General features: G+C 61.4%; 49 protein-coding genes (2 of these 49 running past the window's edge). 11 read left to right on the forward strand and 38 right to left on the reverse strand.

Annotation, left to right across the window (positions count from 1 at the left end; genetic code table 11):
* The 5 genes from N430_RS18930 to N430_RS18950 all read right to left on the reverse strand — a co-directional run.
* Positions 1–129, reverse strand: the 5' end (the start) of a protein-coding gene (locus N430_RS18930; RefSeq protein ID WP_110638341.1) for a cupin domain-containing protein. Its footprint begins 288 nt before the window's first position; only the first 129 of its 417 coding nucleotides appear in the window; its start codon is at positions 127–129; the stop codon falls past the left edge of the window.
* 100 nt (positions 130–229) lie between these two features.
* The gene (locus tag N430_RS18935) at positions 230–790 is read right to left on the reverse strand and encodes a DUF1285 domain-containing protein (protein WP_110638340.1); all 561 of its coding nucleotides are present in this window, start codon (positions 788–790) and stop codon (positions 230–232) included.
* Positions 791–800: 10 nt separating this feature from the next.
* Positions 801–1,406 carry a DUF4823 domain-containing protein gene (locus N430_RS18940; RefSeq protein WP_110638339.1) on the reverse strand — a complete coding sequence of 202 codons (606 nt, stop codon included), beginning with the start codon at positions 1,404–1,406 and terminating at the stop codon, positions 801–803.
* Positions 1,407–1,472: 66 nt separating this feature from the next.
* Positions 1,473–2,441: a GTP 3',8-cyclase MoaA gene (locus N430_RS18945; protein WP_110638338.1), complete on the reverse strand. Its 969-nt coding sequence runs from the start codon at positions 2,439–2,441 to the stop codon at positions 1,473–1,475.
* A gap of 107 nt (positions 2,442–2,548) precedes the next feature.
* The gene (locus tag N430_RS18950; RefSeq protein WP_110638337.1) at positions 2,549–3,184 is read right to left on the reverse strand and encodes a TetR/AcrR family transcriptional regulator; all 636 of its coding nucleotides are present in this window, start codon (positions 3,182–3,184) and stop codon (positions 2,549–2,551) included.
* Between the two features lie 71 nt (positions 3,185–3,255).
* Here N430_RS18950 and N430_RS18955 point away from each other — a divergent pair, with 71 nt between their 5' ends.
* Complete coding sequence (locus tag N430_RS18955) at positions 3,256–4,389, forward strand: aminotransferase class V-fold PLP-dependent enzyme (protein WP_110638336.1); 1,134 nt, start codon at positions 3,256–3,258, stop codon at positions 4,387–4,389.
* 997 nt (positions 4,390–5,386) lie between these two features.
* Here the strand turns inward: N430_RS18955 and N430_RS18960 are convergent.
* The 12 genes from N430_RS18960 to N430_RS19015 form a co-directional block, all read right to left on the reverse strand.
* Positions 5,387–6,169, reverse strand: coding sequence for a TatD family hydrolase (locus N430_RS18960; RefSeq protein WP_110638335.1), 783 nt, complete (start codon positions 6,167–6,169; stop codon positions 5,387–5,389).
* A gap of 30 nt (positions 6,170–6,199) precedes the next feature.
* Positions 6,200–7,186, reverse strand: a complete 987-nt coding sequence (locus N430_RS18965; RefSeq protein ID WP_110638384.1) for a DNA polymerase III subunit delta' — start codon at positions 7,184–7,186, stop codon at positions 6,200–6,202.
* Positions 7,179–7,811 carry a dTMP kinase gene (gene tmk, locus N430_RS18970; RefSeq protein ID WP_110638334.1) on the reverse strand — a complete coding sequence of 211 codons (633 nt, stop codon included), beginning with the start codon at positions 7,809–7,811 and terminating at the stop codon, positions 7,179–7,181. Before tmk ends, N430_RS18965 begins: the two co-directional genes overlap by 8 nt.
* Before the next feature lie 9 nt (positions 7,812–7,820).
* Positions 7,821–8,948, reverse strand: a complete 1,128-nt coding sequence (gene mltG, locus N430_RS18975; RefSeq protein ID WP_110638333.1) for an endolytic transglycosylase MltG — start codon at positions 8,946–8,948, stop codon at positions 7,821–7,823.
* 4 nt (positions 8,949–8,952) lie between these two features.
* Positions 8,953–9,768 carry an aminodeoxychorismate lyase gene (pabC, locus tag N430_RS18980; protein WP_110638332.1) on the reverse strand — a complete coding sequence of 272 codons (816 nt, stop codon included), beginning with the start codon at positions 9,766–9,768 and terminating at the stop codon, positions 8,953–8,955.
* Complete coding sequence (gene fabF / locus N430_RS18985) at positions 9,768–11,012, reverse strand: beta-ketoacyl-ACP synthase II (protein WP_110638331.1); 1,245 nt, start codon at positions 11,010–11,012, stop codon at positions 9,768–9,770. Before fabF ends, pabC begins: the two co-directional genes overlap by 1 nt.
* A gap of 173 nt (positions 11,013–11,185) precedes the next feature.
* Entirely contained in the window at positions 11,186–11,422 is a 237-nt protein-coding gene (acpP, locus tag N430_RS18990) for an acyl carrier protein (protein WP_110638330.1), read from the reverse strand.
* Between the two features lie 203 nt (positions 11,423–11,625).
* Positions 11,626–12,366 carry a 3-oxoacyl-ACP reductase FabG gene (fabG, locus tag N430_RS18995; protein ID WP_060513100.1) on the reverse strand — a complete coding sequence of 247 codons (741 nt, stop codon included), beginning with the start codon at positions 12,364–12,366 and terminating at the stop codon, positions 11,626–11,628.
* 15 nt (positions 12,367–12,381) lie between these two features.
* Positions 12,382–13,320 (reverse strand): ACP S-malonyltransferase, encoded by a 939-nt coding sequence (fabD, locus tag N430_RS19000; RefSeq protein ID WP_110638329.1) that lies wholly within the window; start codon positions 13,318–13,320, stop codon positions 12,382–12,384.
* Positions 13,321–13,447: 127 nt separating this feature from the next.
* Entirely contained in the window at positions 13,448–14,458 is a 1,011-nt protein-coding gene (gene plsX, locus N430_RS19005) for a phosphate acyltransferase PlsX (RefSeq protein ID WP_110638328.1), read from the reverse strand.
* Positions 14,459–14,461: 3 nt separating this feature from the next.
* Positions 14,462–14,644 carry a 50S ribosomal protein L32 gene (gene rpmF / locus N430_RS19010; protein WP_003247154.1) on the reverse strand — a complete coding sequence of 61 codons (183 nt, stop codon included), beginning with the start codon at positions 14,642–14,644 and terminating at the stop codon, positions 14,462–14,464.
* A 13-nt stretch (positions 14,645–14,657) separates the two neighbouring features.
* Positions 14,658–15,185 (reverse strand): YceD family protein, encoded by a 528-nt coding sequence (locus tag N430_RS19015; RefSeq protein ID WP_110638327.1) that lies wholly within the window; start codon positions 15,183–15,185, stop codon positions 14,658–14,660.
* A gap of 96 nt (positions 15,186–15,281) precedes the next feature.
* On the opposite strand from N430_RS19015, the gene N430_RS19020 reads away from it, so the two are divergent.
* Positions 15,282–15,860 carry a nucleoside triphosphate pyrophosphatase gene (locus N430_RS19020; RefSeq protein ID WP_110638326.1) on the forward strand — a complete coding sequence of 193 codons (579 nt, stop codon included), beginning with the start codon at positions 15,282–15,284 and terminating at the stop codon, positions 15,858–15,860.
* A 125-nt stretch (positions 15,861–15,985) separates the two neighbouring features.
* Here the strand turns inward: N430_RS19020 and N430_RS19025 are convergent, their stop codons facing one another.
* Genes N430_RS19025 through rluC form a run of 3 tightly spaced genes read right to left on the reverse strand, consistent with a single transcriptional unit; the run spans position 15,986 to position 18,664 of the window.
* Positions 15,986–17,020: a S49 family peptidase gene (locus N430_RS19025; RefSeq protein WP_110638325.1), complete on the reverse strand. Its 1,035-nt coding sequence runs from the start codon at positions 17,018–17,020 to the stop codon at positions 15,986–15,988.
* 2 nt (positions 17,021–17,022) lie between these two features.
* Positions 17,023–17,718 carry an HAD family hydrolase gene (locus tag N430_RS19030; protein ID WP_256592151.1) on the reverse strand — a complete coding sequence of 232 codons (696 nt, stop codon included), beginning with the start codon at positions 17,716–17,718 and terminating at the stop codon, positions 17,023–17,025.
* Positions 17,708–18,664 carry a 23S rRNA pseudouridine(955/2504/2580) synthase RluC gene (rluC, locus tag N430_RS19035; protein ID WP_103449704.1) on the reverse strand — a complete coding sequence of 319 codons (957 nt, stop codon included), beginning with the start codon at positions 18,662–18,664 and terminating at the stop codon, positions 17,708–17,710. Before rluC ends, N430_RS19030 begins: the two co-directional genes overlap by 11 nt.
* A gap of 801 nt (positions 18,665–19,465) precedes the next feature.
* On the opposite strand from rluC, the gene rne reads away from it, so the two are divergent.
* Positions 19,466–22,705 (forward strand): ribonuclease E, encoded by a 3,240-nt coding sequence (rne, locus tag N430_RS19045; protein ID WP_110638324.1) that lies wholly within the window; start codon positions 19,466–19,468, stop codon positions 22,703–22,705.
* Between the two features lie 186 nt (positions 22,706–22,891).
* On the opposite strand, the gene murB is transcribed toward rne, so the two are convergent.
* The 8 genes from murB to N430_RS19085 all read right to left on the reverse strand — a co-directional run bounded on the left by murB (position 22,892) and on the right by N430_RS19085 (position 29,784).
* Positions 22,892–23,911, reverse strand: coding sequence for a UDP-N-acetylmuramate dehydrogenase (gene murB, locus N430_RS19050; protein WP_110638323.1), 1,020 nt, complete (start codon positions 23,909–23,911; stop codon positions 22,892–22,894).
* Positions 23,908–24,372 (reverse strand): low molecular weight protein-tyrosine-phosphatase, encoded by a 465-nt coding sequence (locus N430_RS19055; protein WP_110638322.1) that lies wholly within the window; start codon positions 24,370–24,372, stop codon positions 23,908–23,910. The genes murB and N430_RS19055 overlap by 4 nt, the downstream gene beginning before the upstream one ends.
* Positions 24,372–25,136: a 3-deoxy-manno-octulosonate cytidylyltransferase gene (gene kdsB, locus N430_RS19060; protein ID WP_110638321.1), complete on the reverse strand. Its 765-nt coding sequence runs from the start codon at positions 25,134–25,136 to the stop codon at positions 24,372–24,374. The genes N430_RS19055 and kdsB overlap by 1 nt, the downstream gene beginning before the upstream one ends.
* Positions 25,133–25,318 (reverse strand): Trm112 family protein, encoded by a 186-nt coding sequence (locus N430_RS19065; protein ID WP_003247142.1) that lies wholly within the window; start codon positions 25,316–25,318, stop codon positions 25,133–25,135. Before N430_RS19065 ends, kdsB begins: the two co-directional genes overlap by 4 nt.
* A 43-nt stretch (positions 25,319–25,361) precedes the next feature.
* The gene (gene lpxK / locus N430_RS19070; RefSeq protein WP_110638320.1) at positions 25,362–26,363 is read right to left on the reverse strand and encodes a tetraacyldisaccharide 4'-kinase; all 1,002 of its coding nucleotides are present in this window, start codon (positions 26,361–26,363) and stop codon (positions 25,362–25,364) included.
* Positions 26,363–26,797, reverse strand: coding sequence for a biopolymer transporter ExbD (locus tag N430_RS19075; protein WP_085675533.1), 435 nt, complete (start codon positions 26,795–26,797; stop codon positions 26,363–26,365). The genes lpxK and N430_RS19075 overlap by 1 nt, the downstream gene beginning before the upstream one ends.
* Positions 26,794–27,429, reverse strand: a complete 636-nt coding sequence (locus tag N430_RS19080; protein ID WP_016391244.1) for a MotA/TolQ/ExbB proton channel family protein — start codon at positions 27,427–27,429, stop codon at positions 26,794–26,796. Before N430_RS19080 ends, N430_RS19075 begins: the two co-directional genes overlap by 4 nt.
* 138 nt (positions 27,430–27,567) lie before the next feature.
* The gene (locus N430_RS19085) at positions 27,568–29,784 is read right to left on the reverse strand and encodes a DNA internalization-related competence protein ComEC/Rec2 (protein WP_110638319.1); all 2,217 of its coding nucleotides are present in this window, start codon (positions 29,782–29,784) and stop codon (positions 27,568–27,570) included.
* A gap of 142 nt (positions 29,785–29,926) precedes the next feature.
* Here N430_RS19085 and N430_RS19090 point away from each other — a divergent pair, with 142 nt between their 5' ends.
* Entirely contained in the window at positions 29,927–30,553 is a 627-nt protein-coding gene (locus tag N430_RS19090) for a DUF2062 domain-containing protein (protein WP_116583652.1), read from the forward strand.
* Here N430_RS19090 and N430_RS19095 read toward each other — a convergent pair.
* The 3 genes from N430_RS19095 to N430_RS19105 form a co-directional block, all read right to left on the reverse strand.
* The gene (locus N430_RS19095) at positions 30,437–31,216 is read right to left on the reverse strand and encodes an ABC transporter permease (protein ID WP_110638318.1); all 780 of its coding nucleotides are present in this window, start codon (positions 31,214–31,216) and stop codon (positions 30,437–30,439) included. The genes N430_RS19090 and N430_RS19095 overlap by 117 nt on opposite strands.
* Positions 31,213–32,145 (reverse strand): ABC transporter ATP-binding protein, encoded by a 933-nt coding sequence (locus tag N430_RS19100; RefSeq protein WP_110638317.1) that lies wholly within the window; start codon positions 32,143–32,145, stop codon positions 31,213–31,215. Before N430_RS19100 ends, N430_RS19095 begins: the two co-directional genes overlap by 4 nt.
* A gap of 144 nt (positions 32,146–32,289) precedes the next feature.
* On the reverse strand, positions 32,290–32,913 hold the full coding sequence (locus N430_RS19105) for a glutathione S-transferase (protein WP_110638316.1): 624 nt from the start codon (positions 32,911–32,913) through the stop codon (positions 32,290–32,292).
* A 284-nt stretch (positions 32,914–33,197) separates the two neighbouring features.
* Here N430_RS19105 and N430_RS19110 point away from each other — a divergent pair, with 284 nt between their 5' ends.
* The 4 genes from N430_RS19110 (at position 33,198) to N430_RS19125 (ending at position 37,652) form a co-directional block, all read left to right on the forward strand.
* Positions 33,198–35,645: an acyl-CoA dehydrogenase gene (locus tag N430_RS19110; protein ID WP_110638315.1), complete on the forward strand. Its 2,448-nt coding sequence runs from the start codon at positions 33,198–33,200 to the stop codon at positions 35,643–35,645.
* Positions 35,646–35,723: 78 nt separating this feature from the next.
* Positions 35,724–36,134, forward strand: a complete 411-nt coding sequence (locus tag N430_RS19115) for a PA2817 family protein (protein WP_110638314.1) — start codon at positions 35,724–35,726, stop codon at positions 36,132–36,134.
* 171 nt (positions 36,135–36,305) lie between these two features.
* The gene (locus tag N430_RS19120) at positions 36,306–36,851 is read left to right on the forward strand and encodes a fimbrial protein (RefSeq protein WP_110638313.1); all 546 of its coding nucleotides are present in this window, start codon (positions 36,306–36,308) and stop codon (positions 36,849–36,851) included.
* 60 nt (positions 36,852–36,911) lie between these two features.
* A complete protein-coding gene (locus N430_RS19125; protein ID WP_110638312.1) occupies positions 36,912–37,652 on the forward strand; it encodes a molecular chaperone in 741 nt (246 codons plus the stop codon).
* 9 nt (positions 37,653–37,661) lie between these two features.
* Here N430_RS19125 and N430_RS19130 read toward each other — a convergent pair whose 3' ends face one another.
* The 7 genes from N430_RS19130 to N430_RS19160 form a co-directional block, all read right to left on the reverse strand.
* Positions 37,662–39,131, reverse strand: a complete 1,470-nt coding sequence (locus tag N430_RS19130; RefSeq protein WP_110638311.1) for a hypothetical protein — start codon at positions 39,129–39,131, stop codon at positions 37,662–37,664.
* Between the two features lie 64 nt (positions 39,132–39,195).
* Positions 39,196–41,361 carry an autotransporter outer membrane beta-barrel domain-containing protein gene (locus N430_RS19135; RefSeq protein ID WP_256592152.1) on the reverse strand — a complete coding sequence of 722 codons (2,166 nt, stop codon included), beginning with the start codon at positions 41,359–41,361 and terminating at the stop codon, positions 39,196–39,198.
* 166 nt (positions 41,362–41,527) lie between these two features.
* Positions 41,528–43,516, reverse strand: a complete 1,989-nt coding sequence (locus tag N430_RS19140; RefSeq protein ID WP_133248861.1) for a hypothetical protein — start codon at positions 43,514–43,516, stop codon at positions 41,528–41,530.
* Positions 43,517–43,692: 176 nt separating this feature from the next.
* Positions 43,693–47,751, reverse strand: a complete 4,059-nt coding sequence (locus tag N430_RS19145) for an RHS repeat domain-containing protein (protein WP_133248862.1) — start codon at positions 47,749–47,751, stop codon at positions 43,693–43,695.
* A gap of 52 nt (positions 47,752–47,803) precedes the next feature.
* A complete protein-coding gene (locus N430_RS19150; protein ID WP_110638307.1) occupies positions 47,804–50,686 on the reverse strand; it encodes a hypothetical protein in 2,883 nt (960 codons plus the stop codon).
* Positions 50,683–53,415, reverse strand: coding sequence for a hypothetical protein (locus N430_RS19155; RefSeq protein ID WP_110638306.1), 2,733 nt, complete (start codon positions 53,413–53,415; stop codon positions 50,683–50,685). Before N430_RS19155 ends, N430_RS19150 begins: the two co-directional genes overlap by 4 nt.
* A 39-nt stretch (positions 53,416–53,454) precedes the next feature.
* Positions 53,455–55,245, reverse strand: coding sequence for a hypothetical protein (locus N430_RS19160; RefSeq protein WP_110638305.1), 1,791 nt, complete (start codon positions 55,243–55,245; stop codon positions 53,455–53,457).
* 223 nt (positions 55,246–55,468) lie between these two features.
* Between N430_RS19160 and N430_RS29310 the strand changes: the two genes are divergently transcribed.
* The 3 genes in view from N430_RS29310 to N430_RS19170 are tightly spaced (at most 21 nt apart) and all read left to right on the forward strand, a layout consistent with a single transcriptional unit that may run on beyond the window.
* A complete protein-coding gene (locus tag N430_RS29310; protein WP_133248863.1) occupies positions 55,469–55,999 on the forward strand; it encodes a hypothetical protein in 531 nt (176 codons plus the stop codon).
* Positions 56,000–56,020: 21 nt separating this feature from the next.
* Complete coding sequence (locus N430_RS19165; RefSeq protein ID WP_110638304.1) at positions 56,021–57,028, forward strand: hypothetical protein; 1,008 nt, start codon at positions 56,021–56,023, stop codon at positions 57,026–57,028.
* 15 nt (positions 57,029–57,043) lie between these two features.
* A protein-coding gene (locus N430_RS19170; RefSeq protein ID WP_116583654.1) for an RHS repeat-associated core domain-containing protein crosses the window boundary here: on the forward strand, positions 57,044–57,671 show its 5' portion. It continues 4,550 nt past the right edge of the window; the window shows 628 of its 5,178 coding nt (coding positions 1–628); it begins with the start codon at positions 57,044–57,046; its stop codon lies off the right edge, out of view.

Here is a 57,671-nt window from a genome sequence, read left to right on the forward strand (position 1 = left end):
ATTCGAGGGCTGTTGTTGCTGCAGGACTTTTACCTGATCAGCGGCGCCGCCGTGGGCCCAGGCAGTGGCCTGGCCACCCAGCAATCCAGCGGCAATAAGGAAGGCAAACGAAAAGTTGGCAGATTTCACGGGCGTTCTCCTGATTGGCGATTGCCTGCAGGTTAGGCCCGGCGGCGCAGGGCGCAAAAGGCCAATCAGGAGAAAAAGCAGGAGGCCAGCCGGAACGCTCTCAGCAATTGCGCCCGATCGGATAAAACACGCCATGGCTCCACACCCCGAGCCATTCCTCGCCATCGATCACCCGCGGCACTGCCAAGTCGACCAATTGGTAGAACACGTTGCGATGAATCAACGCCTCGAGATTGCTACGCATCAGCACATAAGGCGCCGGCTCCTGGGTATCCGGATCGATCTCGACCCGCAACGGGTTCTGCGGCCCCGCTTCGGCCTGGTCCTCGACGTTGCTGGTAAAGCGCAGCACCTGTGCCTCACCACTGCCCAGCACCTCAAGCGTTACGGCCACGAATGGCGCATCATCGACGCGGATGCCGACTTTCTCCACCGGGGTAATCAGGAAATAGTCATCGCCATCGCGGCGAATGATGGTGGAGAACAGGCGAACCATCGGTTTGCGCCCAATGGGCGTACCAAGGTAGTACCAGGTACCATCGCGGGCAATACGCATGTCGATATCGCCGCAGAAATCCGGGTTCCACAGATGCACCGGCGGCAGCCCCTTGTGCTTGGGAATCTGCGCCAATAGATCGTTGGCCTTGCCGGCATCCGTCATCACCCTGCCCTCACTCGCTCATGCCCAGAAGGCTACGAGCGTACTCGCGCATCGGTGCGCCAAGCAAATCCTGGGGCGAATTGTCGTGGAACGTCAACAAACCGCCGCGGCTCTTGATCCGTGCGGTATCGATCAGGTAGCGGGTGTTGGTCTCGATCAGCATCATCTGCACCACACCGGTGTCCCAACCCAGGCGGTCGACGGCCTGCTCGTCATACCATTCGTCGCCGTTCCCGATGCGGTCATCCGTGCGGGCGAAGCGGGTATACAGCACATAGTCGGCGCCCACCGAGCGGGCCTGGGCAATCGCTTCTTCAAGGCCCAGCGGTCCTTGGGCGCGACGCACCAACGGGAAGTACTCGACGAAACTCTTGAATGCCTCATCGGCCACGGCATTCTGCTTCGGCAGCGGGCCTTTGCCTGGCGGCATGAACGCGCCCTGGCCGATGAAGATGAACGAATCCGGCTGCAGGCGAATCGACAAGGTACGACGGGTATCGCTGTGGTCCAGCAAGCCGGCATCGCTCATGTGGTAACGGACGCCCTCGCCCATATCGCTGACATTCATGCAACCGCCCAACGCCATCAGCGTCAGCAGCAAGACCAGGCTACGCATCTTTCCTCCAGTGGCCGGTGACGAAAAACCGGCGAATAGCCGGCGGATGCAGCTTTTGCGCCAGCTTCAGCCGCCAATCACCTTCATCACTGTCACGCCCCCGGAAAACGCCAGTTCCTGCTTGTCTGCCAAGGCTTTTACCAGCAGGCGCTGCAAACCAGGCAGCGCCTGATGACGGGGTTTTTCCAGCAGGTCGCCGACAAAGTGGCGATTGCCGGAAGACAGGCAGCCGTGCAGCCAGCCGGTAGAGGACAGACGCAGGCGCGAGCAGGTTCGGCAGAACGGCACGCTTTCATTGGCGATGACGCCGAAATGGCCGTGACCCGGGATCTGGTAGCGCAGCGCCGTGGCATCCAGCGGTGCGTCAACCTGCTGGTAGCCATACCTGCCACCAATTACATCGAGCAATGTATCGAGCCCGACAAACTGCTGCAGGAACGCATTGTTGTCCCGGGCCAGGTGGCCCATGCGCATCAGCTCGATGAAACGCAGCTCGAAACCACGCGCCATGCAGTAGTCGAGCATCGGCAACACCTGATCGAGGTTCTGCCCACGCATCGGCACCATGTTGACCTTGATCCGCATCCCCATGGCGCTGGCCTGGTCCATGCCTGTCAACACACTGGCCAGATCACCGCCACGGGCGATGCGGCGGAATGCCTGAGGATCGAGGGTATCGAGAGACACGTTCAAGCGGCGAATGCCAGCCGCCTGCAGCTGCGGCAGCTTGCGGGCGAGCAGCTGCCCGTTGGTGGTCAGCGTGATGTCTTCAAGGTCGAGCTTGGCCACCGCCGCCAGAAAGGCATCCAATCGAGGGCTGACCAGCGGCTCGCCACCGGTGATGCGCAAACGCTCGATACCGGCAGCTTCGATGAGGTAGGCCACACCCCGCGCCAAGGTTTCTGCCGACAACTCATCCTGGGCCGCGACCAGACGCTTGCCGTCCGGCACGCAGTAGCTGCAGGCGTAGTTACAGGCAGCCGTCAGGCTGACGCGCAGGTTGCGAAAACGCCTGCCTTGACGATCGACGATCATGGATGACTCCGGCATGGATGAATCGGGGCTGGCAAAACTTGACTCATGGTTCAAGTTTTTGCAAGTCCCCATTTCACGCCAGGCTCACCCGGTGACGACGAATGCCTTCAGTTTGCGGCTTCCGGATCCCGCTTGCGCTTGTTGCCCATGCGCACGCCGATATCCATGAGGAACTGGAAGAAGCCTTCCTGATCTTCCAGCACATTGCTCCAGAACGGCGAGTGGTACAGCGCCACGGCGCCATGTACCAGTGCCCAGGCGGCGCAGTAGTGGAAGTACGGTGGCACATCTTCGAGCTTGCCTTCGCTGATGCGCCCTTTGATCAACTGGGTCAGGCGGTCGAAGTTGGAAGCGCGGATGCTGTGCAACTGCTCGACCATTTCCGGTACCTGGTTGCCCTTGACCACCTTCTCTTCCAGGCGATCGAACAACCGGTAGCGCTGCGGGTCACGCATGCGGAACTCGAAGTAGGCGCGCGACAGTGCCTCCTTGTCGCGGTCGACATCGGCCGAGTGCAACAGCGCGTTCAAGTCACGCTCATAATCGAGCATGAGGCGCAGGTAGATCTCCGCCTTGGACTTGAAGTGCTTGTAGATCGTGCCTTTGCCGATACCCACGGCGTCGGCGATCATCTCGACGGTGACGCTGTCTTCACCCTGTTCGAGGAACAGCTTCAGCGCTGTATCGAGGATTTCCTGTTCGCGACGGCGAAACTCACGGACCTTACGAGGTTCTTTCTGCATAGGAAGGACTGGATGACATTGAAGCGGTTTATTATGCCTAACTTGCAGCAAATTGCACGGATCATCCAACCATGTCTATGTTTCACGATGAGTTCGAACAGGCGCCGGGGCTGCGATACCTGAACCATGCGGCCATCGCTCCCTGGCCGCGCAGGGCCAGCGAGGCGGTGGCGCGCTTTGCCCGTGACAACGTGCGTCAGGGCGCGAGCGGATACCCGACATGGTTGGCTACCGAACGAAGGCTGCGGGAAAGGCTGGCGCGCCTGGTCAACGCCCCCTCCTGGGCTGACATCGCGCTGGTGAAGAACACCTCGGAGGCGCTTTCACTGGTCGCGTTCGGCCTCGACTGGCAAGCCGGCGACGAGGTGGTGATCAGCGACGAGGAGTTTCCCTCCAACCGTGTCGTGTGGGAAGCGTTGCGCGAGCGCGGCGTCGTGGTGACCGAGGTGAGCCTTGCCGGGCCAGACCCGGAAGCAGCGCTGCTCGCGGCCTGCGGCCCGAGTACGCGCCTGCTGGCCGTGAGTGCCGTGCAGTTCGCCAGCGGCCTGCGCCTGGACCTGCCCCGCCTCGGCGAGGGCTGCCAGGCGCGCCATGTCCTGTTCTGCGTCGATGCCATCCAGCAGATTGGCGCCCTGCCCTTCGATGTGCAGCGCTATGAGTGCGATTTCGCCATGGCCGACGGCCACAAATGGATGCTCGGGCCCGAGGGCCTGGGCTTGTTCTATTGCCGGGCTGCTTTGCGCCCGCAGTTGAAGCTGCATGCCTATGGCTGGCATATGCTGGAGCATCTGGGCGACTTCGACCGCCGCGAGTGGCAGCCGGCACGCAGCGCCAGGCGTTTTGAAAGCGGCAGCCCGAACATGCTGGGCGCCTGCGCCCTGGAGGCCAGCCTGTCATTGCTGGAGGAAATCGGCATGGACGAGGTCAGCCGGCAATTGCAGCTGCGGGTCGAGCAACTGCTTCAGGGCCTGACGGGCATTCCCGGGGTACACCTGCATAGTCCCGTACCCCCGGAAAAACGGGCGGGTATCGTTACCTTCAGCCTTCAGGGGCAGGACAGTGTGGCTGTCTATCGAAGCCTGCTGGCGGAGCAGACGATCTGTGCACTAAGAGGGCCGGGTATACGATTTTCGCCACATTTCTACACCAGCGAGCAGCTGATCGACGAAGCTGTCCAGCAAGTACGGCGTCTGGCCATGCGCTGAGGGAGGAAGGGACGGCGGCCGTATTCCAAATCTGTTTAAAAAACGAACAGAGAAGCACTGGCACTGTGCCAAACCTGACCAATACTTGAAGTGTTGGCGCGGCGCATCCCCCCCAAGTGGCGCGCCGATAAAGGTGCTCAGGGACCGCGTACCTTTGTTTTACTCCTAATGGTCTTAACCCGGATTCCCCCCCCAGAACCCGGGTTTTTTTTGCCCAGGACCAGCCGTTAGGCTCTGGCTCTGGCTCTGGCTCTGGCTCTGGCTTTTGATTTTGCTTCTAAGCGCGCGATAGTTCAGGCAACGCGAAATGCGACTTCAGGAGGCCGAGCGCAGGCGTCTGGAGGGCCAGGGTGCGCAGCACCCCTTCGGCGTAGCCGAAGGCGCGAGATGTAGACTTGCGCAGCAAGTCGTAGGCCGCGCGGGCCCGGAAGGCGCCGGAGCGAGGGGACCCCGGAGCGCAGCGCAGGGGCCGGATGATGGGAGCCAGCGTTTTTTGGTTACTTTTTGTCGCGTTTGACAAAAAGTGACCCGCCGTAAGGGCGGAAAGGTGACTGTGCGTCGCCATCACAAATGAATGTATGCGAAAAAATCAAAACCATCGCGCTCTTGCTTTTGGCTTTTGGCTTTTGGCTTTTGGATGTGGGCTTTCAAATCAGGTCTACATTCATTCGCCATGGTGGCGCTGAATCACCTTTCCGCCCTTACGGCGGGTCACTTTTTGACTGGGCAAAAAGTAACCAAAAACCCCGGCTCCCATCATCCGGCCCCTGCGCTGCGCTCCGGGGTCCCCTCACTCCGGCGCCTTCCGGGCCCGCGCGGCCTACGACTTGCTGCGCAAGTCTACATCTCGCGCCTTCGGCTACGCCGAAGGGGTGCTACGCACCCTGGCCCTCCAGACGCCTGCGTTCGGCCTCCTGAAGTCGCACTCTGCGTCGCCTGAACTACCGCGCGCTTAGAAGCAAAAGCAAAAGCAAAAGCAAAAGCTCTTGGGCTGGATTCAGGCTACTCGCGCCAGCGGGAACAGGCGCTTGAAGTTGGATGTGGTCTGCTCGGCCAGCTGCTCGTAGCTCACCCCACGCAACGATGCCACATACTCCGCCACCTCCCGCACATACTGCGGCAGGTTCGGCTTGCCACGATGCGGGATCGGTGCCAAGTACGGCGAATCGGTCTCCACCAGCAGGCGGTCGACTGGCACCTGCCGCGCCACCTCGCGCAAGGCATCGGCATTGCGGAAGGTGACAATGCCGGACAACGAGATGTAATAGCCCAGGTCCAGCGCCGCCTTGGCCATGTCCCAGTCTTCGGTGAAGCAATGCAGCACACCCGCCTGAGGCAGATTCGCTTCACGCAGCAGCGCCAAGGTATCGGCCCGCGCCGCACGGGTATGCACGATCACCGGCTTGCCAGTCTGACGTGAGGCCTCCAGATGCAGGCGGAACGAGGCCTGCTGCAACTCGGCAGCTTCCGGTTCGTAGTGGTAGTCCAGCCCGGTTTCGCCAATCGCCACCACATGCGGATGCGCCAGCTCACGCAGCAGCCATTCCAGCGCCGGCGTCTCGCCCGGCGCCAGGTCCAGCGGGTGCACCCCTACCGAGCAGTCGACATCGGCGTACTGCTCGCTCAGCGCCTTCACCGCCCCGGCATTTTCGGCACTCACGCCAATGCACAGAAAATGCCCGACCCCACGCTCACGCGCCGCCTGCAGGGCAGCATCGAGGGAACCCTGGTGGGCAGTCAGGTCAAGACGGTCGAGGTGGCAATGGGAATCTACGAGCATGGGAGGCGGCACACATGAAAAGATGGAAAATCAGCGGGAACCCGGCAACTGCACCCAATGGGCCAGCAGCGCTTCCAGCAGCAATACACGATTGAGGTTGGCCTTGCCGAGCACCTTCTGGCGCTGTTCGAGGATCCACGCCTGGACCTCCAGCACCTTGCCCTGACGGGCCTTCTGCGCCAGGTACTGCACCACCTTGCGCATGTCGGCCAAGCCCAACCCCTGTTCATCCTGGGTCAGTTGGTAGCGCAGGATCAGGTGCGACCAGTCGCAGAACCAGTCGAACAGCAGCAACAACGGCACACTGCTCCAGGCCTCGGCCAACTGGCTGGGCGACTGCTGCTGCTTGAGCAGCTTCTTCACCCCGTCGGTCACCAAGGCCCGCTGCTCACGTACACCTTGCGCTTGCAGGCTGACAGCCATCAACGGTGAGCCGGCGGCCAGGGTCAGCAGCTCCTCGCGCTCGGCCTCGTCGCTGTCGGGCAAGGCCGTGGCCAGCCAGGCCTGGCTCTGCGCCAGGCTCGGCTGTGGGCAGACGACTTGCTGGCAGCGGCTCTTGATCGTCGGCAACAGGCGGCTGGGCTGGTGACTGACCAGCAGCAGCACTGTGTCGCCCGAAGGCTCTTCCAGGCTCTTGAGCAAAGCGTTCGAGGCATTGACGTTCATCGCCTCGACCGGCTCGATCAACACCACTTTACGCCCGCCCAGCTGCGCCGTCTGCACCACGAACGATACCAGTTCGCGCACCTGGTCGACCTTGATCGGCTTGTCAGCCTCCTCCGGCTCCAGCACGAAGTTGTCCGGATGGCTGCCGGCCTTGAGCAGCAGGCACGACTTGCACTGCCCGCAGGCATCCAGCCCTTGCGGCTGCTGGCACAGCAGACGCGCCATCAGCCGCTCGGCCAGGGCGCGCTTGCCGATGCCCTGCGACCCGTGTAGCAGGTAAGCATGGGCGTGCCGGGCACGCCCTGCCAGTTGCTGCCACAGCGCCTGCTGCCAGGGGTAGGCCTCAGCCACGGCAACGCCCCACGATGCCCGGCAGCAGCGCATCGATGGCGCGTTGCACGGCCTCCAGTGGCTGGGCGGCGTCGAGCAGGCTGTAGCGCTGCGGTGCGGCATGGGCGCGTTGCAGATAGGCTTGGCGCACAGCTTCGAAGAAGGCTTGGCCTTCCTGCTCGAATCGGTCCAGGCGACCGCGCGCAGCGGCACGGGCCAGGCCGACTTCCACCGGCAGGTCGAAGACCAAGGTCAAATCCGGGCGCAGGTCACCCTGGACGAATTGCTCCAGCGCAGCGATACGCTCCACCGACAGGCCGCGGCCACCGCCTTGGTAGGCGTAAGTGGCATCGGTGAAGCGATCGCAAAGCACCACCACACCACGGGCCAGCGCCGGGCGAATCACTTCGGCCAGGTGCTGGGCACGGGCAGCGAAAACCAGCAGCAGCTCGGTGTCTGCGGCCATTACTTCGTCACTCGGCGCCAGCAACAACTCGCGGACTTTTTCAGCCAGCGGCGTACCGCCAGGCTCGCGAGTCAGCACCACGTCCAGGCCCTGCTCGCGCAAGCGCGCAGCCAGGTAATCACGGTTGGTGCTCTTGCCCGCGCCTTCGGGGCCTTCAAGGGTAATAAACAAGCCGCTCACAGGCAGTCCTTAATGTTGTTCGTCAGGCGTTGGCGTGTCGGCCGGCTCGGCCTCGCTGGCAGGGTCCTGCTCTGCGGGCTCGGCCGCATCCGCCGGTGCACTTTGCGGCGCCGGGCTGGACCGGTAGTCCGCGCGACGCTTGAGCTGAAACTCGCGCACCGCCGAGTTGTGATCGTCCAGGTCATCGGAGAACACATGGCTGCCATCGCCGCGGGCGACGAAGTACAGGCTGGTGCCATCGGACGGGTTGAGCGCGGCATGGATCGCCTCGCGCCCGACCATGGCGATCGGTGTCGGTGGCAGGCCAGTCATGGTGTAGGTGTTGTAAGGCGTCGGCTCACGCAGGTCGGCGCGGGAAATCTTGCCGTTGTAGCGCTCACCCATGCCGTAGATCACCGTCGGGTCGGTCTGCAGCATCATGCCCAGGCGCAGGCGGCGGACGAAGACGCCAGCGATCTGCCCGCGCTCCTGGGGAATACCGGTTTCCTTCTCCACCAGCGAGGCCATGATCAAGGCCTGGTAAGGGTCACGGTAAGGCAGGTCAGTGGTGCGCTCGGCCCATTCCTTGGCCAGCACTTCGTCCAGGCGCATGTACGCCTGCTGCAGCAGCTCGACGTCACTCATGCCGCGCACGAAGCGGTAGGTATCGGGGAAGAAGCGGCCTTCAGGGAACACGCCGGTGTGGCCGAGCTTGTCCATCACTTCGGAGTCGGAAAGGCCATCCAGGGTGTGCTTGAGCTTTTCATGCTTGGCCACCGCCGAACGCACCTGGCGGAAGGTCCAGCCTTCGACCAGGGTCAGGTTGTACTGCACCACATCGCCACGGCGCCAGACGTCGAACAGGTCTTCCACGGTCATGCCGGGGGTGAGGCGATACTCGCCGGTATGCAACTGCGTGCCGGCCATGTTGAAGCGCCAGTACAGGCGCAGCCAGACGGCGTCGTCGAGCAAGCCGTCGGCCTGCATGCGATAGAACATGCGGTTGGGGTTGGTGCCGCTGGGCACGTCGAGCAGGCGCTCTTCGGCCACATGCAGGGGCTGCTCCAGCACCGAGTTGATCTTCCAGGCCGACCAGCCCAGGGCCAGGCCGGCGAGGATCAAGCCCATTTCCAGCAGCAGCAGGAATTTGCGTCTCACGAATTCAGGTATCCAGTAACGTACGGGCAACGGCCTGCAGTTTACGGGTGAGCGGGCCCGGCGACCAGTTCAGCGCGGCAATTCCACGCACGGGCCAGACACCGTAGACACTGTTGCAGACGAATACTTCATCCGCCTGCTGCAGCTCGTCGAAGGCGATATCCCGCACCTGGACAGGTATGCCCAGCCGCTCAGCCTGCTGCAGCAGGGCGCCGCGCATCACGCCGGCTACGCCGCAACGACTGAGGTCAGCCGTGAGCAGCACGCCATCGCGCACCAGGAACAGATTGCTGTACACACCTTCGATCACCCTCCCCTGCCCGTCACGCATCAGGCCCTCGGCATGTTCGCTGTCCTGCCATTCGGCACGGGCCAGCACCTGCTCCAGGCGATTGAGGTGTTTGAGACCGGCCAGTAACGGTTGCTCCCCAAGCCGGGTCTGGCAGGGAAACAGTCGCACGCCGTGCTCGGCATGTTCGACAGGATAGCTGGGCAGCGGGCTGCCCTGGAGGATCCGACGCGGCGCAACGCCGGCAACGGGTGCGTAGCCACGCTGGCTGTCGCCACGGGTGAGGACCAGCTTGGCGACACCGTCACCGAGCTGGCTGGCGAAGCGCAGGATTTCATCTCGCACCAGCGCCAGGTCGGCGTCGATCATCAGACGCTGGCAACCCAGCGCCAGGCGGGCCAGGTGACCCTCCAACAGGCTGGGCCGGCCACCCCGCACGGCAATGGTCTCGAACAGGCCATCGCCGTAGGCCAGGCCACGGTTCTGCAAATTGATCGCAGTCGCGGGCTGGCCGTCGATCCAGCTGTGCATCAATCGGCGAACCGGCGGAATACCAGCGAACCGTTGGTGCCGCCAAAGCCGAACGAGTTGGACAGCACCACATCGATCGGCATGCTGCGCGCTACGTGCGGCACGAAGTCGAGGTCGCAGCCTTCGTCCGGCTCGTCAAGGTTGATGGTCGGCGGCGCCATCTGGCTGTTGATTGCCAACACGCTGAAGATCGCCTCGACTGCACCGGCAGCGCCGAGCAGGTGACCGGTCATCGACTTGGTCGAGCTGACCGCCAGCTTGTAGGCATGTTCGCCGAACACGCGCTTGATAGCCGCAACTTCAGCGATGTCGCCGGCCGGGGTCGAAGTGCCGTGGGCGTTGATGTAGCTGACGGCTTCAGGCTGGATGCCGGCATCGCGCAGGGCGTTGGTCATGCAACGGGCAGCACCTTCACCGCTGTCGGGCGGCGACGTCATGTGGTAGGCGTCACCGCTCATGCCGAAACCGACCAGCTCGGCATAGATGGTCGCACCACGGGCCTTGGCGTGTTCCAGCTCTTCGAGCACCAGGGCACCGGCACCGTCGGACAGCACGAAGCCATCACGGCCCTTGTCCCATGGACGGCTGGCACGGGTTGGCTCATCGTTGCGGGTCGACAGCGCACGGGACGCACCAAAGCCGCCCATGCCCAAGCCGCACGCGGCCATTTCGGCGCCACCGGCAATCATCACGTCGGCTTCGCCGTAGGCGATGTTGCGCGCGGCCATGCCGATGCAGTGGGTGCCAGTGGTGCAGGCGGTGGCGATGGCATAGTTCGGCCCCTGCAGACCCAGGTGGATCGACAGGAAACCGGAGATCATGTTGATGATCGAACCCGGTACGAAGAACGGCGAAATACGGCGCGGGCCTTGCTCGTGCAAGGTACGGCTGGTTTCTTCGATGTTGGTCAGGCCGCCGATACCCGAGCCCATGGCCACGCCAATGCGCTCACGGTTGGCGTCGGTAACTTCCAGGCCGGCATTACGCACCGCCTGGAAACCGGCCGCCAGGCCGTACTGAATGAACAGGTCGAGCTTGCGGGCCTCTTTGGCCGACAGGTACTGCTCAACCTCGAAGCCTTTCACCGAGCCGCCAAAACGGGTGGAGTAGGCAGACAGGTCCGTGTGCTCAATCGGACCAATGCCACTGCGGCCAGCCAGAATGCCCTGCCAGGTGCTCGGTACATCGGTACCCAGTGGCGACAGCATGCCCATACCGGTGACCACGACGCGTCTACGCGACACAGTACTCTCCTTTTCTAATCACAGAGTTTCTTGCCATTGCATTCAAGCAATGGAATGAAATGGCAACAAGCTCTCGTAGCGAACGAATCGACGCCGCTGGCTCGCAAAGAAAAAACCGCACGCCGGCAAAGGCAGTGCGGTTCTTCTCGACAAGAAGCGTCGACTACAACGTCTTAAGCCTGGTGGTTTTTGACGTAGTCGATTGCAGCTTGAACGGTAGTGATCTTCTCGGCTTCTTCGTCAGGGATTTCGGTCTCGAATTCCTCTTCCAGAGCCATCACCAGCTCAACGGTGTCAAGCGAATCGGCACCCAGGTCATCGACGAAGGACTTCTCGTTAGTCACTTCCTCTTCCTTGACGCCCAGTTGCTCGGCGACGATTTTCTTGACGCGTTCTTCGATGGTGCTCATACCTAGTTTTCACTCCTAATGGACATATGTCAGGCAGCTGGCCGGTGACCAAGTTTATAGAAAGACGTTCGCTTTTCAAGCGGAACGCACCTTCCCTTTAGCCACCGCACCCGCTGCCTGGAATCTGGTTGCAGCTTTATAACGGATTTTAGGCTCGCAGTATGACTCTTTTTTGAAGCAATCCGTCACATTGCGTTGCAGTTTTACATGTACATCCCGCCGTTGACCGGCACGGTAGCGCCGGTAACGTAGCCAGCGCCGTCCGACGCCAGGAACGAAACCACCTTGGCGATTTCGTCGGCCTGGCCCAGGCGGCCCAGCGGAATCTGGGTCTGCAGGGCTTCGCGCTGCGCTTCTGGCAGCTCGCGGGTCATGTCGGTGTCGATGAAGCCCGGGGTCACCGAGTTGACGGTGATGCCACGCGAGCCAACTTCACGCGCCAGGGCGCGGCTGAAGCCTTCGAGGCCGGCCTTGGCCGCTGCATAGTTGGCCTGGCCAGCGTTGCCCATGGCACCGACGACCGAACCGATGCTGATGATACGACCCCAACGCGCCTTGGTCATGCCACGCAGCACGCCCTTGGACAGACGGTAGAGGCTGTTCAGGTTGGTGTCGATCACGTCGAACCACTCGTCGTCCTTCATGCGCAGCATGAGGTTGTCGCGGGTGATACCGGCGTTGTTGACCAGAATGGCCGGCGCGCCGAACTGCTCGCCGATGGCGCCCAGTACCGCTTCCACCGACTCGGCGCTGGTAACGTTCAGTTCCATGCCGGTGCCGGCGATGCCGTGCTCTTTCAAGGTGGCGGCGATGCGCTCGGCACCGGAAGCCGAAGTGGCGGTACCGATCACGGTCGCGCCCTGGCGGCCCAGCTCGAGGGCGATGGCCTGGCCAATACCACGGCTGGCGCCGGTGACCAGTGCAACTTTACCTTGCAGGCTCATGCAAGCTTCTCCAAATCAGGCCAGCGCCGCACGGGTGGCGGCGACAGCGTCAGGGGTATTGAGGTTGTAGGTGGTCACGCCGTCGGCGCAACGCTTGTTCAGGCCAGCCAGGACCTTGCCCGGGCCGCATTCGACCAGGTTGACCGCACCGTTGGCGGCCAGGGTCTGCACGCATTCAACCCAGCGCACCGGCTGGTAGAGCTGTGCCAGCAGGTCCTGCTTCAGGGCATCGAGGTCGGCGGCGATGGCGGCAGTGACGTTCTGCACCACCGGGATCTGCGGGGCCTTCCATTCGATGGCGTTGACGAACTCGGCAAAGCGCTCGGCAGCCGGCTTCATCAGGGCGCAGTGCGACGGCACGCTGACCGCCAGCGGCAGGGCACGCTTGGCGCCCTTGGCCTTGCACAGCTCCATGGCGCGGTCGACCGCTGCCTTGTTACCGGCGATGACCACCTGGCCTGGCGAGTTGAAGTTCACGGCGCTGACCACTTCGTCTTCGGCCGCTTCGGCGCAGATTTCCACCACGACGGCGTCATCCAGGCCCAGGATCGCAGCCATGGCGCCATGACCGGCAGGCACGGCTTCCTGCATCAGCTGACCACGACGCTCGACCAGGCGCACGGCATCTTTCAGCGACAGGGCGCCGGCAGCGACCAGGGCGCTGTATTCACCCAGGCTATGGCCGGAGACGAAGGCCGGTTGCGCGCCGCCCTCTTCCAGCCAAAGGCGCCACAGGGCGATGGAGGCGGTGAGGATCGCCGGCTGGGTCTTGTCGGTCTGGTTGAGTTGTTCTTCCGGACCTTCCTGAACCAGCTTCCACAGGTCATAGCCCAGAGCCTCGGAAGCCTCCTTGAAGGTCTCGATGACCACCGGCTTCTCAGCGCCAAGTTCGGCGAGCATGCCCAGCGACTGGGAACCTTGACCGGGGAAGACGAATGCGAGGGATGCAGACATTGAACAAGCCCTTATGATCTTGTCGTCGAATGGGGTGCGCCGAGCCCAAGGCTAGACGCAGAATATGAAAACTTGGATGGAAACACAGACCAAGCGGTCACATTTAAGCACTTCATCGGCGAAATGCCTAAGGCAACAAATCTTCGAGGCGGCCGTGCAGCCGCTGCGGGAGGTTTTCCTGGATCTCGATCAGCGCCCGCTGGATCGCGCTCTGGAAGCCCTGCACGCCTGCCGAGCCGTGGCTCTTGATGACGATGCCTTGCAGGCCGAGGAAGCTCGCGCCATTGTGCCGCGCCGGCGCCAGGTCGGCCTGCAGGCGCTTGAGCAGCGGCATCGCCACCGCCCCGGCCACCCGCGCCAACGCGCCGCCCTTGAACAGCTTTTCGATGCGCTCGCCGATCATGGTCGCCAGCCCTTCGCTGGACTTGAGCAGGATGTTGCCGACGAAGCCGTCGCACACCACCACATCCGCCTCGCCGCGATACAGGCCGTCACCTTCGACGAAGCCGACATAATTGAGGCCGCGGGCATTCTGCAGCAACGTGGCCGCCAACTTGACCTGCTGGTTGCCCTTGATGTCCTCGGTGCCGATGTTCAGCAGCGCCACGCGCGGCCGATGAATACCCAAGGCCTGGGCAGCCACGGAGCCCATGACGGCGAACTGATAGAGGTTCTCGGCACTGCAATCGACGTTGGCACCCAGGTCGAGCAGTTGGCAGTAACCTGCCTGGGTCGGGATGGCCGCGACCATGGCTGGCCGATCGATACCCGGCAGGGTCTTGAGCACGAAACGCGACAACGCCATCAGCGCCCCGGTGTTGCCGGCACTCACGCAGGCCTGGGCCTTGCCGTCACGCACCAGTTCGAGGGCGATGCGCATCGACGAGTCTGGCTTGCCGCGCAACGCCTGGGATGGCCGCTCGTCCATACCGATCACCTCACTGGCGGCGACAATCTGCAGACGCGCGCGATCCGCAGCCGCTAGGCCGCTGACAAGATCTTCAAGGAGGGAGGGTTGACCGACGAGGGTCAGATGCAGCGAGGGGGTAGCCGAAAGGCAGGCAATGCTAGCCTGGACAATGCTGCGGGGACCGAAGTCCCCGCCCATTGCGTCGATCGCGATGATCTGAGCGGACAAGGATTACTCGTCAGCGCCCTTGTCGACCACTTTGCGACCACGGTATACGCCTTCTGGCGATACGTGGTGACGCAGGTGTACTTCACCGGTGGTTTTCTCTACCGACAGCGCGTTTTCCGACAGGGCGTCGTGCGAACGGCGCATGTCACGGGCAGAGCGGGATTTTTTGTTCTGCTGAACAGCCATAATTGATTAACTCCTAAACGTTTGGGTCACGCTTTAACTGCGCCAAAACACTGAACGGGTTGGACCGCGATACCTCGTCCTTGCTCGATTCGGGCTCGTCTGCGCCCGCCGGCTGCTGGCAATCTTCCGGATGATGAGCAGGCACGATGGGCAAGGCGAGCAGCAGCTCTTCCTCGACCAAGGCCTGCAGATCCAATGGATCTTCGCCCAGTTCCAGCACGTCATAGCCTTTCGGCAACGACTGGGTATTCGCACCCTCCTTCACCACGGCGTAAGTACATTCGCTATGGATCGGCAGGGTGACCAGCTCAAGACAACGCTGGCAAACCATTTTGACTTCGACATCCAGCTCGCTGTGGATAACCACCACGTGCTGTTCATCTCGTTCAAAATCGAACTTCGCCTGCACCATACCGACATTGTCGGAAAGCGGGTCGCAGAGTCTTTCCAAATCAGCGAGTTGCAGCGTACCAGTGATGGATACGCCTCGGTCGGCTAATTTGCGCGGGTCAACGTGAGGTGGAATCGGGTCATTCAACATAGGCGCAGCATTCTAGGGATGCCCCCCGCCCCTGTCAAAGGAAATTAGGCGGCATCTCGCATGTTAGAATCAGGTTCAACTGACCAGGAGTCTACCATGCTGCCTCTGTTGCTGGCTTCCAGCTCTGCCTACCGGCGCGAACTGCTCGCGCGCCTGCGCCTGCCCTTCACCTGGGCAAGCCCTGATCTAGACGAGCGGCGCCTGGCCGACGAACCCGCCGTTGAGCTGGTACGGCGCCTGGCCAGACAAAAAGCCGAAGCGCTTGCCGCCAGCCATCCAGGGCACCTGATCATCGGCTCCGACCAGGTCGCGGTGCTGGGCGAACAGATCCTCGGCAAGCCACACACCTTCGATCGAGCTTGCGAGCAATTGCTCGAAGCCAGCGGCCAGCAGGTGACCTTCCTGACCGGGCTGGCGCTGCTCAATACCGCGACCGGGCACTGCCAGATCGACTGCGTGCCGTTTACGGTGACGATGCGCGAACTGGACCGGGAGCGCGTGGAGCGCTATGTGACAGCGGAGCAGCCGCTGGATTGCGCCGGGAGCTTCAAGGCGGAAGGATTGGGGGTGAGCCTGTTTCAGAGCACACACGGGTGCGATGCCACCAGCCTGATCGGGCTGCCGCTGATTCGGCTGGTGGATATGCTGAACCAGGAAGGCGTGGTCATACCTTGAGATTTTTTGGGGGCGCTTTGCGCCCCTTTCGCGACACAAGGCCGCTCCCACAGATTGCCCGCGATCTTCTGTGGGAGCGGCCTTGCGTCGCGAAAGGGCCACGCAGCGGCCCCAGCAATTTCGAATCAGCGCAGCTGAGGCCCCTGGAACCCCATCCACATGGCCAGATGCTCGGCCACGCTGGCGCCAATGCGTTTGGAGAAGCGATCGAACGGCGATTCCTGCACGGTGTAATCGACCAGGTCCTTCTCACCCACGATCTCACGCGCCACATAGCTGGCACTGCCGAGCCCATCCACCAGCCCCAGCGCCTTGGCCTGCTCACCCGACCAGACCAAACCGCTGAATAGTTCCGGATGCTCCTTGTCCTTCAGGCGGTCGCCCCGCCCCTGCTTCACCATGGCAATGAACTGCTGGTGCGTGGTGTCCAGCACACCCTGCCAGAACGCGCGCTCATCAGGCTTTTCAGGGGAGAACGGATCCAGGAAAGCCTTATGCTCGCCCGCAGTATAAGTACGCCGCTCGACACCCAGCTTCTCCATTGAACCGACGAAACCGTAGCCGGCCGCCGTCACACCAATGGAGCCAACCAGACTGGCCTTATCGGCATAGATCTCATCCGCCGCACTGGCGATGTAGTAAGCGCCCGAAGCACCCAGATCAGTGATCACCGCATACAGCTTGATATCCGGGTGCTCACCACGTAAACGGCGGATCTCGTCATACACATAGCCCGCCTGCACCGGGCTGCCACCCGGACTGTTGATGCGCAGGACCACCGCCTTGGTCTTGGGGTCCTTGAACGCATCGCGCAGGCTCTTGACGATATTGTCGGCGCTGGCCGCTTCCTGATCGGCAATCACCCCGCGCACCTCAACCAGGGCCGTGTGATTACCACTGCGCGACGCGGCCTTGTCCACATCCATGAACGGCAGGAACAGGGCCAGAATGCCGAACAGGTAGACGAAGGTCAGCAGCTTGAAGAAAATCCCCCAGCGCCTGGATCGACGCTGCTCCTGAACCCCAGCCAACAGGGTCTTTTCCAGCAGCTTCCAGCTCTTCTGCTCGACACGAGCCTCTTCGTTCTGCGCTTCACGCGCCTCGCGAGCGAGGCGCTCCTCTTCGGTTTCGTTAACCGGCGCTTTCCACTCGTCAGCCATGCTCACCTACCTTGGAATTGAACTTGCCTGGAACCTGCCAGCCACTCGCGCAGCTGGGAAAAATGATCGATGCATACCTGCGGGCCGAATTCGGCCAGTGCCTGCAGCGACATGGCGCCATAGCTCACCGCCACCGAATGCATGCCGGCGTTGCTGGCCATCTGCAGATCGAATGCCGAATCTCCGACCATCAGCGCCCGCCCGGGTTCGACTCCGCAATGCCCGAGGATCTCCTCTAGCATCAGTGGGTGAGGCTTGCCACGGGTTTCGTCGGCGGCACGGGTAATGTCGAAGAATTGCTCCCAGCCATTGGCCTTGAGCACGCGATCCAGCCCACGACGCGCCTTACCGGTCGCTACCGCCAGGCGATAACCCTCGGCGCGGAAGGCATCCAGCGATTCGACCACACCCTCGAACAGCGGCGAAGGTTGCTGATCCAGGGCCATATAGATGTCGGCGTAGTGCTGACGGAAGGTTTCGACCTGCAGCGGATCAAGATGTGGATACAGCGTCGAGATGGCTTCGCCGAGCGCCAGGCCGATGATGCCCTTCACGGCATCCTCAGGGCTTGGCGCCTCGCCGGCACGCTCGGCAGCGGCATTCATCGCCTCGACAATGCGGCCGATGGAATCGGCCAGGGTGCCGTCCCAGTCAAAAATCAGTAACTCATAAGGTTTGTTCGACAGATCACGACGCACTCAAACGCTCCACGGTCTTCGCCCAGACTTCGTCCACAGGCGCTTCGAGTTTCAGCTCGCCACCATCTGGCAGCGGCACGGTCAATGCGTAGGCATGCAGGAACAGGCGCTTGCCACCCAGCTCGCGGATCTCGCGGCTGAAGTCCTCGTCACCATACTTGCTATCACCGGCGATCATGTGCCCGGCATGCAGGGTATGCACGCGAATCTGGTGGGTGCGACCGGTGATCGGGCGCGCCTCGACAATGGTGGCGAACTCGCCGAAGCGGCGCAGCACACGGAACAGGGTCAGCGCCTCCTTGCCCTCGTCATTGACTTCGACCATGCGCTCGCCGGAGCGCAGGTTGCTCTTGAGCAGCGGCGCGTTGACCTGCTTCTTCGAGGTCGGCCAGTGGCCACGCACCAGCGCCATGTAGCGCTTGTCCACGCCATCACCCCGCAGGGCGGCATGCAGGTGGCGCAGCATGCTGCGCTTCTTGGCGATCATCAGCAGGCCCGAGGTGTCGCGGTCCAGGCGGTGCACCAACTCCAGCTCCTTGGCATCCGGGCGCAACTGCCGCAGCGCCTCGATCACGCCGAAGCTCAGGCCGCTACCACCGTGCACGGCGATACCGGCCGGCTTGTTCATCACGATCAGCGCCTTGTCTTCGTAGACGATGGCAGCTTCCAGGCGCTGCAGCAGCCCCTGGGCCACCGGCGCAGGCTCGTCACGCTCAGGCAACCGGACAGGCGGCACGCGCACGATATCGCCAGCCTGGATCTTGTACTCAGGCTTGACACGCCCCTTGTTGACCCGCACCTCACCCTTGCGCAGGATGCGGTAGACCAAGGTCTTGGGCACGCCCTTGAGCGCCGTGATGAGGAAATTGTCGATGCGTTGGCCGGCAAGTTCCGGCGCGACTTCGATCAGCTGAACGCCGGAAGTCGGAGGGGTATTGGTCGTCATGGCGGGGATCATAACAATTATTTATGGAATTGAAGCACTTAATCATCAATGCTATAGTCGCGAACGCCGCCAAAAGCGGCAGGCCAGTGAAACCAGGCCCTGGGCCGGTTCCTGACCTACGCAGTTCTCCAGGACGCGAGGCCGTCCTACGGGGTTTTCGCCAGTTTACCGAATTGCCTGGAATCGCCACCAGCGCTGTGTAGAGAAGACCGAAAAAAAACGACAAGTGTGGTTTTTCACCTGCTTCCCGATTCTTTTCGCTGCACCTCTGCCCGCCCCCGTCGCTTCCACGCAACGCAAGGCGAATGCTTCGGAAATACCTGCCTTGGATATGTAATGGCGTCAGCTTCCCGTTCGAAGCTGGCGAAAAATGCAACCCGTTGCGGATTCAGCGCGCGGCAGCACCCGAATTATCAGGGATACGTGCAGGGTGGAGATGCACAGCCCTCGGACCGTGTAGCACCGCGTCCGGCCACCGGCCCACTGAATGGCCGGCGAGCGGATAAGGTCCTGAACAGATGCCCCCGGGCGTCCACGGCTGACGGTTGATTCCTCCTCCTGACTGAGTGCACGAGGCCCGCTTGGTTGATTCGGATACCCATTCGAAGCCACCGGGGCCTGGTAGGCACCGCAGCAAACAGGACGCGTCGTCGCGACAACGGCAGGCTGGGCAACCGGCTGGTGCCGAACGTTGCTCGACACGGGGGTGGCCCGGCCACCCTTTGCGCACCTTGGCACCGACCATGAGAAGTCGTGTGTGCCGAACGCCGTTTCCGGCAGCCCGGAAACCGACGGTACAACATGAAAAGAATGCTGATTAACGCAACTCAACCCGAAGAGTTGCGTGTAGCCCTGGTGGACGGCCAACGTCTCTACGACCTGGACATCGAGTCCGGCGCGCGCGAGCAGAAAAAGGCCAACATCTACAAAGGCAAGATCACCCGGATCGAGCCCAGCCTCGAGGCCGCCTTCGTCGACTTCGGCTCCGAACGTCACGGCTTCCTGCCGCTGAAGGAAATCTCCCGCGAATACTTCAAGAAGGCTCCTGAAGGCCGGGTCAACATCAAGGAAGTCCTGAGCGAAGGCCAGGAAGTCATCGTCCAGGTCGAGAAGGAAGAGCGCGGCAACAAAGGCGCCGCCCTGACCACCTTCATCAGCCTGGCTGGCCGCTACCTGGTGCTGATGCCAAACAACCCGCGTGCCGGTGGCATTTCCCGCCGCATCGAAGGCGAAGAGCGCAACGAACTGCGTGAAGCCCTGAACGGCCTGACCGTGCCGGGCGACATGGGCCTGATCGTGCGCACTGCCGGCCTTGGCCGCAGCAGCGAAGAAATGCAGTGGGACCTCGACTACCTGCTGCAACTGTGGACCGCCATCAAGGAAGCGTCCCAGGACCGCGCCGCGCCGTTCCTGATCTATCAGGAAAGCAACGTCATCATCCGCGCCATCCGCGACTACCTGCGCCAGGACATCGGCGAGGTGCTGATCGACAGCATCGATGCCCAGGAAGAAGCCCTGACCTTCATCCGCCAGGTGATGCCGCAGTACGCCAGCAAGGTCAAGCTGTACGAAGACAGCGTGCCGCTGTTCAACCGTTTCCAGATCGAAAGCCAGATCGAGACCGCCTTCCAGCGCGTCGTCGACCTGCCGTCCGGTGGCTCGATCGTGATCGACCCGACCGAGGCCCTGGTCTCCATCGACATCAACTCGGCGCGCGCCACCAAGGGCAGCGACATCGAGGAAACCGCCCTGCAGACCAACCTGGAAGCGGCCGAGGAAATCGCCCGCCAGCTGCGCCTGCGTGACATCGGCGGCCTGATCGTCATCGACTTCATCGACATGACCCCGGCGAAGAACCAGCGCGCTGTAGAAGAGCGCGTGCGTGAATGCCTGGAAGCCGACCGCGCCCGCGTACAGGTCGGCCGCATTTCGCGCTTCGGCCTGCTGGAAATGTCCCGTCAGCGCCTGCGCCCATCGCTCGGCGAAAGCAGCGGCATCGTCTGCCCACGCTGCTCCGGCACCGGCATCATCCGTGACGTCGAATCGCTGTCGCTGGCCATCCTGCGCCTGATCGAAGAAGAAGCCCTGAAAGACCGTACTGCCGAAGTACGCGCCCAGGTGCCGATCCCGGTGGCCGCGTTCCTGCTCAACGAGAAGCGCAACTCGATCACCAAGATCGAACTGCGTACTCGCGCACGCATCATCATCCTGCCGAACGACCACCTGGAAACCCCGCACTTCGAAGTTCAGCGCCTGCGCGACGACAACCCGGAAGTGCTGAACAACCAGTCCAGCTACGAAATCGCCGCCGCCGAAGCCGAAGAAGCGCCGCAGCCGACCGCCACCCGCACCCTGGTTCGCCAGGAAGCGGCGGTGAAGACCGCCCCGGCCCGCGCCAACGCCCCGGTACCGAGCGCCGCCGAAGAGCAGCCTCAGCCGGCCGCCCCGGTAGCCCCTGCGCCGAGCGCGCCTGAGCCAAGCCTGTTCAAGGGCCTGGTGAAGTCGCTGGTCAGCCTGTTCGCCGGCAAAGAAGAACCTGCCGCCGCGCCGGTCGTTGCCGCTACCGAAAAGCCAGTCGCCGAGCGCAGCCAGCGCAACGAAGAGCGCCGCAACGGCCGCCAGCAGAGCCGTAACCGCAACGGTCGTCGCGATGAAGAGCGCAAGCCGCGCGAAGAGCGTGCCGAGCGCGCCCCGCGTGAAGAGCGTCAACCACGCGAAGAACGCGCACCTCGTGAAGAACGTGCTCCACGTGAAGAGCGCGCACCTCGTGAAGAACGTGCTCCACGTGAAGAGCGCGCACCTCGTGAAGAGCGTGCACCACGCCAGCCACGTGAAGATCGCCGTGGCAACCGTGGCGAAGAGCGCGTACGTGAGCTGCGTGAGCCACTGGACGCCACCCCACCTGTCGAACGCGAAGAGCGTGCGCCACGCGAAGAACGCGCCCCTCGCGAAGAACGTGCTCCGCGTGAAGAGCGTGCACCTCGCGAAGAACGTGCACCTCGTGAAGAACGTGCACCTCGTGAAGAACGTCAGCCTCGCCCACCTCGCGAAGAACGTCAGCCTCGCCCACCGCGTGAAGAGCGTCAGCCACGCCCGGACGAACAAGCCGCCGAGCAGGCTGCCGAACTCGCCGATGAGCAACTGCCGAACGAAGAGCTGCAGCAGGACGAGCAGGAAGGTACCGATGACGAGCGCCCACGTCGTCGCTCTCGCGGGCAGCGTCGTCGCAGCAACCGTCGTGAACGTCAGCGCAATGCCAATGGCGAGCTGATCGAAGGCAGCGACGAAGAAGGCAGCGAAGAGCAGCCACAACAGCACCAAGCCACCGAGCTTGGCGCCGAACTGGCTGCCGGCCTGGCCGTTACCGCTGCCGTCGCCAGCAGCCACATCAGCGCCAACGCCGAAGCTGAGGCTAACCAGCAAGCCGAGCGTGCCAGCGCCGAAGCCGTTACCACCGAAAACAGCGAAGTCGCCCAACCGACCGAGCAGGTTGCAGTGGTTGCTCAAGCCGAAGAAGCTGTTATCGCGCCGGTGGTCGAACAGCCCGTCCGCGAGCCGGTCGCCGTGGTCGAAGCCAGCGTCGAGCCAGTGGTCGAAATTGCGCCGCAGCCAGTGGTTGAAGAAGCCCCTGCCGCCGAGCCGGTAGTGGTTGCCGAAGCACCGGTTGAAGCCCCTGTTGTCGAAGCCAAGGTGATCGAAGCGCCAGTGGTCGAGGGCGGTGAAGCCGAGAAGGCTCAGGTTGTGGCTGAAGAAGCACCGGTTGCCGAGCAGCCAGTTGCAGTCGTCGAAGCCCAGCCGGAAGTGGTTGCAGAACCTGCACCTGCCGTCGTTGAAGCCGCCCCGGTAGCCGTCGAGCCGGCCCCTGTCGAAGCAGCACAGGCCGTCGCCGAAGCCGCCACCGTGATGCTGCCAAACGGCCGCGCGCCGAACGACCCACGCGAAGTGCGTCGCCGCAAGCGTGAAGCCGAGGCCGCAGCCAAGGCTGCGCAGGAAGCCGCCGAGCCAGTGCTGGAAGCAGCCGATGAGCACAAGCCTCATTGATAGCCGACGCTGAATGAAAAAGCCCCGCCAGTGCGAATTGGCGGGGCTTTTTCTTGGCTATCTGTTCAGCAGAACCGGCCTCTTCGCGGGCACGCCCGCTCCTACAGGAATCCCACTTCCTTCAGGTCTTGTGATACCCCTGTGGGAGCGGGCTTGCCCGCGAAGAGGCCGGGACAGGCGCTGCAATCAGTAAAGATTGGGCTCCATTTCCAGCTCCACCCCGAACCGCTCCAGGATATCCGCCTGGATTCGCTGCGCCAGCGCATACACCTGCGCTCCGCTCGCCTGGCCATAATTGACCAGCACCAACGACTGCAACCGATGCACGCCGGCATCGCCTTCACGGTAGCCTTTCCAGCCCGCCTGTTCGATCAGCCAGCCCGCTGCCAGCTTCACCTGTCCGTCAGCCTGGGGATAAGCGACCACCCCCGGATATCGGGCACGGATGCGCTCCACCAGCCCAGCTGACACCACCGGGTTCTTGAAGAAGCTACCGGCATTGCCCAGCTCGGACGGGTCCGGCAGTTTCTCGCGGCGAATGCTGCAAATGGCGTCACTGATCGCCTGTGCGCTCGGTTGCTCGACACCCTGCTCCAGCAGACGTTGGCGCACTGGCCCGTAATCCAGGTGGGCACGCAACGTACGGCTCAAGGCATAACGCACTCGCAGGATCAACCACCGACCGGCGTTGCGCTTGAACACGCTGTCGCGGTAACCGAAGGCACACGCCTCCAGGTCAAAATCACGCAGCTCGCCGGTCTCCCGGTCCAGCGCGGTCAACCCGGCGAACACATCCTTGACCTCGACCCCATAGGCGCCGACGTTCTGCATCGGCGCAGCCCCCACGGTACCCGGGATCAGGCTGAGGTTTTCCAGGCCACAGTAGCCTTGCGCCAACGACCATTGCACGAACGGGTGCCAGGGTTCGCCAGCCTCCGCTTCGACCACCACCCGCTCGCCGTCGTCGCTCAGCACGCGTCGACCACGGCTGGCCATGTGCAATACCACGGCATCAATATCGCGGGTCAGCAGCAGGTTGCTGCCACCACCGATCACCTGCACTGCCAACTCACGCTGACGCGCCTGAGCCAAAGCCTCGCGCACTTCGTCATCGCAGTGCGCCTGGGTGAAATAGCGGGCTTTTACATCAATACCGAAGGTGTTGTAGGCCTTCAGCGAAACCTGTTCCTGCCAAACCGCTGTCATAGCCGCCCCTTGATTTCCACGACCAGCTCGCGGCACGCAGCCTCGATCAGGTCGAGCACCTGCTCGAAGCCTTCGGCGCCGCCATAGTAAGGGTCCGGCACTTCGTCCAGGGCCGCACCGTAGCGGCGCAGGAACAGGTCGAGCTCGCCAGCGGCGTTGTGCGGGCGCATGGCTCGCAGGTGACCGAGGTTGCTCTCATCCATGGCCAGGATCAGGTCGTACTCATCGAAATGCGCCACCTTGACCTGCTGGGCACGTTGCTGCGACAAGTCATAACCACGCGCCAGCGCCGCCTTGCAGGTGCGGCTGTCAGGGGCCTTGCCGACATGCCAGTCGCCGGTACCGGCAGATGCCACATGCACCTGCTCAGCCAGGCCGGCCGCCTGCAACTGATGGCGCAGCACGCCTTCGGCGGTGGGCGAGCGGCAGATGTTGCCGAGGCAGACGAACAGGACGCGCATCAGGCCTCCAGCAAGCGCCGTACGCGCTCCAGGTCTTCAGGGGTATCGACACCCACGGCTGGCGCTTCGATAGCGTCCTCAACGTGGATGCGCACGCCATGCCACAGCGCACGCAGCTGCTCCAGGGCCTCGGTCTGCTCGAGCCAGCATGGGCCCCAGCTGACGAAGTCCTGCAGGAAGCCGACGCGGTACGCGTACATGCCGATGTGACGACGATACGGCGCGCTCTCCGGCAACACGTTGCGGTCCTTGGCAAAGGCATCGCGAGCCCACGGCAGCGGCGCGCGGCTGAACGTCAGGGCCAACCCGTTCTTGTCGCTGACCACCTTGACGGCATTGGGATTGAACACGGTTTCCGGTTCATGGATCGGCTCGGCCAGGGTGGCGATGCCGGCTTCCGGGTGGGCAGCCAGGTTGGCGGCCACCTGGTCGATGATCACCGGCGGGATCAGCGGCTCGTCACCCTGCACGTTGACCACGATGGCATCGGCCGGCAGGCCAAGGTGCGCGGCCACTTCGGCCAGGCGGTCGGTGCCCGACTCATGGTCGGCGCGGGTCATCAGCACTTCGGCGCCGAAGGCCTGGCAGGCTTCGAGGATACTGGCGTCATCGGTGGCGATGACCACGCGGTTTGCACCACTCTTGCGCGCCTGCTCCCAGACATGCTGGACCATCGGCTTGCCGGCGATCGCCAGCAATGGCTTGCCCGGCAGGCGCGTGGAGCGCAGCCGGGCAGGAATGACCACGGTGAAATTCACGCTCATTTGTCCAGACGCTCATCGTCGGTCAAGGTACGCGCCTCGCTTTCCAGCATCACCGGGATGCCGTCGCGGATCGGGTAGGCAAGGCCCGCGCCCTTGCTGATCAGCTCGGTCTTGTCGGCGCTGAGCTTGAGCGGGCCCTTGGTGATCGGGCAGGCCAGGATATCGAGCAGTTTGGTGTCCATGGAAGCGTCCTTGAGGCCGGATGGCCGGAAATTGAAGAAGGGCTCAGGGCTTGCGCAGCAAGCGCTGCAGCTGGCTGTCGAACCAGGCGCCGAAGGCTGGCGTGGGCTGTGCCTCGACAGCCAGGTACCACCAGTCGTCGGCAGCGAAGGCCCGGCATTTCACCGCATCCTTTTCGGTCATGACCAGCGGCAACGACGGGCTGAACGCCAGGCTTTCGGCGCTGAACTGTGCATGGTCGGCAAAGGGATGCGGCACCGGCTGCCAGTTTAGCCCCAGCAGGGTATTGAAGAAACGTTGCGGGTTGCCGATGCCGGCAACCGCGTGCAGGCGCTGGCCCGCAGGAAAAAGATCGAGTTCGCGGCGCTCGCCGCTGCGCAGGTTGACCAGGGCGGACGGTTGCAGGCTGAAACCGAAACCCTTGGTGCTGTCTTCACTGGCGCCGTTGAACAGCACGGCGTCAGCTTCCTGCAGGCGCTCGGCAGGCTCGCGCAGCGGCCCGGCCGGCAGGCAACGGCCATTGCCCAGCCCACGAGCGGCATCGATCAGCACCAGTTCAAGGTCACGGGCCAGGCGGTAGTGCTGCATGCCGTCGTCGCACAGGATCAGGTCCAGTGGTTCGCTGGCCAGCAGCGCCTGCACTGCGGCGGAACGGTCAGGGTCGATCATCAGGGGCACGCCGGTGCGCTGGACGATCAGCAAGGGTTCGTCACCGGCCTGTTCGGCTGGCTGGCTCGCCTCTACCCGCCACGGGTAATGTGGCGGCTTGGCACCGTAGCCACGGCTGACCACACCGACCTTGAGGCCCTGGCGGCGGCAATGTTCGATCAGCCAGAGAATCATCGGCGTCTTGCCGGTGCCGCCCACCGTGATGTTACCCACCACGATGACCGGTACCGGCGCCCGGTAGCTGGCACTTTCACCACTGAGAAAACGCGCACGCTTGCGCGTCACCACGCGCCGGTACAGCGCTTCGAGCGGACGCAGCAGCGCCAGGGCCGGATGCCCGGCGTACCAGGCAGCGAGCAAGCGGTCGGCGAGCGCCATCAAGGTGTCCCCTGGGCGGCCTCGACGGTGGTCATGCGCAGGTGGCTGAAACCGAGCTTGCCGGCAGCATCCATTGCAGTGATCACGGCCTGGTGCGGGGTTTTGCCGTCGGCACTGATGGCCAATGGCAGCTTGTTGTCACCCCCCGACTCGCGCTCGATGGCTTCGGTCAGGGTCGCCAGGTCGCTCTTGGGCAGCAGGTGGTTGTTCACCGAATACACGCCATCGGCGCTGATGGTCACTTCCACCAGCTTGCCCTGATCGGCCGGTGCCTGCTCGGCGCTGGCCGCTTCGGGCAGCTCGACGCGCAACTGCGTCTCGCGGGTGAAGGTGGTGGTGACCACGAAGAACAGCAGCAGGACGAACACCACATCGATCAGCGATGCGAGGTTGATGTCGACGTTCTCCCGCTGGCGATTGCGCCGGAACTTCACGCCTTGCCTCCGGCCACTTCCACTTCGCGGTCGCCCTGGATCACTTCCACCAGCTTGATCGCCTCCTGCTCCATGCCCACCACCAGTTCATCGATGCGGCGCAGCAGGAAGCGGTGGAAGAACACCGCCGGGATACCGACCATCAGGCCGGCCGCAGTGGTGACCAGGGCCTTGGAGATACCACCGGCCAATACCGCTGCGTTGGCGGTCATCTGCGAGCCCATGAAGGCGCTGAAGATATCGATCATGCCCAGCACGGTGCCCAGCAGGCCGAGCAACGGCGCCATCGCGGCGATGGTGCCGAGGGTGCTGATGTAGCGCTCGAGTTCGTGGATGACGCGCGAAGCGGCTTCCTCGATGCACTCTTTCATGATCTCGCGGCCATGGCGCGAGTTGGCCAGGCCCGCGGCGAGGATTTCGCCCAGCGGCGAGTCGGCGCGCAAGGCCTTGAGCTTGTCACTGGTGAGTTGCTTGTCCTTGATCCACATCCACACCTGGCCCAGCAGGTGCGGCGGGGTGACGCGGCTGGCGCGCAGGGTCCACAGGCGCTCGACGACGATAGCCATGGCGGCGATGGAACTCAGAATGATCGGCAGCATCATCCAACCACCGGACTTGACCAATTCCCACACAGTAAACGCCCCTTCGGAAAAAGGCCGCCACTCTACCATAGGCACGGCGAGGGCTCATCTGCCGGAGGTCAGGGAATTGGCAGGCCAGTTTCTGGCTTGGGCTTTGCGGTGGCTGAACTTGCCCGCGAAAGGGCCAGTTCAGCCACCAACAACATCACGCCAGAACCGCCGCTGTCGGCGCACACTCTCAACCTCGCCCTGCCCGCCCAACACCAACCGCAGCGCCCCCTCCACCGCTGTGTCGTGAATGGCCAGCCCATGCCGCCGGTAACGCTCGACCACCTGTGCATGAGGATGCCCGAAACTGTTGTTGCGCCCCCGCGAAATCAGCACGCCACGTGCAGCCGTAGCGCGAATGAACGCCTCGGTGGATGAAGTACGGCTGCCATGGTGCGGCGCTTGCAGCCAGTCGATACGAGGTGCAGCGCTTTGCGCCAGCCAAGCCCGCTCGGCGCCAGCCTCCATATCCCCCGCCAGTAACATCCGCTCGCCCTGCGCCTCAACCATCAGCACACAGGAACGGTCATTGCTACTCTGCCCATCCTCCCAGCGCCATAGCGAAAAGTGCACGCCATCCCATGACCATTGCTCACCACTGGCACAGGGTTGCAACTGCACGTCAGCCAGTGCTTCACCGCCAATTACCCGCTTGACCGGCAAGCCTGCCTGGATGGCCGCAGCGCCCCCCGCATGGTCGGCATGGGCGTGGCTGATCAGCATCAGGTCCAGGTGGTCTACCCCCAGCTTGCGCAGGGCTGGCAGCACCACCCGCTCGCCCAGATCGGTTTCGCCCTTGGCCGGCCCGGCGTCGTAAAGCAGGGTGTGATGCTGCGTGCGCAACAGCATCGACAAGCCTTGGCCGACGTCCAGCTGCCAGATTTCAACCTGCCCATGCGGCACGGGCTCCCTCGGCACCCACAAGGCCAGTAGCATGACCCCGCCCAGCCAACGCAATGGCACACCGCGAGGCAACAGCAACAGCAGCGCCCCGCAACACACCAGCAACCACGCCAACACCGGCAGTGCCGGCGGTATCCATACCGGCCGCCACGCCGCCAGCAAACCCAGCAGGTGGAACAGGATCTCCAGCAAGCCACCTGCGACCCACAGCAGGCCCTCACCAATGCCCGCCAGCGGCAACAACAACGTACCGAGCAATGCCAGTGGCAGCACCGCCAGGCTGACCCAGGGCACCGCCAGCAAGTTCGCTGCTGGCGCACTCAGGCTGACCGGCAATCCCGTAGCCAACAGCACCGGCAACAGACCGACGGCGATCACCCACTGGGCCCGCGTCCACGCCTGCCAGGGGCGCCAGCCGCCAAGCCGTGCAGCAAAGCTGTAGATAAGGATCGCCACCGCCGCGAACGACAGCCAAAAACCGGGGAGCAACGCCGCCAGGGGTTCGGCCAGCAATACCAGGTTCAACGCCAGCAGCAGTGGGAACATCGCTCCCAGCTGACGAAAGCGCAGACGCCACAGCAGCACCACCGCCAGCATCAGGCAGGCGCGCTGCACCGGCACGCCCGCACCGGCCAGCCAGCCGTAGCCCAGCGCCGCAGCCAGCGCCAGGCCGCACGCCCACGGCAACCACGGCCACCCCTGCGGCCAGAGCCCCCAACGCGCCAAACCCGCCACCAAGGCATACAGCAAGCCCGCGACCAGGCCAATGTGTTGCCCGGAAATCACCAGCAAGTGCACCGTGCCAGTCGCTTGCAACGCTTGCCACTGCTCGCGGGCCAGGCCCGCCCCGTCGCCGAGCACCAAGGCTACCAATGCCGCGCCCTGCCCCTGGGCATCGACCTTCAGCAGGCGTTCGCGCAGTGCGTCCCGCCACCCTGGGGTCACTGCGTGTCTCAACTGGCCCGCCTTGACCGTGCCAGTGGCGCCGATGCGGCGAGCCAGCAGCTGCGCCTCGCGATCTGGGCCATACGGGTTCAGCAACCCGGCCGGGCGCTGCAAGGTGACTGCCATGCGCCACTGTTCGCCAGCATGGATGGCCGGGCCATCGAACCAGCTCAGCTGCAGGCGCCTTGGCAGTTCGGCGCGGCGCGAATGCGGCTGCTCCAGTTCAAAGCGCACACCCTGTGCGGTGCGCGTCGGCAATCCGACGACACGGCCTTGCAACCATAGAGTGCGGCCATCCAGCCCGGGGGCCAATCGGTCATCCAGCGCCAGCTGCGCCGACCAGCAGGCCCAGCACAGCCCCAGTAGAAAACAGCCCAGCGGCCACAGGCGGGTGCACGCGCAGGCGCCACCCGCCAGCAACAGCAGTAGCAGCCACCCGACCGACGGCAATACGGGGAGAAAACCCAGGCACAACAGCCCGAGCGCGAGCGCAAACATCCCTGTGCGCATGAGGTAGAGCTCCAGAAGCGGAATCGCTTACTGAGGCATAGACGAAAAGCCGGCATTGCCCGCTAAACAATTGTCACAAACTCTAAACAAGGCTGAACGCGAATAAAGGCATACTTCCCGGATCAACGCTCCGGGAGCCTACATGCCGCGCCGACTTTTCAAACGCTACATGCCGGATCCGACCAGCATTCGGGAACACAAGTCCTTACGCTTTTTCGGCAAGCTGCTGCATGACCCGAACCTCTGGCACCTCAACCGTCATTCGGTGGCGCGGGCCATGGGTGTGGGCCTGTTCGCGGCGTTGATCCCGATCCCCATGCAGATGCTGCTGGCCGCAGCACTGGCGATCCCGGTACGCGGCAACCTGCCGATCGCCGTCAGCCTGGTCTGGCTGACCAACCCGCTGACCATGCCACCGGTGTTCTTCGTCACCTACATGACCGGCGCCTGGCTGATGCAGATCCCGCCGCGCTCCCTGCCCGACGAACTGACCTTCGAATGGATCACCGACCAGTTGGCCAGCCTGTGGCAGCCGTTCCTGCTGGGTTCGGTGGTGTGCGGGGTGGTGCTGGGCGTGGTCGCCTACTTCACCACCCTGCTGTACTGGCGCTGGTGGATTGGCCGGCAGTGGCGCCGGCGCAAGCAACGGCTGTCAGGCGCGCATGCCGCGGCCGCTGACCAGCAGGCGAACGCACAGCACGTAGAGCACAGCAGTGGCCACCAGCATGAAGGTGATCGCCGTGCCAATACTGATGTCCGACACCCCTAGGATGCCGTAGCGGAACGAGTTGACCATGTGCAGCACCGGGTTGGCCAGCGACACGGTCTGCCAGAACGGCGGCAGCAGGTTGATCGAATAGAACACCCCGCCCAGGTAGGTCAGCGGCGTCAGCACGAAGGTCGGAATGATCGAGATATCGTCGAAGTTGCGTGCGAACACCGCGTTGACGAAGCCCAGCAACGAGAAGATGGTCGCGGTCAGCAGCACCACGATGACCGTCACGCCCAGGTGATGCACCTGCAGGTCGGTGAAGAACATCGACAGGATGGTCACGATCACCCCCACCGCCAGACCACGCAGCACGCCACCCAGCACGTAGCCGACCAGAATGGTGTGCGGCGACACCGGCGACACCATAAGCTCTTCGATCGAGCGCTGGAACTTGCTGCCGAAGAAGCTCGACACCACGTTGCCGTAGGAGTTGGTGATCACCGACATCATGATCAGCCCCGGCACGATGTACTGCATGTAGGTGAAGCCGCCCATGTCGCCGATCTGCCGGCCGATCAGGTTACCGAAGATCACGAAGTACAGGACCATGGTGATCGCCGGCGGCAGCAGGGTCTGCGGCCAGATGCGCAGGAAGCGCCGCACTTCGCGGTAGACGATGGTCTGCAGGGCGACCCAGTTGGTGCGCAGTTCCACACTCATACGGCCACCTTCGACAGGTTTTTTTCCACCAGGGACACGAACAGCTCCTCAAGTCGGTTGGTCTTGTTGCGCAGGCTCTGCACTTCGATGTTCTGCAGCGCCAGCTGGCCGAACAGTGCGGTGATGCCAATGTCCTTTTCCACCTGCACTTCCAGCGTATGCGGGGTCAGCAGGCGGCACGGGTAGCCCTGCAACACGGGCGCCGTGGCCAGGTCCCGCTTGAGGTCGAGGACGAAGGTTTCGACATGCAGCTTGCCCAGCAACTGGCGCATGCTGGTGTTCTCGACAATGGTGCCGTGGTCGATGATGCCGATGTTGCGGCACAGCTGCTCAGCCTCTTCCAGGTAATGGGTGGTGAGGATGATGGTGATGCCCTTCTGGTTGAGCTCGGTGAGGAAGCTCCACATCGAACGGCGCAGCTCGATGTCCACGCCGGCGGTGGGCTCGTCGAGAATCAACAGGCGTGGTTCGTGGATCAGCGCACGGGCGATCATCAAACGGCGCTTCATGCCGCCGGACAGCGAACGCGAAGGCACGTCGCGCTTGTCCCACAGGCCCAGCTGGGTCAGGTACTGCTCGGCGCGCTCCTTGGCCACCTTGGCCGGGATACCGTAGTAGCCCGCCTGGGTCACGACGATATCGAAGCACTTCTCGAACTGGTTGAAGTTGAACTCCTGCGGCACCACGCCCAGGCAGCGCTTGAGCGCCGAGGGCTCACGGTCCAGGTCGTGGCCGAACACGTTGACCGTGCCACTGGTCTTGTTCACCAGGGTGGAGAGGATGCCGATGGTGGTGGACTTGCCGGCGCCGTTGGGGCCGAGCAAGGCGAAGAAGTCGCCTTCGGCGACGTCCAGGTCGATGCCCTTGAGGGCCTGGAAGCCGTTGCCGTAGGTCTTGGTCAGCTGTCGGATGGACAGGGCGGAACTCATAGCGGGTCACTTACCGAAGAATTAGGTTCAGGACACGCCAGGGCAGATCACTGGCGCAGTGAGTGCGGCCATGGTGCAAGGCCAGGCCGCACAAGTACAGTCATGTGTATTGATAGTGACTATCGAAACAGCCGTGGTGTTCGATCAGGTCAGCGCGGTCATCACGGCGGCCTGATAAGCCGGGCGGGCCTTGAGGCGCTCATACCAGGCTTCCAGGTGACGCATGGCCGGGCGTTCGATGGGCATTTCGAACCAGGCGTAGACGAAGCTACCCAGTGGGATGTCGCCCATGCCGATCTGGTCACCGGACAGGTACGGCTGTTTGGCCAGGGTTTCATCGGCGATGGCCAGCAACTGGGCACATTGCTTGTGTGCGGCGTTGATTGCCACCCAGTCGCGCTGGTCTTCCGGGGTGCGCAGCAGGCCCCAGAACAGTGGGCGGAACGGGCCGGCGAAGGACGAAGTGGTCCAGTCCATCCATTTGTCGGCCAGGGCACGCTGGCGCGGGTCTTCCAGGTACCAGCCCTGCTCGGTGCCGTATTCGGCGCACAGGTAGCGGACGATGGTGTTGGACTCCCACAGGGTCAGGTCGCCGTCTTCGAGCATCGGTACCAGGCCATTGGGGTTGCGGGCGCGATAATGCGGCTCGTTGACCACGCCGAAGGCGCCACCGGCATCGATCGACTCGAAATCCAGGCCCAGTTCGTGGGCGATCCACAGCGCCTTGCGCACATTGCTCGAATTCTTGCGGCCCCAGATCTTCAGCATGGCAACGTCCTTATGAATGCGGAGGTGGGACAGTCTACTCCAGACATTCATCGCCTGTACCGGCCCTTTCGCGGGCTCGCCCGCTCCCACAGGTATTGCATCGCTTTCAGGCTTGGCGCCGCCCCTGTGGGAGCGGGCAAGCCCGCGAAGAGGCCGGCACAGGCAAACAATCAACTGAAACTCCCACCGCCACACCCTGTCACTGTTCTGACCCTGCCGTTCACAGCGTTGCGTCTAAGCTGTCTGAGACGGCTCAAGCCCCCTGGTTCCAAGGAGGACCGATTATGTTGCTGTTGTGGTTGGTAGTGCTGGTGATCGGCGCGGCGTACCTCACGCACCGGCGCCTGGCGCCCTTGCAGATTCTCGGCATCATTGCAGCCTACGTGCTGCTGATGGGCATTTTCAGCCATGCCCCCGGCTGGCTGCTGACTTTGATCTGGATCGTGCTGGCGCTGAAAACCGCATTGGTGGCGCTGCCGGAGTGGCGGCGCAAGGTGTTCACCGGCCCGGTGTTCAACTGGTTCCAGCGCACCCTGCCGCCGATGTCGCAGACCGAGCGCGAAGCGATCGACGCCGGCACCGTCTGGTGGGATGGCGAACTGTTCAGCGGTCGCCCCGACTGGCGCACCTTGCTCAGCTATCCGGCACCGAAGCTGACCGAGGAGGAACAGGCTTTCATCGATGGGCCGACAGAAGCGTTGTGCGCCATGGTCAGCGACTGGCAGATCGGCCAGGATCTCGACCTGCCGCCCGAAGCCTGGGCGCATATCAAGCAGAACGGCTTCTTCGCCCTGATCATCCCCAAGGAATACGGCGGCAAAGGCTTCTCCGCCTACGCCCACTCCCAGGTAGCAATGAAACTGGCCACCCGCAGCGGCGACCTGGCCTCCACCGTGATGGTGCCCAACTCCCTGGGCCCGGCCGAGCTGCTGTTGCACTACGGTACCGACGAACAACGCAACCACTACCTGCCGCGCCTGGCGCGTGGCGAGGAAATCCCCTGCTTTGCCCTCACCGGCCCGCTGGCCGGCTCCGATGCCGGCGCCATGCCCGACACCGGGGTCGTCTGCAAGGGCCAGTGGCAAGGCGAAGAAGTTATCGGCCTGCGCCTGAATTGGGAAAAACGCTACATCACCCTCGGCCCGGTCGCCACCCTGCTGGGCCTGGCATTCAAGGCCTACGACCCGGACCACCTGCTGGGCGAAGAGGAAACGCTGGGCATCAGCCTGGCCCTGATCCCCACCGATACCCCCGGCGTGGAGATCGGCAAGCGTCACCTCCCCCTGGGCGCCGCGTTCATGAACGGCCCCAACAGCGGCAAGGACGTGTTCGTGCCGTTGAGTTTCCTGATCGGCGGCCAGGCCATGCTCGGCAAGGGCTGGATGATGCTGATGAACTGCCTGTCGGTCGGCCGCTCGATCTCCCTGCCTGCCGTGGGCACCGGTGCCGCCAAGTACACCAGCCTGGTCACCGGCCAATACGCCAATATCCGCGAGCAGTTCAACGTGCCGCTGGCAGCCTTCGAAGGCATCCAGGAATCGCTGGCGCGCATCGGCGGCAACGCCTGGCTGATGGACAGCGCGCGCCTGCTGACCGCCAAGGCCGTGGACCTGGGCGAAAAACCCTCGGTACTGTCGGCGATCCTCAAGTACCACCTGACCGAGCGCGGCCGCGAATGCATCCAGCACGCCATGGACGTGCATGGCGGCAAGGGCATCATCATGGGCCCGAACAATTACCTGGGGCGCAACTGGCAAGGCGCGCCGATCTTCATCACTGTGGAAGGTGCCAACATCCTGTCGCGCAACCTGATGATCTTCGGCCAGGGCGCCATCCGCTGCCACCCGTTCGTACTCAAGGAAATGGCCCTGGCCGGGCGGGAAGACCATGACCAGGCGCTGCGCGAATTCGACGACTTGCTGATGAAGCACATCATGTTCGCTGCCGGCAACGCAGCCAGCACGCTGGTATTCAACCTGGGGCTGGGGCGCCTGGAAAGCGTGCCGGGTGATGCCTTGAGCCAAGGTTACTTCGGCGCCCTCAACCGCCAGGCATCCGCTTTTGCGCTGCTGGCCGACCTGTCGATGATGCTGCTGGGTGGCGCACTCAAACGCCGCGAACGCCTGAGCGCACGCCTGGGTGACGTGCTGAGCTACCTGTACCTGGCCAGCGCCGCGCTCAAGCGCTATCACGACCTCGGCTCACCGGAACACATGCAGCCCTTGCTGCGCTGGGCCATGGAAGAAAGCCTGGGTCAGGCGGAAAAGGCCCTGGACCGGCTGCTGGACAACTTCCCCAACCGCTTTGTCGGCTGCGCCCTGCGCGTATTGGTATTCCCCTTTGGCCGCCGCCATACCGGGCCGAGTGATGAGCTGGATGCCGAGGTGGCGGCATTGATCGGCCGCAGCAAAGGCGATCCTGCACTGGAAGAGCTACTCGCCGGCTGCTTCAGGCCACAGGCTGACGGTGACCCGGTGGCGGCGCTGCAACGGGCCTGCGACTTGCTGGATGAAGCGGCGGCGCTACACAAGGCGCTGCATCAGGCAATCAAGGAAGGCAAGGTGCGGCCGGTACCTGGGCAGTCGGTGATCAATGCAGCTGTTGACGCCGGTGCATTGCAACCTGGCGAAGGGCAGCGCCTGCAGGCAGCGGAACAGGCTCGACGCAAAGTAATCGATGTGGATGCCTTCGACAAGGCGCAGTTACTGCCGGAACAAGCCAAGGTCCGCTGAGGCATGGGGCCGCTTTGCGGCCCCTTCTCCATCCCGCGTATACTCCGCGCCCGTTTCAACCATCCCGAGGACCGCCCCATGGCCAATCCCCACCTGGAATACCACCTGCAACTGCTGAACCACCTGCGCACCATCCTGGTAGCCCTCGGTGAGGCCGAGCAGGTGCCGGAGGAAAGCCACGTCCTGTTCCTCGAACGCTTCGACGAACTGCTGACCTTGCTGCCGCAAGAACCACTGGAAAGCCAGTACCTGGGCCAGGACTTGCTCTGCCAGGTCATCCAGCGCTACCCGCAGATCGCCCATCTGGTGCCGCGCGACCTGTTGTGGTTCTTCGGCGGTGACTGCCTGCACTACATGCCCGACGAAGAGCTCGCGCTGTACCAGCAACTGGAGGAACTGCGCTACGAGGCCTCCGAGCGGGGCGAGCCATTCGACTGGCACCAGCAGAAGCAGCTGCTGAGCCTGCCAAACAACGGCCACAACCACTGACGCCACGCTCCCCTGCCAAACGGCAGGGGACATCGTTGTAAATATCCCCCGATTTGCGCGACTCGGCTTACAGCTAGACGCCGTCGCAGTCCCTACCCTGATCGGCGCACCGGAATCATCCAGTCGCCGTGCGTATGGCGCACGCCAACCCTCAGCGTAGGAACGAGCTTCATGAAAATAAACATAATCCCCCTGGCCCTGGCGTTCGCCAGCACGGCTGCCTTGGCAGCGCCAGAAGTCGGCACCATCAATTTCTATGGCAAAGTAGATGCTGGCAGCCCATGCCCCATCGAGGTCATCGACCCCTCCACGGGCGCCAACCGTATCGAATTGGGCTCCCCCAACTCGGCCCACTTCGCGAACGAGGGCGACAAGTTCGAAGTGCGTGATTTTGCGCTCAAGATCACCCCCAAGCCCGGTGTCTGTACTATCCCGCCAGGCACGGAAGTGGACGTCGTGTTCGCCGCACTAGGCAGCCCTGTCGGCTCGGCAAACGACCTGTATCCGCTGTTGCCGGGTTCCACCCCGGATATCGCCGTCTCGATCCTCGACAAGAACAACACGCGCCTGGCTCCCGGCGATGTCTCGGCAAAATACCAGATAGACGAATTGGTACCCACGCTCATGGCGTTCTCGGCCCATTACGAAGCCATCAAGGTACCGGTTGCCGAAGGGTCCGCGCTGGCCAACGTGAACTTCACCGTCAACCTTCCATAACGCCGCAATCCGGGCACGCAAGTGCCCGACCTTACCCCCGACAATCGCCAGGCCAATCCCATGCCCCTCACATTTCCTCTGCTGCGTTCGGCCGCCTGCCTGTTCGCCCTGCTCGGCTGCCTGAACCACGCCCATGCGGCGCTTACCCTCAGCAACAACCGCATCATCCACCAAAGCGACAAGAACAGCAGTTCGGTCACGGTCGGCAATCATGCCAAGAAAACCTATGCGGCGCAGGCCTGGGTCAATACCGAAGCAGACGATACCACCACCGCCGTGCCGTTGATCGCCTCGCCCGCCCTGTTCCGTATCGCGCCGGGCGACGAGCAAGCGGTGCAGATCAACCGCCTGCCCAACGACCTGCCGCAGGACCGCGAGTCGCTGTTCTTCTTCAACCTGCAGGAAATCCCCCAGACAGAGCCTGGTGAGGCGGGCAATACCCTGAACATTGCGCTGCGCACCCGCATCAAGCTGTTCTACCGGCCTAGCCAGTTGAAGGGCAACCCCCAGAGCCTGCTCAAGGACCTCACCTGGTCAGTGCAACGCATCGAGGGCAAACCGCACCTGGTAGTGGACAACCCAACACCCTTCCACTACACGTTCGGCCTGCTCGAAGTGACCGGCAACGGCAAGTCCGAACAGCTCACAGGACGCGAAATGGTGCCGCCGTTCGGGCGCCAGCGTTACGCGCTCGCCAGCACCGCGCCGTCAGCCAAGCTGTCGGTGACGTTCACCACCTTCAATGATTACGGCGGCGTCAGCCCGGCGATTACCCAGCCTTTGGGCAACATCACACCTTGAGGCAGCCCTTTATTTGAGGGTCAACTTCATGTCTTCGAAGCTGGGAACAAGTGGCCAGGTATGACCATCGTCATAGCTGAGCGTACACCTCACTATCAACTGCGATCCGAGATCCAGCCCCTTCACGAAATCCAGGTCGATGGTCACGTCATCTCGGCTGCCGATACCTCCGGTCACGTCCAGGTCGATCAACTTGTAGCGGGTCAGTACGGGATGAGTGACCCAACCGGAGGGTGTCTTGCCTCTCGCCTCGATCGTGATCCGCTGGTCGGTGGAAATATGCTTCCACTTGGGTATGGTGACCCGAGGGTTGGAGGTCAACGACCACACTTCCAGTGAGTCGCCGGTACGCTCCGGGATCTGCGCCGGGAGCAGCTTGTTAGGGGGTATGGGTAGCACTGTCACCTCACGCTCATCGGAGTCCAGCGTGTCGTCGTGTAAAACGATCCGATACCGCAACTTCACCACCTGGCCTGCCATGGCGACCACATTGCGCATCGGAACAGCATATTCGCGCTGCCCTTCGACCCAGGGTTCGAGCCAGCTTCCGAAACTGCCCTCCTCCCCCAGGAGCAATTCCACATGCTCCCCAGCTTTTATGACCGCGTCCGATGGAATGATCACATCGAGCGGCGCGGAGAACTCCCACAAGGCCAGCTCGACCGAGGTCCTGTCACCCAATGTGGGGGTTTCCAAGGCTGGATTGTGACGCGGCAATGGCTGCGCAGCCACATCCAGGCTCGCTGGCACGGGATAGGGGCTGGAATTGCCAGCGCGGTCGTGGATGCGATAGTGCGCATAGCGCAGACCGTCGAGTCGGTCGCGGATCATCCCGCCCTCATAGACGAACTGCTGGGGCTTGCCAAGGTCGTTTTGGGTCAGCGTCCAGCTGCCGGCCTCATTGTTCTCGTACGGGGCGCTGTCCCAGTAATAGGTGATCACATCCCCCACTTCGGCAACCGCGTAATCAGGTATCAAGGCCAGCAATTGGTCATCGTGGCGGAGCAGGAAATCCTCCGTAAGCTGACCGCCGCCCAAGGTGGGAAACCGCAAGCGCCCATCATCATCGCCCAGTTCGGGTTTCGTCTTGTCGACCGTCACGGTGAGCTCACCCGAGCTCAGTTCGGCGTGGTTCCACACATGCCCTACATAGTGAAACCGTAGTGTCCCCTCCGCGAAGTAGCGAGGCTCGATGTCCACGAAGCGCTCGCTTTCGGGCAAATCCTGCGTCCATTCCCTGTGGCCCACATTGACCTCTTTGCCGTCGATATCGACACAGTAGATATCGACCCACTCGGGCCAATCGGGACTGGGTCTGGAATGGGTCCACAACGTGAATTCGATACGCACCGGACCGGCCAGCGCCTTGATGGGGATCAGGTTAGGCGCCCCACCCGGAATGTTCTCCAGAGCATCCGGAACGACCGGTGCTGGCAGATCCGCGACAATGTCTGCCGATAGAGTGTTTGTCGTACGCATTGGCCTGCTCCCGATCCGCAGCTTAAAAAAAGGGTAGGCCCATTGCCTACCCTGTGTTCAGGTCCTACCAGCTGTAGCGCACCCCGACATTCGCCCCCCAAGGCTGTTCGATGTGATCGCCATTGCTGTAATCGAAATCGGCATGCAATTGCAGCCTTTCGTTGAGCGATACGGCCAGCCCCGCCCCCAGCTCACCGCGCGAGCCGGACAAGTCGTTGTCGAAGCGGTTGTCATTGACCTTGACGTCGTTACCGTTGACGAACTCATGGGCATAAGCCAGGCGCAGGTAAGGCTGCGCAAAGCGGCCCTGGCCCAGATCGAAGGTACGCCCCACGGTGGCACCGACCTTGCCCAGCAGCGAGCGGGTGTCATCACCCTGTGCCTGCAGGCCGTTGTCCAGGTGGTAGTCCTTGCCCTGGATACCGACGGCGGACCATTGGGTATAAGGCGCGACGAAGTAGCCATCGTCCAGCTCGAACTGGCGGCCGAACTCGGCGGACACGCCCAGCCCGAGATTGTTGTAGTCACCTTTGGTGCGCTTGCCGTCGCTCAGGGTCACATCGGACGAATTGTCGAACCGGTTGAGCTTGACCACGCCATCGAAGTAGTAACCGCTTGCGGCGTCCAGCCACGTCCCATACAGGCCCAGGTAGTAACTCTTCACCTCGGCCGAGGCACCGCGCTCAAGGTTCAGGTCCGAGCTGCTGTGGCCCGCCATCACACCCGCCAGCCATTGCCCGTCACCAAACGGCAATACGCCATCAGCGCCGAGCGAGAAGCCTTGCTGGACTTGCTGATAATCACTGCCGGTTGCGGTCGCGACATTGAACTTGTTGCCATAGGCCCTGCCCCAGGCGCCCGACTTGCCTTGGTCCCGACGCACCTCACCCATGCGGCTGCGCAACGTCGTCAGTTCGCCATACCAGACCGTGGGCGAGGTATTGAACAGGGCAAGGACCGAAGCCGTTCCCGGGCTGATGATCTTGCGCGAACCGTCGAGGAACCAATCGTCGCCAAGGTTCTTAAGTTCGTAAGAGAACGCGCCGAGATCGACAGGTCCATTGAGCAACGAAAACTTCAAGTCTGGATCGCCGCCGGCGGCATGAACCAGATGCAACCGGTTTTCTGCCACCGGATCGGCGCCGCTACTACCGACCAGCAGGCTGTGCTGCCCCGTGGCCGAGCCGGTCACGTCGAGGAAATCGGTTTGCCCCGTACTGAAATCGGCATCCATGATGAAGGTACCGTTACCGCTCAGTTCGCCGACGGTCAGGCGCTGGTACTGCCCGGCCTCGCCGAAGCGCACCGAGCCTGCATTCAGGGCCAGGCGGCCCACGCTGCTGTCTTCGACCATGTTCCAGCGCGCCTGGTTGGCCACGGACAAGGCCTCGACATTGTCCAGGCGCCCGGTCAGGCTGGCATGGTTGTCCAGGCTGATGCTGGCGCTGGAGCCCGCTTCCACTTTGACGTCCCCTACCAGGTCACTGGCATCGACCGCCAGGGTCGCCGCCGAGTTGCCCTGTACTTCCAGCAAGACGCCATTGCTGCCTACCAGGTTGGACCCCGCCCCCACCTTGATGTCGGCCTTGGCGGCAAGGCCGGGATCGCCCACGACGATCGCCGACCCGTTCCTGCCCTCAACCGTACTGCCCACCAGGTTGACTTGCGCCGCGTCGCTGAAGGTGTTGTCACCGGATACCTGCACGCCGGCACCGGCCCCCACCAGGTGGCTACCCTGGGCATTCACTACGCCGTTGCCGAACAGCCAAGCCGCATTGGACGTGCCGGTGCCCACCAAAGTACTGCCCTGCAGGTTCAGGACCGAGTTGCCCGAAAGCAGCGCCCCGCCTTGTGCACCTTCCACGTAGCTGTCAACCACGGTGGCCGTGGACCCGTCGAGGTCCCTGCGCTGCAAGCGCAAGCCTGTCCTGTCGCTGACGATCCTCGACCCGCCGTCGATGTTGGCCTTGGCATTGACCAGTGCCACGCCATTGGCACCGTTGGCCGTTACGGTGCTGCCTGTCATCTGCAGGCTCGCCCCCTCACGTACATCGATAGCTTCGGTCGTTGCCTGCTCGGCGATCAGTTTCCCACCCGGGCTGACCCGATAGCTGTCCACCGGGGTGCCCTGGCCGATGTTCAATTCTCCTTCGACCAGCGTCAACGCGTAGGTGGCTGGTGATGCCGTGACCGCCGAGGCCAGCAGCAACGTACGGGCGAGCGGATGCATTCCTGAATATCCAGGAGTCATGGGTTTACCTCGTTAATGCTTCGTTCAAATGAAAGTACGGTTAAGACGAAGTTACGAGCCTACAAACCTATATCTGAAATACCTGTAGGATAATTCTGATGCTGTGCAGGATTTATCCTCACCCTCGCGTGCATCGCAATGCTATTCAGGGTTTGGGCCGCAACGGGCAACTTCCTATCCCGTTGTGCATGACAACGAAAACTTCACGCACAGCCGACTCCCGGAGTTTTCCATCCACAGTGAAAGAGATTTTCACTCGTCCGCGCCCCTCCGGTTGCGAGGGTGTATAAACCTGTTTCACGTATGTTTCGAAGGGAATCTTCCAGACAAAGCCATTTATATTTTTCTCGTCCAGCGGAATGACTGGCTCGTAGAGAGCGCCGTCGACCGGGTCGTTACTGCCATCCTCGCCATCGCCGTGCACTGCAGACCAGTGCATGGTTATCTCGTCAGTTACGACGAGACCGTATTGGCTGAGGTCATCAACCTGAACACGCACGGCCGGGTCCGTGTCATCGGCATCTTCATAAATCGATTGGCAAGTCAGCAGCGTCAGTCCACCACTTTGCACAACCCCCAGGAACTCAGGCTCGACGGGATACACCCCCACCGCCTCGACCAACACATTGGTATCGCGCGACCGGATCGGGTTAGGGTTACCGGGTCGCTCTACCCGGTAATGGACGGGCACGTTGCCATTGCGGCCGGGCTTGATGACGTCATCCCAGCTGACCGTTTTGGGGGGCATGGGGTTACCGGGTTCGCCAGTCTTGACCTCATGTTCGATACCTGCAATCAGTGCGTTGCCCCAGTAAAACGTGAGCACATCCAGCGGTTCCAAGGTGTCGTTGATCACAAGCGTCAGCGTTGCATCCTCGAATTCGTCATCGGGATCGGTCAGGTGGTTCTGCTCACCCGACTTACCAGTAATATTCACCGGCTCCAGGTGCTTGTTTTCCGGGTCGGGTACTACGGGCTCGGGATCCACAGGGTCGACCGGCCCGAAGCGTTCGAGGTTGACTTTGACAGTGGTACTCATCTTGCCTTGCGGCACGGTGCCACGGCGAAGCTCGTAGGTGACTTCGGTGTCTTTTTCCCCCGTACCGTCTACGCCATAGTCCGCATACAGCACTTCTTTGCTCAGGGTGAATTCCACCGGGACCACCGGGAATTGGCTCGTATCAGAAATCGCACGCCATTCCGTGGCGGGCTGCCCTCCCCAGATGACGCGCAGTTCGTCCTTGGGCTTCCAGTTGTCAAACCCCAATACCTGCACGATGACCCCGGCAAAAGCATCGTCCTTGATGATCTGTCCTTTCGCAGCCTGCGGCACAACAGGGGCCTTGAGATTGGCAGGTGGATCGCCCAGAGCAACGCCTATGTAGGTCGGATAGGAAAAATTGCTTCTATTGAGCGCCTTGTCGATCAATACATACACGACCGCGATGCCGCCATCCCCGGCGTCATCAATCACTGCTTCGGGAACAGAAAGGTTCTGGGGGAGTGACGTGACCGGCACATTAATATGCGGATCAAGATCTTCGGGAATCTCGCTGACTGAAGCGTCCAGCCACCAGACTGCCACCCTGTCTTTGGGCTTGAAATCAGCGTAGTCGGGCAACTCGATTACGACCTTGTCTTTATTGGCCTCCGTGACCGGTGCGATATCCGCCATCTTTTTGGGCGGTGTCTGGTCGTAAGGGGCCTTGCGGTCGAAGATAAGTTCCAGGGGCAGCGAGTCACTGAACTCTCCGTGACCATGTTCAACTTCATAGCCGAACGTATGAACACCCTCTCCCCAACGCTCTATGAAGTCTTTCGGCACGATAATAGAAAAGGGGAATCGCGTTTCGTCACCCTTTTTAAAGAAGTCGGAGGCCAGCTCAGTACCACTTGGCAAATGAATAAGCTTCAACTCATCTTGGAACAACGTACTTCCTGGCAATTGCCAGGGATTTTCAACGACAACAACCAGCTCCAAGTCCGGCTCGGTGAGATACTTCCTGAACACCGTGTTATCCGCTCTATCCGCTATCAACTCGTCGTCTACGATCAATGCATCCAGCGTCGCCCTGCGCACTCGAGGGGCGACGGGGTTGCCGTCAGCGGATACCGAATCTTCGTTATCGTTCATGATTAATCTCCCGGAGAAATACGCATGCATCGACGGTTCAATCAACCTTCGACCTACTCCCATACTGTTATCCCCCCCGCCGTCACGCAACTGGCATTTTTATCAGGTTGACAATTAACTCACCCATAAAAAAGCCCGCCTTCACGGCGGGCTTCAAACAACTTCAGCGGGTAGACTCAATATTCCTCGCTGGTCAACCTGTCCAGCGGATCATAACCGTATTTCACCACGTCCGCGTTCGCCACACTGACGCACCACAACAGCCTGCCGCCCTTTTCCCTCACGGCCGTCAGCAACTCCCCTGCCGGGCTACGCATGCCCCTGAAGGTATCGACCGGGTGGGTCGCCGAGGGCACATCCACCCTGATCACTCTGCCCTGCTCGTCAGCAGTGAAGCGTCGACCGCCCTCGTCCCATACCCGATTGCCGTGCTGGTCGAACGCCTCTTCGATCAGCGCCGGTACTTCGACATTGATCAAGCGGCCCAGCCCATCGTAGGTCAACACCCGGCCGGCATCATCGAGCGTGAGGTTGCCGTCCTCGTCATAGGCCAGCGGTATAGTGGCCGGATAATCCGGATGATTGTTCTCGATACGGCTCAGTTGCGCCGGGTCTTCATTTTCGAAGTAATACCTGGCCTGATTGAGCCCCTCGGCAAAGCGCGTATCCACCCGAGTAATGTTATCGATTTCATCGTGCCGGAAGATTTGCTCCTGCATGACGTTGCCGTACTGATCCACCGGAGAAAGCCTGCCCTCGCACCGATACTTGCGCAGCCGGCCACGCACGTCGTATTCATAGGTTTCATGACGCAGCACCTCGTGAATATCGCCTTCGGTCAGTATCTTCCAGACAATCGCGTCTTCGACATCGTAGCCCTGTGTCAGTGACTGCAACGTACCGCCGATGTCGAACTGGCGTTGCACTTCCCTGTCGAACTCGTCGAACATCATGAGCGTTTCCAGGCGTTGCCCCCCGCCCTGGGTCAGTGTCCTGCACATCCGCCCCAGGCCATCGTATTCGAAGGTGGCGACCGAAGTCTCCAGGGTCGTCTGCCGCAGCCTGCCATAGCCGTCATATTCATACACTTGAGGCACATCGCCCACATCGGTGTAGCCCAACTGGCGGCCCAGCAAGCTGGTCTGGTAGTGCATCTCGGAGGTCTCACCCTGATATTCACGGGTCTCGCTCAGCACTTCCCCATTGCTGTAGTACTTGCGCTTGAGTACCAGCCCTTGTTCCTCGCAGCGCTCGAGGAGCGCATTCTTGTGGTTGTAATCGTAATCGGCCTCGATGCCCTCGGCAGCGATCCGCCGAAGCTCCGGCTCGTCACTCAACTCAGGCCGGTAGCGATACTCGATCAGTTCCTTTCTTGGCGTCAGTACCGTATTGGGCTTCATCTGCCCTGGCTCGAACCCGAACACGCGCACGCGCCCTCCAGTAATCGACTCGACCATGCGGTCCAAGCCGTCGAAACGCTGCTCGCCCAGCACCACGCCATTGACACTGATCTTTACAGGCAAGTCCTCGCGGCTATGCGGGGCGTAGTCGCGATGCACCACGCTGTCATCAGCCACGGTTTCATCCACCAGGCGGTTGAACACATCATACACATAGTGCTTGGTTTCATTGCGCGCATTGACCTCCCGGGCCTTGCGTTGCAAGCCGTCGTAGTAGGTCTGGCTGACGCTGTACGACGCATCGCTGGCGTCGAGCCGTTCGATGCGAGCCGGTTCATCGAACAGCGTCAACCAGGTGACAGTGGTACCGGTAGCCTGCTGGCGATCAGCAGACTCGCGCCATTGCGTTCTGATGGGCCCTTTCGAGGCCGAGGTGCCAATCGGATCGTAGCGGTCATAGTGACGTACCTTATCGACCGCGATTTCGCAGTACTGCCGGCCCCAACCGTCGAACAGCCTCTGCCGCGGCAAGGCCAACTCGCTTGGCGGCTGGTTCGGGTAGTCGAGCCAGTCGTAATCGGTTTCGCCCACCTTGTCACCCAGCGCGTCGTACCTCGCGGCATAAGTGGGGCGGAAGGCCGCGCGCTTGCTGATATCGGCGTTATCAGCGTCCTGGCGGGACTGCGCGATGGCACGGTTGAGCCCGTCGACCAGCGTGCGGGTAATGACCCCTTTGACATCCTCGGCCGTTTGCGTGGCCTGCCCGCCGGCCTGGCTGACCAAGGTATAGGTATACTTGCGCGCGGCCTTGAACCCATTCTCGTCGTCATCATCGGGCGAGACCGTTTCGATAAGCACCCGGCGCAGGGCGTCATAGACGTAGGCGATCTTCACCTCATTATCGTCATAGTTCTGCAGCGGCTGGTTGATCAGTACGGAATGAAGGAGCGTCTGTATCTTCTGAGCGTGACGAACAGCGCCATCTTCAAGCTCATCGCCATGGTCGAAGCCCGTGAGGGTACGTATTTCTTCAAGCACCTCCTCACCCAACTCCGGGCGCTTGGCAAAACGGTGCTCGGTGGTCGTTTCGTCGTCGTTGAGTATCTGCCTCTCCTCGACCATGCGGCCGTGTTGCAAGGCCTCGCCAGGCAGGTCCTGGTACTTGCGGAAGGTGAATTGCTGCAGTTGTTCCTGCTCGCCCACCAGTTGCGACAGTTCTTCCTCATGGGCCACGAGCCAGCCCTTGCCCAACGTCGACCCGGTCAAAGCCTTCAGGGCCCGGTAACGATACCGCGTGCGCGACGTGGCTGCCTTGCCCTCGTCGGTCTTGGCCGGGTGCTCGGTGCTGGTCTTGCGGCTGCGGGTGAACAGCTGCAGGTCGGGCGGGCAATCGTCACCTTCACCGGTATGCGGGTAATAGGTATGACGGGTATGGACCGTGGTGGCCAGGGTCGCTTGCTGGTCGATCTCGTTGCCCTTGTAGACCGGCGCCGCCGCCACGGACTCCAGCGTCAGGTTGCCATGCTCGTCGTAGTCGGTGATCAGCACCTCCTCACGCAAGCGGGTGGCATCTTCCTGGATCTTCCAGCGCTTGATCTGGTACTTGGGCATCTGGAAGAAGGGCGGCTGAAACTCGAACATGGCGTCGGTTTCGTGGTAGACGGTCTCGGCTTCCTGGATGCAGGTCTCGCGCCGGGGTAGCTCGGCGCCCCGGTAGTACACCTCATGGGCCTGCTCGGTGCGTTGCAGCTTCAGCAAATGAAAACGGTCGAAGCGGCGGGTGATGCTGCGCAGCGGCGTGCTGCCAAGCAGAGAGGTGGCGGTCGAGCCATAGCGGAATGCGCGGTCGGTACTCTTGTAGAGGTTGTCCTCGCCATTGTCCTCCCATGAGGCACCACTGCCCCAGCCAAGGAAGTTTTCGCTGGTGTAGGTGTAGCTGGTGACCATGTCGGCCTGGTCGTGGCCAGGTTTGATCGTGTGCTTGGTCACCCGCGGCAGCGCAGGGTGGGTATCGTCGGGGAAACGATGGCCTTCATCGGCATACTCGATGAGCTCGGTGCCGCCGACCGGGGTGCGCACGGCCGTCAGGCACACCACCTCACGCACCTTGTCGTATTCCAGCGCCCAGCTGGCCTTGTCATCGCTCGGCAGGGCGATGGACTCGAGCACCCGTACAGCCGGGGTGAACTGGTTATCGAGCCCGAGGGTGTATGTGGCCAGTGGCTTGCCACCCGGGCCGGAATAGGGGTGCAGGTCGAGGGTGACCCGGTCGCTGCCATAGGTGATGAGCAGCAGGTCGAGGCCGCTGTCGTCCTTGATACCGATGAGACACAGCGCGCCGAGGGAATCGTCGTAGCGCAGGGTGATGCCATGGCCCGACGGTGCCTCGACCCGGGTAGGCAAGGCCACGCGATTGTCAGAAGGCCCTTTCACTTCGAGCAGCTCGATCATGCCGCTCTTGTGCTCGACGCGGTAGCCGTCGCCATGGTCATGGAACAGGAAGCTGCGCAGCTTGCGCTCCTTGATCAGCCTGCCGGTACCGTCGTCAGTGGAGCCATCGACCCGGAAACTTTCGCCAGTGTGCAGATGCAGCATGTTGTCGGCGGGGGTGTACTGGCTAAGGTTGAGCGTCCAGCCACGGCCGAAGCCCGAGTCCTCGATGTTCATCGGGCTGAAGCCGATGCGCAGGGGCAGTGAAGGCCCGGCGAGGTTGTTGGCGACCAGCTCTGGCAGTTCGATGGCGAGGGTGTATAGGCCGGTGCGGGGGTCGACGCTGTTGTCGAAGAAGCTCAGAAAATTGAATGCATTGGAATGCAGCAATGATTTTGTGGTCATTGTGAAGCCCTGAAGTAGAAGGCCCCGCCCCGCTCGACGAGGCGGGAGCGGGTTATTGCGCAGACAGGATCAGCTGGTTTCGGCTGTCTTCGACGGTGGGTTCCGGGAAGCCGATGCGCAACCGATGCCGCGTTCCACGCATGTCGTAGAGCACGAGCATCATGGGCTGGTCCAACCTGACCCTGTGCGTTCTGGTTTCATCGCCGTTTGCCCTGCCGTCATACCAGTAAGGCATGTCGGCTAGGCGGTGCAGCATGATGATCAACTCGCCCGGCCCTGGCTCCTTGCCCTCGATCACCTCCTGTTTGATGCCGTTGTAGTTAACTTGCGCGGCCAAGTCTGTCAGCACTTCTTCCTTATAGAACTTGTGCGGCTTTTCCGGCTTGTTCGGTATTGGCAATTCCTTGAAAATGCAACCCAGGTAGCTGAAACGCTTCTCCTTTACCTGGTCGCTTTCCCAGCGAATCGATGTTGCGGCCCCCTCCGGCTCGCACGTTGCGAACTTGATGGTTTCCAGTTTTTCCTCATAGCTGAGCGTCCAGTAATCGATCGAATCCCGCATATAAGTGAATTCATCTTTCGGTGCCCCGGTGCCGGGATCAACAATATGGCCCTTGCCGTTGAACACTCGCTCACGGGTAAGTTTGTAATCGCCTGACCCCGGCCTCACCGGCTGCACGGCTGTGGCCTCGAGAAAGACGGTCTTATCCTTCGACTTCCAGGGCGTGCCATCCTCTGCCGTGAACTGGGCATAAAACTCTTCTTGGCCAGCTATGCCGCTCTGGAGATAGAAGCGCACCGAATTGCGTGTTTCCTCAGAGCGCACTGCGGGTGGATCGTCACTCGCCTTGGCACCGTCGTAGCGGTCAAAACGGTTTACCACGGCGTTGGTCGCCCACATGTTCACACCAGACGGCAGGCCCTCTTCACCCTTGCCGACATCCTGGACCTCTGCATTGCTGGCACGGTATACCAGCTTCATGGTGCTCATTTCGTCGTCCGACACGGGTATCTTGTATTTGATACCACCAAAATCGAACTCCTCGGTTTCGACTATCACTTCCACCAGTATCTGCTGCATGCCATTGGCCAGGCAGGCAGGGGCACCTAATACCTTGATTTCCCATTTTTGAATGTTGCGCCAAGTGATTGGCGGGTTTTGGTAGGCATGCTCGACGATCGCGTAGCCGGTGTACCGATCGTCGATATCCGCCATGATGACGCTGACGGGGGCCGTGGGATGACTCGGCGGGGTGTAGTGACCGTTGTCGTCGACGGCTCCCTCACCAAAGACCTTCCAGGTCGCCTCCTCGTGATCATCGGGGCGCAGCCTGAACGCAATCGGTTCGGCCCCGTTGAACACCGGCACATGAAAAGGCATCACGTTCAGGACTTGCCTGTAGGCAAAAATGACCACCGTGGCGGTATCGGTGCTCCTAGTTAACGGGTCCGTCACGCGGATATGCTGCAGGCGAACTTCAGGCAGGTACTCCTCCCCCGGCTCGTACGGTTTGAACAGCCGCCCGCCGGGTTGCTTAGGGTCAGGCAGCAATTCACCGTAGACGCTGCCTTCTTCGTCGATCGGAGTGAGCTCCCAGATCAGCTCGGCGCCGGAGAGCGAGCTGGCTTGCAGCTCGACGGGCCCCATTAGCGTGCCCCAGGTAGCTACACGCGGCAAAATGTTGACTGCCTGACGCGATTCGACCAGCAGTCCGGTGCGTGTCTGCGGCCCTTCGGCCGAGTCGAAGCTCGCCGATACCCGTACCAGTTGCTGATCGCGCCGGAACGTTCCGGCGAGCGGTGCCTGATAGGTTGCACCTACCATCGCCCCGGTGTGCGCCTCGCTGTTCATGTTGATCGCAGTCCACTTCACATCGACCGTCTGCCCCTTGTTGTCGAGTACGTACGGCTGACGCTCGCCGGCCAGCACTGCGCCTTGCATGGGCTCAACGAAATAGGACTGCGCCGAGGGCTCGACGCTACCGAATATCACATGATCCAGTGGATCTTCACGCTCGGCCATGTCGACCTGGTAAGCGTTGGGCAACCTCAGTTGGCGCAACACGTCTGGCGTTTCATCCCGGCTGACGAAACGGCGCAGGTTTTCCGCGATCAGCGTCGTTGTGTTATAGGCAGCAGTCCCTTGCGCAGTCAGGTCGTCCGGTATCAGGTAAGGGTACTGGTCAGGATTACCCGGCAAGCGACCGGGCCGCATATTGATACGTAGCTGGCAGAACAGCACGAGCGCGCCATCTCCGTATTTCGTCGAGAGTGGATTGCGCCCCTCAGGCGCCGGCTGGGTGAGTAAACTGAAATTGCGCGGGGTCAGGACCCCGTAGTCGTTGAAACCCAGCGTCGCGCAGGTGTAGAGCTGGCGGTAGGTCGGGTGCGCCTTGATACGTTTGCCCAGTGCCTCGCCGATTGCCACGCGGGCATCACCGCTCGCCCCCCCGAGGTTACAACTGAATCGAGTACCCGACGAAAGGTCCAGCGTCACCATGCTGCGGTCGCCGCGATTGCCTGCCCGGACCTCGAGGTCGGCGGTCATTTCCAGCGCCATGCCCATGTCTTCGCGCAGGGGCACGCTCTGCCGCAGAAACGGTGGGCTACCGGGCACATGAATGGTCGAGGCGTAGGTACCTGCCAGGATGTTGAGCCTGACCGTGACACTGCGGTTGGTGAAGGTAGCGTTCTCGAACGACACCTGTGGCGCACCCAGCACGATATTGCTCAGGGTTGCACGCTCATCGTCGCCAATGTCGACCTCTATGCTGAACGGTGCCAGATAACTGTGGTTGCTGAACGCGGACAAATACTCTTCCCGCAGCATGCGGTTGATCTGGCCACGGTCGAATGCCACGATGGCGCCCCAGTCGAACATCACGTTGCCTTCAGCCAGACGCTTGAGCAACTCGGATTTGGAGTTGGTCTTCATTGCGCGGCCTCCTTGCCGTTTTCTTCATCGTCCGGACCGTACAGGGTGTCAACCACAACCTGCGGTTTGATCAGCGGGACAGGCAGGATGGCGTAAGTCCATAACCAGTACTTGTTGTCATCTTCGATGGCGGCGATGACGGTAAAGGGTGTCAACGGCTTACCGTCGATGGAAACGGGTGTCAGTACGCCGTCCTCGAACTTGGCGTTGCCATAGACTCTGTACCAGGTGGTGTCCTCGGCAGGAACGTCATAATCACCGTTCTTGCCAGTGCCCTGGAATGTCAGTCGCAGGCCATCTTCACCCCCAGCCACACCCGGTTCGACCTCGTGCTTGAACCAGTTGGCTTGATTTTCAATGGGTATCAAGACCGGCGTTTCTACCGTTTCGCCCAGCGATGTTGAGGTAACGCGGATGGTTTCGACGCGCAGGACTTCGCTGAGGTCATCCTCCCAGGGCCAGTCGGTCTGGGTACCGCTATCGAGCCATTGTTGACGGCGCTGCAGCCATTGCTGACTCTTGCGCGGCACGTCGGAAACGCGCTCCAACTCGAAACCGGGTAACGGCTTGACCTCACACTGGCAATTGTCGTCTTTGTCTCCTTCGACCTTGCATACCCATTCCTCTTTCCCCCCCTCGCCTTGCACCAACTTGCCCGCAAAGACATGTTGCTTTCCGTCAGGGCAGCTGCAGGTACATTTACATTTGGGCAGGTGATAGTATTTGCTCTGTTGTTGGCCCGAGGGATCCGCTTCGGGATCATCCGAGAAGTAACCATATGAATCGGCCGGCAGGGAAAACTCCACAGGGGAGCCGTCAATCGCCGCGGCAGTCAACAAGTACTTGCCATCGGCGGCAGCCTGCATGACCATCGGCGATACCGCTAGGCTACGTCGGGTGATGCTCACCAGGGCCTTGGTGAAACTCTTGCCGCTGGTGGCAGTGACGATGACCCGCTTGTCGCCGCGTACCAGGCTGCCAAGTGGTGGCGCGGTGTATTCGCCCGTTTGGGCGTTGATCGAGCCATAATCCTCAGTTTCCTCCCCTGGCAAGTTCGCCGCCGTCCAGGTCACCGCCCCGACAGGGGCAGGCGTAATCTTGAACGTATGTTTTTGGCCCGCCAAAACCAGCGGTTCAGGCGTCTCGAACTCGAACTCGGTGCGGGCCGGCGACAGGTACCCAGGCAGCGTCAGGTCGCCCGGGAAGCGCACAGCCGATGGCTGCGCGGATTCCTTGCCACTTCGAAACAGCAGGCCGTTGAGGCGAAATGCATCGATGTCCTTTGCCACGCTGACGATGGTATCGATCGTACTGCGGATATTCTCAAGTATCTTCAACTCGCCAAAGTCGATGAACTGTGAAAGGAAACCAGGCCCGTCGCCGAACTTTCTCAATTGTTCATCGGGTACCATCTTGTGTCGCATTGTCGGAGTGGCCGCTAGTTTGAGGGTCAATTGACCAATATCATTGCCCGCCGTTTCGACATGGAATTGATAGCTGGCCTTGTATTCCCAGATATAGTTCACCTCCCCCTTTTTCCAGGTGCCACTCATTCGCTCCAGCGAAACCGGGCACGTGCCTTGACCAAACCATTCGAAATTGAGCCTGTCGTCACCGGCCTGGACATCGAACCGGGTGAACTTATCGTCGCCAGTCGCGACAAAGCCCAGCGCCAACCCGTTGGGAAAATCGATTGTCTTGACCTTCTCCGTAGCGCCCTTGAGGGGAATAATCAACTTCCCCTTGGTCGCCTGAATGCCGGTCACAAACGTGTTGTCTTCGCCTCCAATATATTTCGCCTCAAACGCATCGCTCTGGTTCTCGACCCTTTCAAATCCCCTCGTGACCAATCGCTTGATGAGGAACTTATTACCGAGTAACAAGTTCATCGTGTAAGGATTGGAAGCATTTTTATCGGGATAGGGCAACAGGTAATGCATGTTCTCGTCTTTGTCGGGAAGGCCCGCCTCCGAGTCATCGCTGCCTCTCATGGTGACGGCGATAATGACCGCCCCCCCGCCATTCTTTGTGGAGTTTCGTACGCGGCTATCGGGTGATGCATGGGTGCGAACGATGAATTTCTCCGGCTGCAGGAAATCCTCGTCGGTGATCTTCATTTCATTGAGCACCAGGATTTTCCGGGCAGCGTCCCAGCCATCGAAAATTTTCTTGTAGCGATCACCGCCTGCCCGGTTCTCTTCGCCTGTATCGGCAAAGCGCAGGTAGAAATCCTGAGCCTTGCTCAAGTCGATGAACACCTTACCGGCTTCGGAAACCGTGCCGGGACTGCTATCGAGTTCGATCCGCACATGCAAGTCGGGGCCATCGAGCCCATCGGCTTCCCTGACGCGGGTAATTTGCTTGTATTTAGATCCCGCAGGCCTGCTCAGGGTCAGCTGTTTGCCACCATTGATTCGCATCTTCAGGTCTGCACGTGAGTGCGTAATGCTGGCCCTCTCGAACGAGAGCCTAGGCTTATCCAGCACATGATCAACGAGCCGCTCCCACGTGATGGCGGGGGTGATCACCGCCGTGAATGTCAACGGCGCGAAATATTGACCACTGTCGAAGCGGTCAATGTACTCCTGTAGCAGCAACCGGTTGGCGCGCAGGCGATCATAGCCAAGTATGGCGTCATAACCGTGGGTTGACGGCCCCTTCCTCATGTACGCGACAAACTCTTCCAGCGATTCTTTTACGATCGTTTCCAGCGGTTCTTGGATTATCATGATTCCACCTTCGATATACGTTTAGGCATGCCAATGCCATTACTTGCGTAACGTCAACCAACTCGAGTCAAACAAGGTCCAGTTGTCATATTCCACATCACCCTCGAAGTTGACGCTCGCATGGAACGTGACCTTGGAACCATCATCGAACTCGTCGAGTGACGTTTTCTGTAACTTTTCCGTGACCATGCGGTTGCTGACTTCCGCCTCGCGAACCAATTCATTGCGGATAGCGAACACTTTTGGCTTGCCGCCTTTCAAACCACTCACGGTGATGACCAACATTTGCCCGACACTCATGAACGGCCAGTGAGGCAAGGTCAACGTGGCCTGATCGTCGCCGATATCGCTCATGTGCAACTCGGTACCGCGGCGCGGCGTGCACTGCAGCGTCGGGTAGTTGCTTTGGCCCAACGGAACAATGCGCAAGTTCAAGTTTTTTGACTTATGTTGCTCGGGCATTATTTTGTAATACACAGGAAAGCGTTCGGCCTCGGCATTACCTGGCCCCATGTTGGCTGCAACTGCTGCCTGGGGAATGTGCAGGAGTTCTTCGGGTACCTTGTCGAAGGTAAACTTCAGGTTGCCCAAGGCGGAGCGGCCTTCCCAGTAAACTTCAAGGGTTTCCCCATCCAGCAACTTGATAGCCGAAAGATCGATATAGGCCCCCTCCTTGGCAAGGAGGGCCGGCAAATAGGCATTGAACTCCCCCCCGGCCCCTTCTGCCTCCGCAAAAAACACGTTCAATGGCGATTCATCGCGCCGAACGACCAGTTCGACATCGCGGACTGACCCGCTGTACGCTACCCCTTCGCGGGCGACCTGGTAACCCAGCCTGATGCGGTCCAACCCATCAAACTTTTCAAAGGGCAGGGTGAACTGGACCACGTCACTTTCCAGGCCGCTCAAGTCGATGCGAAGTTGCTGTACGCCCCAATGATCATTGAAATGCAGCAACAACCTGTCGCTGACCATCAGTTGCTCGGTGTCCGTGATACGCAAAACCAGCCCATCGAGAAACTGCAGGGGGTCGAGCTTCCCGCTGGTATAGCCTTCTATCTCGAGCGGTGCGAGCAGTGGCGGCTCGTCAGGGACTTTGTCAATCCGGAAAGTTTGAGTGGGCGACCGCAATTTTGAGGTCAGATCGGCAAACTCGATCTCATAGTAAACATCGGCGTGCCCCTTGCTTATGAAGTCGAACTGCTCGGGCGGCACTTGCCAGCGCAGTACCTGGCCAACGTCTTGTGCCGTGACCGGGATTGTCTTTTTCCACGTTTCGTCCTTGTCACCGTTACTCTCATAACCCACGAAGTAGAGCGTCACCCCGTCCTTTGCGCGCATGGCCTGATAGGGCGGCACCAGAAAGGTGGCCCCGGCGGCGCCCAGCGTGGCAGGGTCGATGTACAAATTGTGTGACTGTGGCGCTTGTGCCACTGGCATGTGCTCCAGGCGATGAGGGCGCACCCCCACGAAGCAAAAGGCGCGCTTTGATTGTTCAAGTACTGGATTAATAGGCTTGAAAGAAAAGAATGCGTAGCCGCCTTCAGCGGCAGTCACGTATTCATTCGGCACTGGAAAGACTGTTTCTTTATTAACGGGATCGAAGTTTCTATCGTCAACGTCGTGAAACAGGCCAGATTCGACCGGGTTACCTTGTTGGTCCGCGCCGATCCAGAGCACGTCGACAGTCTGGCCTACACCGATACCGTCGTAGGTAAAATAAATAGCTAAGTCATCACTTCCCAATTTGGCGAGATCCACTTCGTCATAGGGTGTGAGGTCTTTGATTCTCGGCCGCGGCGGGCGCTCGACAACGGCGGGTGGAGGCATATTTGTATTCCCATGAACGAATGAAAAGTACGCTCACGCTATCCCACCCCCGGCGACCTGCCTACTGACAAAAATAACAGGTAGGCATCAATGAAGCGCCTGTGATACTTCGCGTCACTGCCATTCGCAACACCCTGTACCTAGCATTTTTGCTAGCTGTTCCGGCCTCGGCATCTCGCTAGACTCGCCAGGTGAACTTCTCACTCAACCTTGAGGATTCGTGATGAACAACCCATGGCGATTAACGGGCACCGTAGCGCTACTGATTCTGCTTTCCGCACCGGCCTATGCCGAGCTTGCAACCATAAAACATGGCAAGTGGTCTTCAGACCAGAAGGAATCGAAGCATGATTTCAAATGCCCTTCCAACCAAGTCCTCGTAGGGCGCAAGCACAGTGGTGACGAAAACGCCGACACCCATTACCTGTGTGCAACTGTCTTTCAGAAGGAAACACTCAAGACATTTAACGAGACCAAGCAGAATGTCAACACTTGGATTTACGCAACCTGCCCAGAACCTAAAGTCCTGACAGGCCGAGGTAGGTCAGGCGATGAAGAAGAACCCTACTGGATATATTGCTCTGAAGTTCGCGACGTATGGGGCCACGCCTTAGTTCCAACATCGACAAGCGATCAAGAAGTAAAAGAGTCCGATCACGAAGCCGTTTGCGGAAAAGATCAGGTCCTTGCGGGTATGAGACTCAGCGGCGATGAAAACGGACAAACCTTCTACAATTGCGCCGAACTTTACTGACCTATATGACGAGGCATCATCATGTTGACTTTCTTGAAGCTGGGCATCATTGGACTACCGCTTCTCCTGACCAGCCTCGCACCGCTCGCACAGGCCGTCGCTCAAACGCCAGCGCAGGCCGAGTCAAAAACAGAGGGCACCATCCTCATAATGGACAAAGATAACGCACAGTGTTCCCTGAGTGTACCCGGCGAAGGCAGCGGCGAGCTCATACAATATGAATTCACGCTGCGGGATAGCGCCTGCAAAGATGTGAAACCGCGCACGATAAAATTCGACAAGCTTCCCTCGGCAACGGAAATCCTGATTACCGATGGGCTCGGTTGTAGCACCAAAGAAGGTAAAAGTAACTTCTGGATCAAACTGTTGACCATCAGCCGAACTGAGACCGACTGGTTCGAATTCGAAGACCTGGTCAGCTACCCTAAAGAAGAAATCATTGCCAAAGGCCTGGAAATGGTCGACAGCAAGTATAAAAACTCCAGTGAAGTCAGGGACAAAGCCCAGTGCGTGCGGGTGATAACTTCTGCACGCGTTGATCCTCCTACGCCGGTTCCCGTCGAAGAAAACAAGCCTACTCCTTACCAGGGACTTAAACCCCATGATCTCTTTACTTGTGGTCTTCACCAAGTGATGGTAGCGCGCTCAAACCACGGCGACGCGGAAAATGGTAGAACTTTCTATATATGCTCAACCTTCAAGCAGGCCTCAACCGACCTGACTGTCGCTGCGGACAAATGGAGCGACAGCTTCAAGGAAAGTGATGGCATCTATTTCATGTGCCCGCCTGGCAAAGTCATGACTGGAATGGACCACTCGGGCGACGAGAACGGACCAACCAAGTACCGCTGCAGCAGTCTATATAGCGGCGATAAACAACTGTCGGTCATCTGGTCCGATGAATGGTCTGGTGCACAACAAGAGAACGATAGCTCATTCCTCTGCCCCAAAAACTCATTTCTAGTCGGCCGTCGTCACATAGGTGACGAGAAAGACAGAACGATTTATCGCTGTGCAACTGCGCAATAAGAGGGAGGACCGATCATGACTATCTCCTCAAAAACAGCCTCCAATGCGTTCAACTTCCTGAGCTTCGTCAATAACAGCGTTGATCCGCGCACCGGCCTATACACCCTCGCTATCGAACTGCCAGAGCTGGTCGCCAACAACCTCGCCGGGCCTTCGCTACCCCTGCACATCGGCTTCAACCCGATGAACATCGAGGACTCGGGCTTCGGCCGTGGCTGGACGCTCAACCTTAGCCAGTACACCCCCGACAACAACATGCTGCATCTGCACACTGGCGAAAGCTTCCGGGTCGATGGCTCCACTGACGACGGCACCGGCAGGCTGATCAAGGAGCGCAAGCTGCGCAGCTTCCTGTTCCATGACCATGGCGACGGCTACCGCGTCGAGCACAAGAGCGGCATGATCGAGCTGCTCGAAGTGAAAGGGCCTTCTGACAATCGCGTGGCCTTGCCTACCCGGGTCGAGGCACCGTCGGGCCATGGCATCACCCTGAACTACGACAATTACCTCAACCCCCCGGGGCTCACCGGCATCAAGGACGACAGCGGCCTCGACCTGCTGCTCATCACCTATGGCAGCGACCGGGTCACCCTCGACCTGCACCCCTATTCCGGCCCGGGTGGCAAGCCACTGGCCACTTACA

Source organism: Pseudomonas sp. CC120222-01a, assembly GCF_003097235.1.
Classification (GTDB): Bacteria; Pseudomonadota; Gammaproteobacteria; order Pseudomonadales; family Pseudomonadaceae; genus Aquipseudomonas.

Bases quoted from the DNA above. Each gene is read 5' to 3' on its own strand.
- N430_RS18935 (WP_110638340.1), bottom strand. From the start codon at position 790: ATGACGGATGCCGGCAAGGCCAACGATCTATTGGCGCAGATTCCCAAG.
- N430_RS18940 (WP_110638339.1), bottom strand. From the start codon at position 1,406: ATGCGTAGCCTGGTCTTGCTGCTGACGCTGATGGCGTTGGGCGGTTGC.
- N430_RS18945 (WP_110638338.1), bottom strand. From the start codon at position 2,441: ATGATCGTCGATCGTCAAGGCAGGCGTTTTCGCAACCTGCGCGTCAGC.
- N430_RS18950 (WP_110638337.1), bottom strand. From the start codon at position 3,184: ATGCAGAAAGAACCTCGTAAGGTCCGTGAGTTTCGCCGTCGCGAACAG.
- N430_RS18955 (WP_110638336.1), top strand. From the start codon at position 3,256: ATGTCTATGTTTCACGATGAGTTCGAACAGGCGCCGGGGCTGCGATAC.
- N430_RS18960 (WP_110638335.1), bottom strand. From the start codon at position 6,169: ATGCTCGTAGATTCCCATTGCCACCTCGACCGTCTTGACCTGACTGCC.
- pabC (WP_110638332.1), bottom strand. From the start codon at position 9,768: ATGCACAGCTGGATCGACGGCCAGCCCGCGACTGCGATCAATTTGCAG.
- acpP (WP_110638330.1), bottom strand. From the start codon at position 11,422: ATGAGCACCATCGAAGAACGCGTCAAGAAAATCGTCGCCGAGCAACTG.
- fabG (WP_060513100.1), bottom strand. From the start codon at position 12,366: ATGAGCCTGCAAGGTAAAGTTGCACTGGTCACCGGCGCCAGCCGTGGT.
- fabD (WP_110638329.1), bottom strand. From the start codon at position 13,320: ATGTCTGCATCCCTCGCATTCGTCTTCCCCGGTCAAGGTTCCCAGTCG.
- rpmF (WP_003247154.1), bottom strand. From the start codon at position 14,644: ATGGCTGTTCAGCAGAACAAAAAATCCCGCTCTGCCCGTGACATGCGC.
- N430_RS19015 (WP_110638327.1), bottom strand. From the start codon at position 15,185: ATGTTGAATGACCCGATTCCACCTCACGTTGACCCGCGCAAATTAGCC.
- N430_RS19020 (WP_110638326.1), top strand. From the start codon at position 15,282: ATGCTGCCTCTGTTGCTGGCTTCCAGCTCTGCCTACCGGCGCGAACTG.
- N430_RS19025 (WP_110638325.1), bottom strand. From the start codon at position 17,020: ATGGCTGACGAGTGGAAAGCGCCGGTTAACGAAACCGAAGAGGAGCGC.
- rluC (WP_103449704.1), bottom strand. From the start codon at position 18,664: ATGACGACCAATACCCCTCCGACTTCCGGCGTTCAGCTGATCGAAGTC.
- rne (WP_110638324.1), top strand. From the start codon at position 19,466: ATGAAAAGAATGCTGATTAACGCAACTCAACCCGAAGAGTTGCGTGTA.
- murB (WP_110638323.1), bottom strand. From the start codon at position 23,911: ATGACAGCGGTTTGGCAGGAACAGGTTTCGCTGAAGGCCTACAACACC.
- N430_RS19055 (WP_110638322.1), bottom strand. From the start codon at position 24,372: ATGCGCGTCCTGTTCGTCTGCCTCGGCAACATCTGCCGCTCGCCCACC.
- kdsB (WP_110638321.1), bottom strand. From the start codon at position 25,136: ATGAGCGTGAATTTCACCGTGGTCATTCCTGCCCGGCTGCGCTCCACG.
- N430_RS19065 (WP_003247142.1), bottom strand. From the start codon at position 25,318: ATGGACACCAAACTGCTCGATATCCTGGCCTGCCCGATCACCAAGGGC.
- lpxK (WP_110638320.1), bottom strand. From the start codon at position 26,363: ATGGCGCTCGCCGACCGCTTGCTCGCTGCCTGGTACGCCGGGCATCCG.
- N430_RS19085 (WP_110638319.1), bottom strand. From the start codon at position 29,784: ATGCGCACAGGGATGTTTGCGCTCGCGCTCGGGCTGTTGTGCCTGGGT.
- N430_RS19090 (WP_116583652.1), top strand. From the start codon at position 29,927: ATGCCGCGCCGACTTTTCAAACGCTACATGCCGGATCCGACCAGCATT.
- N430_RS19095 (WP_110638318.1), bottom strand. From the start codon at position 31,216: ATGAGTGTGGAACTGCGCACCAACTGGGTCGCCCTGCAGACCATCGTC.
- N430_RS19100 (WP_110638317.1), bottom strand. From the start codon at position 32,145: ATGAGTTCCGCCCTGTCCATCCGACAGCTGACCAAGACCTACGGCAAC.
- N430_RS19105 (WP_110638316.1), bottom strand. From the start codon at position 32,913: ATGCTGAAGATCTGGGGCCGCAAGAATTCGAGCAATGTGCGCAAGGCG.
- N430_RS19110 (WP_110638315.1), top strand. From the start codon at position 33,198: ATGTTGCTGTTGTGGTTGGTAGTGCTGGTGATCGGCGCGGCGTACCTC.
- N430_RS19115 (WP_110638314.1), top strand. From the start codon at position 35,724: ATGGCCAATCCCCACCTGGAATACCACCTGCAACTGCTGAACCACCTG.
- N430_RS19120 (WP_110638313.1), top strand. From the start codon at position 36,306: ATGAAAATAAACATAATCCCCCTGGCCCTGGCGTTCGCCAGCACGGCT.
- N430_RS19125 (WP_110638312.1), top strand. From the start codon at position 36,912: ATGCCCCTCACATTTCCTCTGCTGCGTTCGGCCGCCTGCCTGTTCGCC.
- N430_RS19130 (WP_110638311.1), bottom strand. From the start codon at position 39,131: ATGCGTACGACAAACACTCTATCGGCAGACATTGTCGCGGATCTGCCA.
- N430_RS19135 (WP_256592152.1), bottom strand. From the start codon at position 41,361: ATGCATCCGCTCGCCCGTACGTTGCTGCTGGCCTCGGCGGTCACGGCA.
- N430_RS19140 (WP_133248861.1), bottom strand. From the start codon at position 43,516: ATGAACGATAACGAAGATTCGGTATCCGCTGACGGCAACCCCGTCGCC.
- N430_RS19145 (WP_133248862.1), bottom strand. From the start codon at position 47,751: ATGACCACAAAATCATTGCTGCATTCCAATGCATTCAATTTTCTGAGC.
- N430_RS19150 (WP_110638307.1), bottom strand. From the start codon at position 50,686: ATGAAGACCAACTCCAAATCCGAGTTGCTCAAGCGTCTGGCTGAAGGC.
- N430_RS19155 (WP_110638306.1), bottom strand. From the start codon at position 53,415: ATGATAATCCAAGAACCGCTGGAAACGATCGTAAAAGAATCGCTGGAA.
- N430_RS19160 (WP_110638305.1), bottom strand. From the start codon at position 55,245: ATGCCTCCACCCGCCGTTGTCGAGCGCCCGCCGCGGCCGAGAATCAAA.
- N430_RS29310 (WP_133248863.1), top strand. From the start codon at position 55,469: ATGAACAACCCATGGCGATTAACGGGCACCGTAGCGCTACTGATTCTG.
- N430_RS19165 (WP_110638304.1), top strand. From the start codon at position 56,021: ATGTTGACTTTCTTGAAGCTGGGCATCATTGGACTACCGCTTCTCCTG.